The organism is Aurantimonas litoralis (assembly GCF_026153195.1).
GTDB lineage: Bacteria > Pseudomonadota > Alphaproteobacteria > Rhizobiales > Rhizobiaceae > Aurantimonas > Aurantimonas coralicida.
The window spans coordinates 112,277-168,746 of record NZ_JAPFBM010000005.1 but is presented as its reverse complement, the minus strand read 5'-3'; the positions used below and the strand labels follow the sequence as shown (position 1 = coordinate 168,746).

54 protein-coding genes (2 of these 54 cut by a window edge) are annotated in these 56,470 nt (G+C 68.5%); 42 read left to right on the top strand and 12 right to left on the bottom strand.

All coding sequences use genetic code 11. From position 1 onward, the window contains the following. The 9 genes from hemW to N7I30_RS12710 form a co-directional block, all read left to right on the top strand. Positions 1–722, top strand: partial view of a radical SAM family heme chaperone HemW gene (gene hemW / locus N7I30_RS12750; RefSeq protein WP_024349397.1) — the 3' portion only. It extends 475 nt beyond the left edge of the window; 722 of the gene's 1,197 nt are visible here — the last part of the coding sequence; the start codon falls outside the window, past its left edge; it ends in the stop codon at positions 720–722. A gap of 72 nt (positions 723–794) precedes the next feature. After that, entirely contained in the window at positions 795–1,049 is a 255-nt protein-coding gene (locus tag N7I30_RS12745; RefSeq protein WP_277023472.1) for a BrnT family toxin, read from the top strand. After that, positions 1,036–1,308, top strand: a complete 273-nt coding sequence (locus N7I30_RS12740) for a BrnA antitoxin family protein (RefSeq protein ID WP_498639297.1) — start codon at positions 1,036–1,038, stop codon at positions 1,306–1,308. Before N7I30_RS12745 ends, N7I30_RS12740 begins: the two co-directional genes overlap by 14 nt. Continuing rightward, on the top strand, positions 1,308–2,228 hold the full coding sequence (gene rsmI / locus N7I30_RS12735) for a 16S rRNA (cytidine(1402)-2'-O)-methyltransferase (RefSeq protein ID WP_498639295.1): 921 nt from the start codon (positions 1,308–1,310) through the stop codon (positions 2,226–2,228). Before N7I30_RS12740 ends, rsmI begins: the two co-directional genes overlap by 1 nt. Beyond that, positions 2,225–2,608, top strand: a complete 384-nt coding sequence (locus tag N7I30_RS12730) for a YraN family protein (protein ID WP_498639293.1) — start codon at positions 2,225–2,227, stop codon at positions 2,606–2,608. Before rsmI ends, N7I30_RS12730 begins: the two co-directional genes overlap by 4 nt. A 111-nt stretch (positions 2,609–2,719) precedes the next feature. After that, positions 2,720–4,591, top strand: coding sequence for an ABC transporter ATP-binding protein (locus N7I30_RS12725; protein WP_230787681.1), 1,872 nt, complete (start codon positions 2,720–2,722; stop codon positions 4,589–4,591). A gap of 32 nt (positions 4,592–4,623) precedes the next feature. Then, the gene (gene dapB / locus N7I30_RS12720; protein WP_498639291.1) at positions 4,624–5,433 is read left to right on the top strand and encodes a 4-hydroxy-tetrahydrodipicolinate reductase; all 810 of its coding nucleotides are present in this window, start codon (positions 4,624–4,626) and stop codon (positions 5,431–5,433) included. A gap of 59 nt (positions 5,434–5,492) precedes the next feature. Beyond that, positions 5,493–6,113 (top strand): 2,3-bisphosphoglycerate-dependent phosphoglycerate mutase, encoded by a 621-nt coding sequence (locus N7I30_RS12715; protein ID WP_498639289.1) that lies wholly within the window; start codon positions 5,493–5,495, stop codon positions 6,111–6,113. Positions 6,114–6,222: 109 nt separating this feature from the next. Further along, the gene (locus tag N7I30_RS12710; protein WP_498639287.1) at positions 6,223–6,771 is read left to right on the top strand and encodes a formaldehyde-activating enzyme; all 549 of its coding nucleotides are present in this window, start codon (positions 6,223–6,225) and stop codon (positions 6,769–6,771) included. A 21-nt stretch (positions 6,772–6,792) separates the two neighbouring features. Here the strand turns inward: N7I30_RS12710 and N7I30_RS12705 are convergent, their stop codons facing one another. The 3 genes from N7I30_RS12705 to N7I30_RS12695 all read right to left on the bottom strand — a co-directional run bounded on the left by N7I30_RS12705 (position 6,793) and on the right by N7I30_RS12695 (position 9,110). Beyond that, positions 6,793–7,461 carry an endonuclease III domain-containing protein gene (locus N7I30_RS12705; protein ID WP_498639286.1) on the bottom strand — a complete coding sequence of 223 codons (669 nt, stop codon included), beginning with the start codon at positions 7,459–7,461 and terminating at the stop codon, positions 6,793–6,795. A gap of 127 nt (positions 7,462–7,588) precedes the next feature. Then, a complete protein-coding gene (locus N7I30_RS12700; RefSeq protein ID WP_498639284.1) occupies positions 7,589–8,509 on the bottom strand; it encodes a methylated-DNA--[protein]-cysteine S-methyltransferase in 921 nt (306 codons plus the stop codon). Positions 8,510–8,600: 91 nt separating this feature from the next. After that, positions 8,601–9,110: a DUF2244 domain-containing protein gene (locus tag N7I30_RS12695; protein WP_187390006.1), complete on the bottom strand. Its 510-nt coding sequence runs from the start codon at positions 9,108–9,110 to the stop codon at positions 8,601–8,603. A gap of 151 nt (positions 9,111–9,261) precedes the next feature. Here N7I30_RS12695 and nth point away from each other — a divergent pair, with 151 nt between their 5' ends. Further along, positions 9,262–9,936 carry an endonuclease III gene (nth, locus tag N7I30_RS12690; RefSeq protein WP_498639282.1) on the top strand — a complete coding sequence of 225 codons (675 nt, stop codon included), beginning with the start codon at positions 9,262–9,264 and terminating at the stop codon, positions 9,934–9,936. On the opposite strand, the gene N7I30_RS12685 is transcribed toward nth, so the two are convergent. Then, complete coding sequence (locus N7I30_RS12685; RefSeq protein ID WP_498639280.1) at positions 9,893–10,672, bottom strand: sulfate transporter family protein; 780 nt, start codon at positions 10,670–10,672, stop codon at positions 9,893–9,895. The two genes, nth and N7I30_RS12685, sit on opposite strands and share 44 nt — an antisense overlap. 130 nt (positions 10,673–10,802) lie before the next feature. Here N7I30_RS12685 and N7I30_RS12680 point away from each other — a divergent pair, with 130 nt between their 5' ends. From N7I30_RS12680 to N7I30_RS12600, 17 genes are all read left to right on the top strand, one after another. Further along, positions 10,803–11,804, top strand: a complete 1,002-nt coding sequence (locus N7I30_RS12680; protein ID WP_498639278.1) for an adenosine kinase — start codon at positions 10,803–10,805, stop codon at positions 11,802–11,804. An 85-nt stretch (positions 11,805–11,889) separates the two neighbouring features. After that, positions 11,890–12,882 (top strand): Gfo/Idh/MocA family protein, encoded by a 993-nt coding sequence (locus tag N7I30_RS12675; protein ID WP_498639527.1) that lies wholly within the window; start codon positions 11,890–11,892, stop codon positions 12,880–12,882. 146 nt (positions 12,883–13,028) lie between these two features. Further along, complete coding sequence (mepA, locus tag N7I30_RS12670) at positions 13,029–14,027, top strand: penicillin-insensitive murein endopeptidase (RefSeq protein WP_498639276.1); 999 nt, start codon at positions 13,029–13,031, stop codon at positions 14,025–14,027. Between the two features lie 141 nt (positions 14,028–14,168). Next, entirely contained in the window at positions 14,169–15,194 is a 1,026-nt protein-coding gene (locus N7I30_RS12665) for a glucokinase (protein ID WP_024349380.1), read from the top strand. Between the two features lie 115 nt (positions 15,195–15,309). Then, positions 15,310–16,248 carry a glutathione synthase gene (gene gshB / locus N7I30_RS12660; protein ID WP_024349379.1) on the top strand — a complete coding sequence of 313 codons (939 nt, stop codon included), beginning with the start codon at positions 15,310–15,312 and terminating at the stop codon, positions 16,246–16,248. Positions 16,249–16,370: 122 nt separating this feature from the next. Next, on the top strand, positions 16,371–16,958 hold the full coding sequence (locus N7I30_RS12655) for an SH3 domain-containing protein (RefSeq protein ID WP_188075253.1): 588 nt from the start codon (positions 16,371–16,373) through the stop codon (positions 16,956–16,958). Between the two features lie 100 nt (positions 16,959–17,058). Continuing rightward, positions 17,059–17,850: a 4'-phosphopantetheinyl transferase family protein gene (locus N7I30_RS12650; RefSeq protein WP_498639273.1), complete on the top strand. Its 792-nt coding sequence runs from the start codon at positions 17,059–17,061 to the stop codon at positions 17,848–17,850. Continuing rightward, on the top strand, positions 17,847–18,659 hold the full coding sequence (locus N7I30_RS12645) for a metallophosphoesterase family protein (protein WP_498639271.1): 813 nt from the start codon (positions 17,847–17,849) through the stop codon (positions 18,657–18,659). Before N7I30_RS12650 ends, N7I30_RS12645 begins: the two co-directional genes overlap by 4 nt. A 170-nt stretch (positions 18,660–18,829) precedes the next feature. Further along, positions 18,830–20,050, top strand: a complete 1,221-nt coding sequence (locus N7I30_RS12640; protein WP_498639269.1) for a YeeE/YedE family protein — start codon at positions 18,830–18,832, stop codon at positions 20,048–20,050. Between the two features lie 242 nt (positions 20,051–20,292). Further along, positions 20,293–21,267: an ImuA family protein gene (locus tag N7I30_RS12635; protein WP_498639267.1), complete on the top strand. Its 975-nt coding sequence runs from the start codon at positions 20,293–20,295 to the stop codon at positions 21,265–21,267. Continuing rightward, positions 21,233–22,789 (top strand): Y-family DNA polymerase, encoded by a 1,557-nt coding sequence (locus N7I30_RS12630; protein ID WP_498639525.1) that lies wholly within the window; start codon positions 21,233–21,235, stop codon positions 22,787–22,789. The genes N7I30_RS12635 and N7I30_RS12630 overlap by 35 nt, the downstream gene beginning before the upstream one ends. Next, complete coding sequence (locus N7I30_RS12625; RefSeq protein ID WP_498639265.1) at positions 22,786–26,301, top strand: error-prone DNA polymerase; 3,516 nt, start codon at positions 22,786–22,788, stop codon at positions 26,299–26,301. Before N7I30_RS12630 ends, N7I30_RS12625 begins: the two co-directional genes overlap by 4 nt. Positions 26,302–26,486: 185 nt before the next feature. Further along, the gene (gene coxB / locus N7I30_RS12620) at positions 26,487–27,500 is read left to right on the top strand and encodes a cytochrome c oxidase subunit II (protein ID WP_498639263.1); all 1,014 of its coding nucleotides are present in this window, start codon (positions 26,487–26,489) and stop codon (positions 27,498–27,500) included. Continuing rightward, positions 27,497–30,058, top strand: a complete 2,562-nt coding sequence (gene ctaD / locus N7I30_RS12615; protein WP_498639261.1) for a cytochrome c oxidase subunit I — start codon at positions 27,497–27,499, stop codon at positions 30,056–30,058. Before coxB ends, ctaD begins: the two co-directional genes overlap by 4 nt. A 9-nt stretch (positions 30,059–30,067) precedes the next feature. After that, entirely contained in the window at positions 30,068–30,445 is a 378-nt protein-coding gene (locus tag N7I30_RS12610) for a hypothetical protein (RefSeq protein WP_009211180.1), read from the top strand. Continuing rightward, positions 30,445–31,737 carry a c-type cytochrome gene (locus N7I30_RS12605; RefSeq protein WP_498639259.1) on the top strand — a complete coding sequence of 431 codons (1,293 nt, stop codon included), beginning with the start codon at positions 30,445–30,447 and terminating at the stop codon, positions 31,735–31,737. Before N7I30_RS12610 ends, N7I30_RS12605 begins: the two co-directional genes overlap by 1 nt. Beyond that, positions 31,734–32,153 carry a metallopeptidase family protein gene (locus N7I30_RS12600; protein ID WP_498639258.1) on the top strand — a complete coding sequence of 140 codons (420 nt, stop codon included), beginning with the start codon at positions 31,734–31,736 and terminating at the stop codon, positions 32,151–32,153. The genes N7I30_RS12605 and N7I30_RS12600 overlap by 4 nt, the downstream gene beginning before the upstream one ends. On the opposite strand, the gene N7I30_RS12595 is transcribed toward N7I30_RS12600, so the two are convergent. Genes N7I30_RS12595 through N7I30_RS12585 form a run of 3 tightly spaced genes read right to left on the bottom strand, consistent with a single transcriptional unit; the run spans position 32,099 to position 33,488 of the window. Continuing rightward, positions 32,099–32,347, bottom strand: a complete 249-nt coding sequence (locus N7I30_RS12595; RefSeq protein ID WP_187390020.1) for a phage holin family protein — start codon at positions 32,345–32,347, stop codon at positions 32,099–32,101. The two genes, N7I30_RS12600 and N7I30_RS12595, sit on opposite strands and share 55 nt — an antisense overlap. 53 nt (positions 32,348–32,400) lie before the next feature. Next, on the bottom strand, positions 32,401–32,607 hold the full coding sequence (locus N7I30_RS12590) for a DUF1737 domain-containing protein (protein WP_370195503.1): 207 nt from the start codon (positions 32,605–32,607) through the stop codon (positions 32,401–32,403). Next, a complete protein-coding gene (locus tag N7I30_RS12585; protein WP_498639255.1) occupies positions 32,604–33,488 on the bottom strand; it encodes an HpcH/HpaI aldolase/citrate lyase family protein in 885 nt (294 codons plus the stop codon). The genes N7I30_RS12590 and N7I30_RS12585 overlap by 4 nt, the downstream gene beginning before the upstream one ends. A 147-nt stretch (positions 33,489–33,635) precedes the next feature. Between N7I30_RS12585 and leuD the strand changes: the two genes are divergently transcribed. Further along, complete coding sequence (gene leuD / locus N7I30_RS12580) at positions 33,636–34,241, top strand: 3-isopropylmalate dehydratase small subunit (RefSeq protein ID WP_498639253.1); 606 nt, start codon at positions 33,636–33,638, stop codon at positions 34,239–34,241. A 175-nt stretch (positions 34,242–34,416) separates the two neighbouring features. Beyond that, positions 34,417–35,031, top strand: coding sequence for a hypothetical protein (locus N7I30_RS12575; RefSeq protein ID WP_228239220.1), 615 nt, complete (start codon positions 34,417–34,419; stop codon positions 35,029–35,031). 308 nt (positions 35,032–35,339) lie between these two features. Here N7I30_RS12575 and leuB read toward each other — a convergent pair whose 3' ends face one another. After that, complete coding sequence (gene leuB, locus N7I30_RS12570; protein ID WP_230787750.1) at positions 35,340–36,461, bottom strand: 3-isopropylmalate dehydrogenase; 1,122 nt, start codon at positions 36,459–36,461, stop codon at positions 35,340–35,342. A 208-nt stretch (positions 36,462–36,669) separates the two neighbouring features. Between leuB and N7I30_RS12565 the strand changes: the two genes are divergently transcribed. From N7I30_RS12565 to N7I30_RS12550, 4 genes are all read left to right on the top strand, one after another. Next, entirely contained in the window at positions 36,670–37,623 is a 954-nt protein-coding gene (locus N7I30_RS12565; RefSeq protein WP_498639250.1) for a mechanosensitive ion channel domain-containing protein, read from the top strand. Between the two features lie 249 nt (positions 37,624–37,872). Further along, the gene (locus tag N7I30_RS12560) at positions 37,873–38,904 is read left to right on the top strand and encodes an aspartate-semialdehyde dehydrogenase (RefSeq protein ID WP_024349361.1); all 1,032 of its coding nucleotides are present in this window, start codon (positions 37,873–37,875) and stop codon (positions 38,902–38,904) included. Between the two features lie 245 nt (positions 38,905–39,149). Beyond that, on the top strand, positions 39,150–39,815 hold the full coding sequence (locus N7I30_RS12555; RefSeq protein WP_024349360.1) for a YiaD family glycine zipper/OmpA-like lipoprotein: 666 nt from the start codon (positions 39,150–39,152) through the stop codon (positions 39,813–39,815). 303 nt (positions 39,816–40,118) lie between these two features. Continuing rightward, the gene (locus N7I30_RS12550; protein WP_024349359.1) at positions 40,119–42,452 is read left to right on the top strand and encodes a putative bifunctional diguanylate cyclase/phosphodiesterase; all 2,334 of its coding nucleotides are present in this window, start codon (positions 40,119–40,121) and stop codon (positions 42,450–42,452) included. Positions 42,453–42,483: 31 nt separating this feature from the next. Here N7I30_RS12550 and N7I30_RS12545 read toward each other — a convergent pair whose 3' ends face one another. After that, positions 42,484–44,325: an acyl-CoA thioesterase gene (locus tag N7I30_RS12545; RefSeq protein ID WP_230787755.1), complete on the bottom strand. Its 1,842-nt coding sequence runs from the start codon at positions 44,323–44,325 to the stop codon at positions 42,484–42,486. Positions 44,326–44,553: 228 nt separating this feature from the next. Here N7I30_RS12545 and trhA point away from each other — a divergent pair, with 228 nt between their 5' ends. Next, positions 44,554–45,207, top strand: coding sequence for a PAQR family membrane homeostasis protein TrhA (gene trhA, locus N7I30_RS12540; protein WP_230787756.1), 654 nt, complete (start codon positions 44,554–44,556; stop codon positions 45,205–45,207). Between the two features lie 37 nt (positions 45,208–45,244). Here the strand turns inward: trhA and N7I30_RS12535 are convergent, their stop codons facing one another. Beyond that, positions 45,245–47,629 (bottom strand): thiamine pyrophosphate-binding protein, encoded by a 2,385-nt coding sequence (locus tag N7I30_RS12535; protein WP_498639247.1) that lies wholly within the window; start codon positions 47,627–47,629, stop codon positions 45,245–45,247. 166 nt (positions 47,630–47,795) lie between these two features. Between N7I30_RS12535 and N7I30_RS12530 the strand changes: the two genes are divergently transcribed. After that, positions 47,796–48,266 carry an Lrp/AsnC family transcriptional regulator gene (locus N7I30_RS12530; protein ID WP_187390028.1) on the top strand — a complete coding sequence of 157 codons (471 nt, stop codon included), beginning with the start codon at positions 47,796–47,798 and terminating at the stop codon, positions 48,264–48,266. 24 nt (positions 48,267–48,290) lie between these two features. Here the strand turns inward: N7I30_RS12530 and N7I30_RS12525 are convergent, their stop codons facing one another. After that, complete coding sequence (locus tag N7I30_RS12525) at positions 48,291–49,883, bottom strand: gamma-glutamyltransferase family protein (protein ID WP_498639245.1); 1,593 nt, start codon at positions 49,881–49,883, stop codon at positions 48,291–48,293. Between the two features lie 295 nt (positions 49,884–50,178). On the opposite strand from N7I30_RS12525, the gene N7I30_RS12520 reads away from it, so the two are divergent. From N7I30_RS12520 to N7I30_RS12490, 7 genes are all read left to right on the top strand, one after another. After that, on the top strand, positions 50,179–51,114 hold the full coding sequence (locus N7I30_RS12520; protein ID WP_188075501.1) for a dihydrodipicolinate synthase family protein: 936 nt from the start codon (positions 50,179–50,181) through the stop codon (positions 51,112–51,114). Next, on the top strand, positions 51,104–51,892 hold the full coding sequence (locus tag N7I30_RS12515) for an SDR family oxidoreductase (RefSeq protein WP_188075271.1): 789 nt from the start codon (positions 51,104–51,106) through the stop codon (positions 51,890–51,892). Before N7I30_RS12520 ends, N7I30_RS12515 begins: the two co-directional genes overlap by 11 nt. Positions 51,893–52,105: 213 nt before the next feature. Next, on the top strand, positions 52,106–52,969 hold the full coding sequence (locus N7I30_RS12510) for an STAS domain-containing protein (RefSeq protein WP_187390031.1): 864 nt from the start codon (positions 52,106–52,108) through the stop codon (positions 52,967–52,969). Positions 52,970–52,972: 3 nt separating this feature from the next. Continuing rightward, the gene (locus tag N7I30_RS12505; protein ID WP_029702749.1) at positions 52,973–53,341 is read left to right on the top strand and encodes an STAS domain-containing protein; all 369 of its coding nucleotides are present in this window, start codon (positions 52,973–52,975) and stop codon (positions 53,339–53,341) included. 10 nt (positions 53,342–53,351) lie between these two features. Further along, positions 53,352–53,756, top strand: a complete 405-nt coding sequence (locus N7I30_RS12500; RefSeq protein ID WP_498639242.1) for an ATP-binding protein — start codon at positions 53,352–53,354, stop codon at positions 53,754–53,756. Then, the gene (locus tag N7I30_RS12495; RefSeq protein WP_498639523.1) at positions 53,753–54,754 is read left to right on the top strand and encodes an ATP-binding protein; all 1,002 of its coding nucleotides are present in this window, start codon (positions 53,753–53,755) and stop codon (positions 54,752–54,754) included. Before N7I30_RS12500 ends, N7I30_RS12495 begins: the two co-directional genes overlap by 4 nt. Next, entirely contained in the window at positions 54,751–55,869 is a 1,119-nt protein-coding gene (locus tag N7I30_RS12490) for an ATP-binding protein (RefSeq protein ID WP_498639241.1), read from the top strand. The genes N7I30_RS12495 and N7I30_RS12490 overlap by 4 nt, the downstream gene beginning before the upstream one ends. Before the next feature lie 45 nt (positions 55,870–55,914). Here the strand turns inward: N7I30_RS12490 and ltnD are convergent, their stop codons facing one another. After that, positions 55,915–56,470: the 3' portion of an L-threonate dehydrogenase gene (gene ltnD / locus N7I30_RS12485; RefSeq protein ID WP_498639239.1), read on the bottom strand. 383 nt of this gene lie beyond the right edge of the window; the window shows 556 of its 939 coding nt (coding positions 384–939); its start codon lies off the right edge, out of view; it ends in the stop codon at positions 55,915–55,917.

Sequence of the window (56,470 nt, the reverse complement as noted above, 5' to 3'; positions counted from 1 at the left end):
ACCAGGCGCTGCACGCCATCGGTCTTGCCCGCGAGATCTTCCCGCGCCTGTCCTTCGACCTGATCTATGCCCGGCCCGACCAGACCGTCGCGGCCTGGGAAAGCGAGCTGAACCAGGCGATCGATCTCGCCGCCGATCATCTGTCGCTCTACCAGCTCACCATCGAGGAGGGCACGCCCTTCTACGCGCTGCACAAGGCGGGCAAGCTGATCGTGCCGGATGGCGACCTGTCGGCCGATCTCTACGAATCCACCCAGCGGATCACCGCCGAACGCGGCCTGCCGGCCTACGAGATCTCCAACCACGCCGTGCCCGGCGCCGAATCCCGTCACAACCTGACGTACTGGCGCTACGGGCTTTATGCCGGTGTCGGCCCCGGCGCCCATGGCCGGCTGATGGGTCCGGGCGGGCGCCACGCCATCTCCAACGAACCATTGCCGGAAACCTGGCTGAAGATGGTCGAATCCTGGGACAGCGGGGCGGTGGTCGACGAATTGCTGAGCCCGACCGAACAGGCGGACGAGCTGCTGCTGATGGGCCTGCGCCTGACCGAGGGCATCGACCTGAAGCGCTGGCGAAAGCTGACCGGCCGCGACCTCGATCCGGTCAGCGAGGCGGACCTGATGGCTCACGGCATGGTGGAACGCCTCGGGCCCGACCGGCTGCGGGCGACGCCCGCCGGCATGCTCGTCCTCGACGCGGTGGTCGCCGACCTCGCCTGAGGCGGATTTCGTCGACGCCCCCGGCGCCCTATATAGTGGATGGCGACCGTCACGTGCCGGAGCCGTCGCGCATTGGATTTCGACCCCGCCAAGGATGCCGCGAATATCGCCAAGCACGGCGTCTCTTTGGCAAGAGCGGCGGATATGGATCTGCGGCTGGTGATCAGGGATGACCGCCACGACTATGGCGAGGTGCGGTTTCGTGGTTTCGGCTTCATCGACGGCCAGCCTTTCTGCGTTGCCTTCACCGTCCGCGCTGGCTCGGTGCGTCCGATCAGTCTCCGCCGCGCCCATCGAAAGGAGTTCGAACGCTATGTCGGACAATAGCCAGGACCCTGTCATCGACAGCGACAATCCCGAATGGACGCAGGCAGATTTTCGCAAGGCCCGGGCGGCGGACGCGACGCTTCCGCCCGAGATTCTTGCGCAGTTCGGCCAAAGTGGCCGCCAGTCTCAAAAGTCGGCGTCCGGAAAGATTCCGGTCGCGCTCGAGCTCAGCCCCGAGGTCCTTTCCCATTTCAAGGCAACAGGGCCCGGCTGGCAGGAACGGATCGACGAAGCGCTGAAGCGGTCGATCGCCAAGTGATGCCCGAAGAGTTGCAGGCGCAGAAAGACGAGCAGGCCACCGCCCGCCGCTATCGCATCCGGGATGTGGCGCACACGGCGCCGAAGCCGGAGCCGGGCCTCTATCTGGTGGCGACGCCGATCGGCAATCTCGGCGACGTGACCCTGCGCGGGCTGGAACTCATCGCCGGGGCCGACCGCCTTGCCTGCGAGGATACGCGCGTCACCGCCAAGCTGCTGCATCGCTTCGGCATCGAGCGGCGAATGTTCGCCTATCACGAGCACAATGCCGAAGATGCCGGCGCCGCGCTCCTCGCCGATTTGCAGGCTGGCCTGTCGGTGGCTCTCGTCTCGGACGCCGGGACGCCGCTGGTGTCGGACCCCGGCTACCGGATCGTGCAGGAGGCGATCGCGGCCGGGATTCCAGTGGTGCCGATCCCCGGCGCCTCGGCGGCCCTCGCCGCGTTGCTCGCCTCGGGCCTGCCGTCGGACGCCTTCTTCTTTGCCGGCTTCCTGCCGCAGAAGGAGCAGGCGCGCGCGCAGCGGCTGGAGGAACTTGCCCGCATTCCCGGCACGCTCGTCTTCTTCGAGGCGCCGCACCGGATCGCCGACAGCCTCGCGGCCATGGACCTGGCCTTCGGCGCGCGTCAGGCCGCCGTCTGCCGCGAGCTGACCAAGGCCTACGAGACCATCTATCGCGGCACGCTGGGCGATCTTGCCGCCCAGTTCGCGGCCATGGAACGGGTGCGCGGCGAGATCGTCGTCTGCATCGCGCCGCCCGACGCGCCGCCGGTGGCGAGCGAGGCCGATGCCGACGCGATCCTCTCCGGTCTGCTGGCGGAGATGAAGCCTACGAAGGCGGCGCAGGAGGCTGCCAAGCTGACCGGCCTCGGCCGGCGCGACCTCTACCAGCGCGCCCTCGCCCTCAAGGACCGGCAGTGACCTCTGCGGACGCTGTGCGCGCCCGGCGTCGGCAGGGCTTTCGCAAGGGCCATCGCGGCGAGTGGCTGGCGGCCATGGCGCTGCGGCTGAAGGGCTACCGCATCCTCGCCGTCCGGCACCGCACGAAAGCCGGCGAGATCGACCTGATCGCCCGGCGCGGCGATCTCGTCGCCTTCGTCGAGGTGAAGGCCCGCGCGACGCTCGCCGAGGCGATGGACGCGGTCGGCCCGCAGACCCAGCGCCGGATCGAGGCCGCGGCCGATCTGTGGATCGGGCGCCGGGCCGATTTCGCCCGGCTTTCGCGCCGCTTCGACATCGTCGCCGTGCTGCCATGGCGCTGGCCGGTCCATGTCACCGGCGCGTGGCAGGGTCGCGGCTAGGCTCTCAGGCATCCCGACCGTTGCCGATCGGCCAGTGCCGGCGGATTTCCGACGCGGCGCCCGCCCGGCCCCGATAGGCACCGGACGCATGAGCCTCTATAGGACGTCGCGATGAGCAAGAAAACGACAGCCGGGCAGGCCGCCGGCGCGACGACGAAGAAGCGGATCTCCCTGAAGGAGCCGGGCGAGCGCGGTCTCGTGCTGCGGCTCCTGAAGCGGATCATCCAGGAGAACGGCCGGCAGTTCCTGCGCCAGTACGTGATGGCGATCGTCTGTCTCGTGCTGGTCGCGGCCTCCACGGCGTTTCTCGCCTGGATCATGCGCAGCGTGATCGACGACATCTTCGTCAACCAGAACCGCGCCGCCATCGTCACGCTGCCGATCGTCGTCTTCCTGGCCTTCGCCACGCGCGGCCTTGCCACCTATGGCCAGGGCGTGATCCTCGCCCGCATCGGCAACCACATCGTCGCGCGCTACCAGCGGCGGCTGTTCGCCCATCTGATGGCCCTGTCGGTGGACTTCTTCGGCGAGAACCGCTCGGCTCACTTGGCCGCCCGGATAAACCAGAATGTCGCCGGCATCCGCGACACGCTGAACCTGACAGTCACCTCGATCGCCCGCGATCTCCTGACGCTGATCTTCCTCGTCTTCGTGATGATCTACCAGGACCCGCTGCTGTCGATGATCGCGCTGATCGCCGGCCCGCCGATCGCGCTGATGATCGGCATCCTGGCCCGCAAGCTGCGAGTGGTCACCCGCCAATCGATCGACCTCAATGCGCGGGTGCTCGGCTCGATCCAGGAGGCGGCGCAGGGCATCACCGTGGTGAAGGCCTTCACCATGGAAAAGCCGCTGCGCGCACGCATCGAGACGCTGATCCTCGGCGCCGAGGAACGCTCCAACCGCATCGCCGTCATCACCGAGCGCACCACGCCGGTCACCGAAATCGTCGCCGGCCTCGCGATCGCCGGTGTGATCGCCTATTCGGGCTACCGTGCCATCGTCTACGGCTATTCGCCGGGCGCCATGTTCGCCTTCATCACGGCGCTGCTACTCGCCTACGATCCGGCCCGCCGTCTCGCCAAGCTGCAGGTGCAGCTCGAGCGGGCGCTGGTCAACGCCCAGATGATCTACGAGATCCTCGATCTGGAGCCGGGCCAGGCCGACAAGCCGGGCGCGCCGGCGTTGAAGGTCGACCGGGCCGAGATCGTCTTCGAGAATGTCGGCTTCGGCTATCATCCGGGCGAACCCGTCCTGAAGGGCATGAGCTTCACCGCCCGACCCGGCCGCACCACTGCGCTGATCGGCGCGTCCGGCGGCGGCAAGTCCACCGTGATCTCGCTGCTGCAACGCTTCTACGACGTCTCCGAGGGCGCCATCCGCATCGACGGCCAGGACATCCGCGACGTGGCGACCGCCTCGCTGCGCGCCCAGATCGCCTATGTCCCGCAGACGCCGTATCTCTTCGAAGGCACGATCCGCGAGAACATCCGCCTCGGCCGCCCCGACGCGACCGACGACGAGATCGCCGAGGCCGCGCGGCAGGCGCAGGCCGAGGAATTCATCCTCGCCCAGCCCCAGGGCTACGACACGCCGCTCGGCGAAAACGGCATCTCGCTGTCGGGCGGCCAGCGCCAGCGGCTGTCGATCGCCCGGGCGCTGGTGCGCAACGCCCCGATCCTGCTTCTCGACGAGGCCACCTCGGCCCTCGACACGCGCTCCGAGACCCTGGTGCAGGCGGCGCTGGACGAGGCGATGAAGAACCGCACGGTCCTCGTCGTCGCGCATCGCCTGTCGACCATCGTCGGCGCCGACCAGATTCTCGTCGTCGACGGCGGCGAGATCGTCGAGCGCGGCAGCCACGAGGAACTTGTCGGACGCCGCGACGGCCTCTATGCCCGGTTCCACGGCCTGCAGTCGAGCGATCGCCGCAGCGGCACGGCAACGCGGCCCGAGGAAATCGCCGCATCCGTGCGGAGCTGACGCGCCAGGCCGCGCAACGAGGGAGAGACGCGATGGCACCGATGAAGCTGGTCGTCCTGGGCGCCGCCGGTCGCATGGGCCGAACGCTGGTCACCGTGATCGCCGAGACCGAAGGCGCCGTCCTGTCCGGCGCGGTCGAACGCGAGGGCTCTGAGGCGATCGGCCAGGATGCGGGCCTCCTTGCCGGCATCGGAACCTCGGGCGTCCTCATCACCGACGATATCGACGCGGCGCTCGCCGGCGCCGACGGCATCATCGACTTCACCGCGCCGGCGGCCTCCGTCGCCATGGCCGAACGCGCCGCCAGCGGCTCGCTGGTCCATGTCGTCGGCACCACCGGCTGCTCGCCAGATCAGGACGCGGCGATCGCGGCCAGCGCCGAGCGCACGCCGATCGTCAAATCCGGCAATATGAGCCTCGGCGTCAATCTCCTCGCCGGCCTCGTCGAGAAGGCTGCCCGGGCGCTCGGCCCCGACGCCTTCGACATCGAGATCCTGGAAATGCACCACAAGCACAAGGTGGATGCGCCGTCCGGCACCGCCCTGCTCCTCGGCGAGGCCGCCGCGAAGGGTCGCGGCATTTCGCTCGCCGACAACAGCGTGCGGGTGCGCGACGGCCATACCGGGCCGCGACCAGAGGGCACGATCGGCTTCGCCACGCTGCGCGGCGGTTCGGTGACCGGCGAGCATTCGGTGATCCTGGCCGGCGAAGGCGAGCGCATCGAGATCTCGCATCTGGCGACCGACCGGGCGATCTTCGCCCGCGGCGCCGTCCGTGCCGCCCTCTGGGCGAAGGACCGTGCGCCCGGCCTCTACACCATGGCCGACGTCCTCGGCCTCTGACGGCTGGCGTCCCGCCCGCCCCGCATGCTTCATCCGACCCACATGAAAGGTCCGCCGCGATGTCCAGAACCCTCGTCCTCGTCCGCCACGGCCAGAGCGACTGGAACCTCAAGAACCTCTTCACCGGCTGGAAGGACCCCGACCTGACCGAGAAGGGCGTCGAGGAAGCCAAGGATGCCGGGCGCCGCCTGAAGGCCGCCGGCCTGACCTTCGACATCGCCTTCACCAGCGAACTCTCCCGCGCCCAGCGCACGCTGACGCTGGCGCTGAACGAACTCGGCCAGCCGGACCTCGAAACGATCCGCAACGTCGCCCTCAACGAGCGCGACTATGGCGACCTGTCCGGCCTCAACAAGGACGATGCCCGCGCCAAATGGGGCGAGGAGCAGGTGCATATCTGGCGCCGCTCCTACGACGTGCCGCCGCCGGGCGGCGAGAGCCTGAAGGACACCGGCGCCCGCGTCTGGCCCTATTACATCCACGACATCCTGCCGAAGGTGATGAACGACGGCACGGTGCTGGTCGCCGCCCACGGCAATTCGCTGCGCGCCATGGTGATGGCGCTGGACGGGCTGACCGGCGAGGAGATCGTCGGCCAGGAGATCGCCACCGGCGTGCCGATCGTCTACCGGCTCAACGCCGATACCAGCGTCGCCGAAAAGACCATCCTCGAAGGCTGACGGCGCTCCGGTTTCGCTTATGCCCGCGCCGGCTTGGCGCGGGTTTGAGTGCGCCGGCGGAAGCTGCTAGGCCGCAGCGGGCGCCGGAAACCAGCGAGAGAATGCCATCATGACCGACCGTATCGTCCTGCGCAGCGGCGAAGCCCTTGTCGCCGGCGGCCCTCCGGGCACCGCCGCCGAACCGGAAGTCGTCATCGGCGAGCTCGACGGGCCGGTCGGCACCGCGCTCGCTACCCTCACCGGCGACCAGGTGAAGGGCCACAGCCGCGTCTTTGCCCTGCTCAACACCGACATCATGGTCCGTCCGGTCACGCTCTGCGTGTCGAAGGTCACTGTCGACAATCCGAAATACACCAATATCCTGATGGGCACGGTGCAGTTCGCCATCGCCAATGGCGTGCTCGACGCCGTGCGCGAGGGCATCCTGCCGAAGGACCGGGTCAACGACCTCGGCATCATCTGCTCGGTCTGGCTCGCCCCGACCATCGTCGACGTGCCGGATCTCGACCACAAGGTGCTGTTCGACATCCATCGCAAGGGCATGACCCAGGCGATCCGCAAGGCGATGGCGAACGAGCCTTCGATCGACTGGCTCCTGGAGAACCAGGACAAGATCGTCCACAAATACTACCAGATGGGCCTCGACGGTAAGATCTGAGGCCATCCCGGCGACCGCCGCTCAGGAGGCGGCGGCGTCCCGGTTGGCGGCGAACCAGAGGCAGAGATCGGTGAGCATGCAGGCCTCGCAGCGGGGTCTGCGCGCCACGCAGACCGCCTTGCCGAACTGGATCAGCCAGAAATGCCCGTCGCCCTGCGCCCAGTCCGGGGCGCGGGCGGCGAGCTGGTCGGCGGTGGCGTCGGCCCCACGCGCCGCCGTCAGGCCGATGCGGTTGGCGACCCGGTGGACATGGGTGTCGACGGCGATGACGTCCTGTCCGAAGGTGAAGCTGAGGACGATATCGGCGCATTTGCGCCCGACGCCCGGCAGCGCCATCAGCCCGGCCCGATCCTGCGGGACGAGCCCCCCATGGCTCTCCAGCAGCGCGTGGCAGAGCCGCGTCAGATTGCGCGCCTTCATGTTGTAGAGGCCGCAAGGTTTGATCGCCCGGGCAAGCGCCTCCTCACCGAGCATCAGCATCGCCTGCGGGGTCGTGGCCAGCGCAAACAGCGCCTCGGCCGCCGCGGCCGTGTTGCGGTCGAGGCTCTGGGCCGAGAGGACGCAGGAGACCAGCGAGCGGAACGGGTCGGGCTGATCCTTCGGCCCCTTGGCCATCGCCGTGCGCCCCGGCATCTCGGCGGCAAGGCGGCGAAACACCGTCTCCACCGCTGCCTCCGGCAGAACCGCCATGTCGCTCATCCGTCCGGCCACCGGCCTCGTCCTCCCCCCTGATCGGGGAGTTCAGATAGGGCCGCGTGCGAGCCTGCGGATGCGACCGCTTGCCCCGGCACGTGTCTTAGTTAGGACAAGCCGCATGTCATCCGCCGTCGCGGGCCAGAAGTCCGCTTTCCCAGCCCAGCATCGCCCGCTTGCGGGTGATGCCCCAGTGATAGCCAGTGAGCGCGCCGGACTTCCCGACCACCCGGTGGCACGGCACCACGAAGGAGACCGGGTTGCGCCCGACCGCCGCCCCCACGGCGCGGGCCGCCTTCGGCGCGCCGATGCGCCCGGCGACGCTGGCATAGGTGGTCGCCTGCCCTACCGGGATCGTCAGCAGCGTTTCCCAGACCCGGATCTCGAAATCCGTCCCGATCAGCACCACCCGCAACGGCCGCTCGCTCTGCCAGTGGCCGGGCTCGAAGATGCGCCGGGCGAGCGGGGCGGTCCGGTCGGGCGCCGGCCGGAAGCTCGCCTTCGGCCAGCGCCGGCGCATGTCGTCCAGCGCCGCCGCCTCGCCGCCATCGCCGGGTTCGGCAAAGCCGATGCCGGCCAGGCCCCGTTCGGTGGCCACGACCAGCGCCAGGCCGAAGGGCGTCGCGTGAAAGCCGTAGTCGAAGGCGATGCCCGCGCCCTTGGCCTTGTAGGCGCCCGGCGACTGGGCCTCGTGCTTGACGAAGAGGTCGTGCAGCCGCGACGGGCCGGAGAGGCCAACCTCGAAGGCGGCATCCAGCAGCGACGCCCCGCCGTCGAGCAGGCGGCGGGCGTGGTCCATGGTGACGGCCTGCAGGAACGCCTTCGGCGTCAGCCCGGCCCAGCGGCGGAACACGGCGGTCAACGCTTCTTCCGAACGACCGAGCGCGGCTGCGATCTCGCCGAGGCTCGGCTGCTCGCTGTAATGGGTCGAGATGAACTCGATGGCGCGGCGGACCGTCTCGTAATCGCCAAGGCTCTCCTGGCCGGCGGATGGCGTGATCACGGCGGGGTCGGTTCGGACCGTGTCGGGTGCGATCGACAACATGGCAATTCTCCCTTGCTGGCCGATCATCGCCTCCGCGGGCGGCGTCCGCCACCCGTTTTCCGACAATCGGCCCGACGGAGGCGCCAGCCGGTCAGCGGCCCTTGGCGGTCAGCAGTGCGCGGTTGAATTCGCGGGCAAAGCTCTCGCGGTCGTCGGGATTGAGAAACCCGCCGATCTCGGTCGAGGCGGCCTTGGAATCGACGCTCATCCGTGTGATGCCGATCTCGTCGTGCCGGTCCACCTTGAACCGCGCCCAGAACGGATTGTGATGGGTCTCGCGGACCTCGCCGCGCGGCGAGATCTTGCGGATCGCCAGGTCGGTCCGAGAAACGGTGACGAGTTCGCGCGCCCTGGCCGAGCGGTAGCTGGCGCGAAACGCCCACCAGATCAGCAGCACGTCGACGCCGAAAAAGCCGAAGACCGGCCAGGCGCCCTTGGCGACGAAGGCGATGCCGGTGACGAGGCTGACCCCGCCGACAAAGACCATGAGGATGTTGAAGCCGCGCCGGCCGAGCGAGCGGTAGGGCGTCAGCAAGGCCTCGAAGATCGGCCGTTCCGACGCGGCGTCGGCCTGACCTGTGCCATCGCGATTGTCAGTCACGGCGTCGTCTCGCTATAGGGCAACGATGAGCGACAAGATTGGACCATCCGGCCAAGGGGTCAAGCGCGGCAAAAGCGACGCATCGCCTCGCGCGGCCAGTGCCAAGCGTCCGGCCAGGGCGGCGTCACGGCGCCCGGCCCGGCCGCGCCGCGTGAAGATCCCCTATTCGGACGAGGAGATCACCGAGATCTTCCGGCGCTTCTCGGTGCAGCGGCCGGAGCCCGTGTCAGAGCTCGCCTACACCAATCCGTTCACGCTACTGGTCGCCGTCGTCCTGTCGGCGCAGGCGACCGATGCCGGCGTCAACAAGGCGACGCGCGAACTGTTTCGCGTCGCCGACAATGCTGCCGCCATGGCGGCGCTGGGCGAGGATGCGATCCGCGAGCATATCCGCACCATCGGGCTCTATCGCAACAAGGCCAAGAACGTCGCCGCCCTCGCCGGGACGCTGGTGGCGCAGCATGGCGGCCAAGTGCCCGGCGAGCGCGCCGCGCTGGAGGCCCTCCCCGGCGTCGGTCGCAAGACCGCCAGCGTCGTTCTCAACGTCGCCTTCGGCGAGGAGACGCTGGCCGTCGACACCCACATCTTCCGGATCGGCAACCGGCTGAAGCTGGCGCCCGGCGCAACGCCCGAGGCGGTGGAGCAGGGACTGTTGCGGATCATTCCGCAGCCCTATCGCCGCCATGCCCATCACTGGCTGATCCTGCACGGCCGCTATGTCTGCAAGGCGCGCAAGCCGGACTGCGAGGCCTGCGTCGTCGCCGATCTCTGCAAGGCCGAGATCAAGACGAACGACGTTCCGGCGCCGCTGCATCCGATCCCCTGACGCGGCGCGCGGTCCGGTCCGCCTGGACCGGCAGGCCGCCGGTCTTCGCCGCGATGCGCTGGTGCAGATGCACCATCAGCGCCGCGGCAAAGAGCGGCGTCAGCAGATTGACGATCGGGATCGCCAGGAAGCCGGCGATCAAGAGGCCCGCCACGAACACCGTGCCGCCATGGCGCGAACGGATCGCCTTGGCCTCGTCCTCCGACCGGTAGCGCATGGCCGCGAACTCGAAATATTCGCGGCCGAGCAGATAGCCGTTGACCAGGAAGAAGGCGGCGATGTTGACGCCCGGCACCAGCAGCAGCACCAGCGCCAGCAGATTGCCGAGGATGACGACGCCAAAGAACTTTACCGACAGGACGAGCCCCGGCAGGAAAGCCATCGCCGTGCCGGTCGGGGCATCCGGGTAGCTCTCGCGCTCGACCACCACCGCCACGTCGTCGAGGAAGAGGCTGGCGATGACCGCGCTGATCGGACCGATCAGGAAGGCCAGGAGCACCGCCAGAAGCAGGCCGGCGGCCCAGCCGGCCAGCGTGCCGGCCTGATCGAGCCAGCTCAGATCGTCCGGGAAGAGGTTGGACAGGAACGGCACGGCGAATATCTCGGCGATGGCGCCGATGCCGAACCAGAGCGCCACGAGCACGACGGCCGTCAGCCCGAGGGTCTTCCAGAGGGCGGCCCGGAAGGGCGGCGAGAAGATGTCGGCGAGCGCAAGCCGGGCGGCGGTGAAGATCATCGGGCGTCCTTTCCGTCCAGCCGAGATAGGCACGCCGACGCGCCCCCGCAACGCGGGCCGCGCTTGCCCCGCTGGCCATTTCGGCCGCCGCGGGTTAACCAGACGGCACGCTTCAACGACAGGATGGACCATGGCAGAATACGACGTTCTGACGATCGGCAATGCGATCGTCGACATCATCGCGCGGGCCGACGACGCCTTTCTGGAACGCGAAGGCGTGCAGAAGGCCGGCATGACGCTGATCGACGCCGAACGCGCCGAGCATCTCTACGACGCCATGGGTCCGGGCACCGAGACCTCGGGCGGCAGCGCCGGCAACACCATCGCGGGGCTGGTCAGCCTCGGCGGCACCGGCGCCTATATCGGCAAGGTCGCCAACGACCAGCTCGGCCGGATCTTCACCCACGACATCCGCGCGCTCGGCGTCAAGTTCGACACCACGCCGCTGGACACCACGCCGCCGACGGCGCGCTGCATGGTGCTGGTCACGCCGGATGGCGAGCGCTCGATGAGCACCTTCCTCGGCGCCTGCACAGAGCTCGGCCCGCAGGACATCGACGCCGGGCTCGTGGCTTCTGCCAAGGTCACCTATTTCGAAGGCTATCTGTGGGATCCGCCCCGCGCCAAGGAGGCCATCGTCGCCGCCGCGAAGATCGCCCATGAGAACGGCCGCGAGGTCGCCATGACCCTGTCGGATTCCTTCTGCGTGCATCGCTACCGCGCCGAATTCCTCGACCTGATCCGCTCGGGCACGGTCGACATCGTCTTCGCCAACGAGGCCGAGGCCAAGGCGCTCTACGAGACCGAGGACATGGACGCGGCGATCGACGCGCTGGCCAAGGACGTCAAGCGCTTCGCCGCGGTCACCCGCAGCGAGAAGGGCTGCGTCGTGGCCGAGGGCGAGCAGCGGATCACGGTGCCGGCGACGGCGGTCGACAAGGTGGTCGACGCGACCGGTGCGGGCGACCTCTTCGCCGCGGGTTTCCTGCGCGGCTATACGATGGGCCTCGACCACGAGAAATCGGCCCGGCTCGGCGTCGCGTCGGCCGGCCACATCATCGGCCAGATCGGCCCGCGGCCGCAGCTGCCGCTGACCGAGCTGGACGCCGTGAAGGCCGTCCTGAACGGCTGACGAGACCTGCGACCGGCCGCCCGGCGAGGGGCGGCCGGTCGCGGCAAGGACGATGACGACCAACGACCACAAGGGGGGAACCGGCATGCTCAGATGGGGAATTCTGTCCACCGCCAAGATCGGGCGGGAACATGTGATGCCCGCGATCGCCAAGGCGACCAATGGCAGGCTGGCGGCGATTGCCAGCCGTGACGTGGAGCGGGCGCGCGAAGTCGCCGAGATGTTCAGCATCCCGCGCGCCTATGGCAGCTACAACGAGCTCCTGACCTCCGACGAGGTCGACGTGATCTACGTCCCGCTGCCGACGTCCCAGCACGCCGAATGGACGCTGAAGGCGATCGAGGCCGGCAAGCACGTCCTGTGCGAAAAGCCGATGGGCATGACCGCCGCGGAGATCGCGACGATCGCGGATGCTGCGAAGACCGCGGGCGTCACGGTGTCCGAGGCCTTCATGGTCACCTACCACCCGCAATGGGCCAAGGTGCAGCAGCTGATCGCCGACGGTGCCATCGGCCGGCTGATGCATATCGAGGCGGCCTTCAGCTACTACAATGTCGACGCCGCCAACATGCGCAACCGGCCCGAGCTGGGCGGCGGCGCGCTGCGCGACATCGGCGTCTATCCCATGGTCACCAGCCGCTTCGCGACCGGCATGGAGCCGGTACGGGTGCGCTCGAAGGTGGTCACGGATGCCGAGTTCGGCACCGATTCCTTCGTCACCGGCACGGTGGATTTCGGCGACTTCGAGATGAGCCTGTATCTGGGCACCCGCATGGCCAACCGGCAGGGCATCGTCTTCCACGGCCAGGACGGCTTCATCGAGATCGCCGCGCCGTTCAACGCCAGCCTCTATGACGGCGACAAGGTGCTCCTGCACGATCGCACGCACCGCCACACCGAGACCTTCCGCTTCCCCGGCATCGACCAGTACCGGCTGCAGGTGGAAAGCTTCGCCGACGCGATCGCCGGCAAGGGCACCGAACTGTTCTCGCTGGAATCCAGCCGCCGCAACCAGGCGGCGATCGACGCCCTGTTCGAGGCCGGCCGGACCGGCGACTGGGTCGAGGTTTCCGGCTGACGGCCACGAAAACGGCATAAGCCTGCGGCAGTCTTCGCATGATGATCCGGGCCGGCGTCTCGCCGCGCCCGGACGCCTTCCCGCAAGCCTCGGCCCAACTGCGCCCGATAGGCTCGCGGACGCGACGACGGGGGACGACGAGGCTGATGACGGCAACGGGCAAGACGCGAACACGCACGGCGGCGGGCGCGCTTCTGGTCGCGGCGATGATGGCCTGCACGGCCGTCGCGGCCGAGCCGACCGCCAAGCAGATCTTCGGCAGCCAGCATGCGGCGGCGGCCCTGCCCTCGGCCAGCCACGGCTTCTACTCCAAGGGTTGCCTTGCCGGCGCGGCGCAGCTGCCCGCCGACGGTCCGACATGGCAGGCGATGCGCCTGTCGCGCGATCGCCGCTATGGCCATCCCAACACCATCGACTTCCTCGAGCGCCTCTCCCGTGAGGCGGCGGCGCGCGGCGTCTGGCCCGGCCTTCTCGTCGGTGACATTTCGCAGGCCCGTGGCGGCCCGATGCCGTCCGGCCATGCCTCGCACCAGATCGGGCTGGACGCCGACATCTGGCTGCAGCCGATGCCGGCCGGCCGGCTGACGCCGCAAGCCCGCGAGGATTTTCCGTTCCGCTCGGTGCTGAAGCCCGGCACCTTCCAGGTCGACGACCGGGTCTGGACCTCGAACTATCGCGACCTCATCCGGATGGCGGCCGAGGACCCCAAGGTGCAGCGCATTTTCGTCCATCCGGGCATCAAGAAGAAGCTGTGCGAGACCACGGGGCGCGAACGCGCCTGGCTGAACAAGGTCCGCCCCTATTACGGCCATCACGAACATTTTCACGTGCGGCTGTTCTGCCAGCCCGGCTCGCCCGGCTGCACGGCGCAGCGCTCGACCGGCAGCGGCGACGGCTGCGGCGATCTCGACTGGTGGTTCGACGTGGCGTTGCAGCCGCCCAAGCCCGGCGGCAAGCCGGCCAAGCCCAAGCCGCCGATGATGCTGGCCGACATGCCCGACGCCTGCCGCCAGGTCGCCAACGCGCCGGCCCGCTTCGACGGCGGCGGCGGCGTGGTAGCCGCCAGCATGGCCGCCCCGGCCGGGGCGCTGGGCTATGCGCCCGAAGTGCGGGTTCCGATCCCGACCAACCGCCCGATCCGCTGACCCGCATCGGTCCGTCCTGCGGGCCGCTGCCGGCCCCGCGGGAGGGGCCGGAGCCGGCGCGCGCGGCGGATTGGCGTTTTGCCTTCGTCACGGCAATGGCCTATGTGGCAGTCATACGAATCGATTGAAGCGGGCATTCCCATGGCAGGCAAGCGCGACGAAAACGACGCGTTGAAGTTTCCGGTCCTCATCGGCGATATCGGCGGCACCAATGCGCGCTTTTCCCTGCTGGTCGACGCCTTCGCCGATCCCAAGCCGTTCCCGGTGATCCAGACCGCGGATTTCGAGACGATCGACGATGCGATCCAGGCGACGGTTCTGGACAAGACCTCCATCCAGCCGAAATCGGCGGTCCTGGCGGTCGCCGGCCCGGTGGACGGCGACGAGATCGACCTGACCAACTGCCCCTGGGTGGTACGGCCGCGCAAGATGCTGGCCGAGTTGGGGATCGAGGAGGTCATCGTCCTCAACGATTTCGAGGCGCAGGCGCTGGCGATCTCCGCGCTGGGCGACGCCTCGCGCTCGCAGATCGGCGGCGGCACCGTCCATGAAGGCGCCAGCCGCGCCGTGCTTGGCCCCGGCACCGGTCTCGGCGTCGCCGGGCTGGTGCGGGCTCGCAGCATGTGGATCCCGGTCGCCGGCGAAGGCGGCCATATCGATCTTGGCCCGCGCACGCCCCGCGACTACGCGATCTGGCCGCATCTGAAGACCATCGAGGGACGGGTGTCGGGCGAACAGGTCCTGTGCGGCCGCGGCCTCGTCAATCTCTACGAGGCGATCTGCGCCGCCGACGGCGTCGACCCGGTCCACAGCTCGCCCGCCGAGATCACCGAGGCGGCGGTCAACCGCAAGGACGCGCCGTCGAGCGAAGCCGTCGACCTCTTCGCCACCTATCTTGGCCGCGTGGCCGGCGACATCGCGCTTCTCTTCATGGCCCGCGGCGGCGTCTACATCGCCGGTGGTATCTTCCAGCGCATCATCCCGATCCTGAAGGCCGACCAGGTCCGCGCCGCCTTCGAGGACAAGGCGCCGCACAGCGCCCTGATGCGCGAGATCCCGCTCTTCGTGGTGACCGAGCCGCTGGCCGCGCTGGCCGGCCTCGCCGCCTTTGCCCGCACGCCGCGCTTCTTCGGGCTGGAGACCACCGGACGCCGCTGGGTCGCATGACCGAGGCCCCGCTTGGGGCCTTGCCGGCGACGATCCGTCCATTGCCATTGCGCATGCCGCCGCTCGGCGCTACGTCGCAGCGCGGTCGTACCCGTTCCCAGGCGAAGGAAACCCCATGGCGCTCAAAGTCGCGGTCCAGATGGACCATGTCTCCTCGATCTCGATCAAGGGCGATTCCACCTTCGCCCTCTGCCTGGAAGCGCAGAACCGCGGCCACAGCCTGTTCCACTACACGCCCGACCGGCTGTCGCTGCGCGACGGTCGCGCCACGGCCCGCGGCGAGGTGCTGGAACTGCGCGAGGAAGAGGGCAACCATTTCAGCCTCGGGCCCCAGGAAAAGGTCGATCTGGCCGAGATGGACGTCGTCCTCCTGCGCCAGGACCCGCCCTTCGACATGGCCTACATCACCTCGACCCACATTCTCGACCGCATCCACCCCAAGACGCTGGTCGTCAACGACCCGACCTCGGTGCGCAACGCGCCGGAGAAGATCTTCGTCACCGAATTCGCCGACCTGATGCCGGAGACGCTGATCACCAAGGACCCGGAAGAGGTCATGGCCTTCCGCGCCGAATTCGGCGACATCGTCATGAAGCCTCTCTACGGCAATGGCGGCGCGGGCGTCTTCCACATCACCCCGGACGACCGCAACCTGACCTCCTTCCTGGAGACCTTCGGCCTTCTGTTCCGCGAGCCGTTCATCGTGCAGCGCTATCTGAAGGACGTGCGCAAGGGCGACAAGCGGATCATACTGGTCGACGGCGAGTTCGCCGGTGCGATCAACCGCGTGCCGGCCGAGACCGACACCCGCTCCAACATGCATGTCGGCGGCCAGGCGACCCCGACCGAGCTGACGCCGCGCGAACGCGAGATCTGCGAGCGCATCGGACCGGCGCTGCGCGAGCGCGGCCTGATCTTCGTCGGCATCGACGTGATCGGCGATCTCCTCACCGAGATCAACGTCACCTCCCCGACCGGCATCCGCGAGGTGAAGCGCTTCGGCGGCGCCGATATCGCCGCGGTCCTGTGGGACGCGATCGAGGCGAAGCGCTGACCTCCCTGCCGTTGCGGAAGATGAACGCCGGATAACAGGTGCGTTCGGGAACCGTTCGGACTGACTGTGGCTTACTGCAGCAAGAGAACCGGAGAGGTTCCGGCTCAGTCCGAGGGAACGCCATGAACAAGATGCTCTTTGCAGCGCTCGCGGTCGCGAGCGCCATCACGCTGCCGGCGAGCGCACAGGCGCAGTCGCGTGCGATCGCCACCACCGACGTCAACCTGCGCGCCGGACCGTCGACCTCCTATCCCGCCGTCAACGTCGTCGGCGCCGGCGACCGGGTCCGCGTCTTCGGCTGCCTCGACACCCGCGCCTGGTGCGATGTCGGCTATGACGGCCAGCGCGGCTGGATGTCGTCCAACTATCTCGCCGACGCCCGCGAGCGCCGCTACACCGGTCCGCGCTATGTCGACCGGATGGACGCGCCGGTCATCTCCTTCTCCATCGGCCGCTACTGGGACGACCATTATCGCGGCCGCAATTTCTATCGCGACCGGGACCGTTACGACGACCGCCGGGGTCGCGACCGCCGCGACTTCGATCGCCGCGACGACCGGCGTGATGCCCGTCGCGATGCCCGCCGGGACTTCCGCGAAGACCGGCGTGACGACCGGCGCGAATTCCGCGAGGATCGGCGGGACGATCGTCGCAACTATCGCGAGGAGCGCCGCGACGAACGGCCGGTGCCCCTCTACCGGGTGGACTGAGGCCTCCCCACATTGAACGATGATCGAGGCGCGGGCGCCCCCCGCGCCTCGATGCTTTTGCGGCCATCGAACCCCGGCCGCCGTGCCGCCGAGGACCGCCTTGCCACCGATCGATCCCGCCACCAGCGCCCCTGCCCTGCCGGAGAACGGCGTCGCCATCTGGCTGACCTTCCTGGCCGATATCGGCGACAGCGAGCGCGCGACCTATCGCAAGCTCCTCGACCCGCATGAGGTCGAGCGCCACGACCGCTACAAGGTGGCGGGCGCCCGCGACGAGTTCCTGGTCGGACGGGCGCTGGTCCGCACCACCCTGTCGCGCTATCGCGACGTCGCGCCCGCCGACTGGCGCTTCGAGACCAACCGCCATGGCCGGCCCTCGATCATCGGCGAGGCGGCGGGCGGCCTCGTGTTCAACCTCTCCCATACCCGCGGCCTTGTCGCGCTGGCCGTCTCCAGGGGCTGCGAGATCGGCGTCGACGTGGAAGCGGCCGGCCGGGAAAGCGCGACCTTCGATCTGGCCGGGCGTTATTTCTCGCCGTCCGAAGCCGCATGGGTGCGCGCGGCGACCGGCCCGGCGCTGGCCGAGCGGTTCTTCGCGGTCTGGACCCTGAAGGAAGCCTATATCAAGGCCCGCGGCATGGGGCTGGCCCTGCCGCTGGACGGCTTCTCCTTCGCCCTCGACGACGCCACCGACCGGCCGACCATCGCCTTCCATGCAGGCTGCCCCGACGATCCGGCCCGCTGGGCCTTCCTGCGCCGGCGCGTCTCGCAGGATCACCGCCTGGCCTTCGCGGCCTCGCCGCCGGAGCGGATCGACACCGTGCGGGTCCTGCGCACCGTTCCGCTGTCGGGCTCCGTCAGCGACATCGGCGCCACGGACGGCGCATCGTGAAGCTCTTCGCCGTCGCCGACCTGCATCTGGGCCACCCGGCCAATCGCGAGGCGATCCACGAGATCGCCGCGCATCCGGACGACTGGCTGATCCTCGCCGGCGATGTGGGTGAGACCGAGCGCCATCTGGATCTGGCCCTCGACGTCCTGCAGCCGAAATACCGGCAGGTCGTCTGGGTGCCGGGCAATCACGAACTCTGGGCCGTGGCCTCCGAGGGCGTGCCGCTGCGCGGCGAAGCGCGCTATCACCATTTCGTCGAGCGCTGCCGGGCCCGCGGCGTGCTGACGCCCGAGGACGCCTATCCGGTCGTCGCCATCGACGGACAGGACGTGCGCATCGTGCCGATGTTCCTGCTCTACGACTATTCCTTCCGGCCCTCCGATGTCGCCCATGAGGACGCCGTCGCCTGGGCCCGCGAAGGCGGGCCGGTCTGCTCCGACGAGCAGTTCCTGCCGGCCGATCCCCATGCCAGCCGCAGCGCCTGGTGCGCGGCGCGCGTGTCGGCGACCGCGGCCCGCCTCGACGGGCTCGACGACGGCGTGCCCAACATCCTCGTCAACCACTGGCCGCTGCTCCGCGATCTGGCCCGCCTGCCGCGTATTCCGCGCTTCTCGATCTGGTGCGGCACCACCCGCACCGAGGACTGGCATACCCGCTACAATGCCCGCGCCGTGATCTCCGGCCATCTGCACATGCCCTCGTCCAGGACCATCGACGGCGTCGCCTTCGAGGAGGTCTCCTTCGGCTATCCCAAGCAATGGCGCGGTCGCCGCGAACCGGCCGACGCGCTGCGCCGCATCCGCATGTAGCCGGCTCACGAAAGCCTCACTGCATCCGAGGTGACGCGATTGGCGCGGATCGGCCCTTGCGGGGAACAATCTTCGCCTCCCGCTGCCGGGCGGAGCATGCTGTGCGTCGTCGGCCCCGCAGTCCGCGCCTATCTGTCGTCGCAACAGCTTGCATTTCCACGGAGACATCCATGTCGCAGATCACCATGGCGGGCCGCGCCCCCGGCAGCGGCGCCGTGAGCCCGGCCGCCTGGGTCGCGCTCGGCCTCGCCCTCATCGGCGCGCTGGGTCTGGCCTTCGGCCAGAGCCCGCGCATTGCCGCGCTCTTCGTCGTCGGCGGCGCCTTCGGCCTCGTCCTCTACCATGCCGCCTTCGGCTTCACCTCGGCCTGGCGCAACTTCATCCGCGACGGTCGCGGCCGGGGCCTGCGCGCCCAGATGGTGATGCTCGCCATCGCCGTCGCGCTGTTCTTCCCGGCGCTGGCTGCCGGCAGCCTGTTCGGCCAGGAGGTCTCGGGCTTCGTCTCGCCGGTCGGCACCTCGGTGCTGGTCGGGGCGTTCATCTTCGGCATTGGCATGCAGCTGGGCGGCGGCTGCGCCTCCGGCACGCTCTACACCGCCGGCGGCGGCAATGCCCGCATGCTGATCACCCTGGCCTTCTTCATCATCGGCTCGCTGCTGGCGACGATCCATTTCGACTGGTGGATGGCGCTGCCGGCCTTCGAACCGGTCTCGGTCGTTGACAGTGTCGGCGCACCGCTGGGCATCCTCCTGTCCTTCGCCGTCTTCGCGGCCATCGCGGCGGTGACGATCCTCGTTGAAAAGCGCCGCCATGGCGGGCTGGAGCAGGCCGACGCACCGAAGCGCCACGGTCTAGCGCGCTTTGCCCGCGGACCGTGGCCGCTGGTCGCCGGCGCCATCGCGCTGGCGCTGCTCAACTTCGTCACGCTGACGCTGGCCGGGCGCCCCTGGGGCATCACCTCGGCCTTCGCCCTGTGGGGCGCCAAGCTGTCGGAACTCGGCGGCGTCGATCCCTCCGCCTGGTCCTACTGGCAGCAGCCGGGCAATGCGACGGCGCTATCCTCCAGCATCTTCGCCGATATCACCTCGGTGATGAATTTCGGCATCATCCTCGGTGCGCTTCTCGCCGCGGCCCTCGCCGGCCGGCTGGCGCCGAACTTCGCCATTCCGCTGCGCTCCATCCTAGCCGCGGCGATCGGCGGACTGATGCTCGGCTACGGCGCGCGAATCGCCTTCGGCTGCAATATCGGCGCCTATTTCGGCGGCATCGCCTCGGGCAGCCTGCATGGCTGGCTGTGGCTGGTCGCGGCCTATGCCGGCTCGGTTCTCGGCGTGCGCCTGCGGCCGTTCTTCTTCGTCGGCGAACGGCCGCACGTCACCAAGGACGCCTGACCGCACCCATCATCCACAGACCTTTCGAAAGGCCGTCGCGACACCCTCGCGGCGGCCTTTTTGCGTGGTTGTCGCAAGACAGGCGATTAGGAATCCTGCCCTTTCCGGAAACGGCGCTCGGGCCCTGAGCAGACTCGGCTTGACTCTCCAGGGCCGCTCTGGAATCCATAGGAACATATCAGGAACAAACCTCTTGGTGAGGCGGAGCGATCGCGAATCCCTTGTGATCGAAGGAGAATCCTATGGCCTCGACCGATCCCGTCGCGCTGACCGCTTCCCGGCGCGCGGCCCCGCCCGCGCCCGTTCGACTGTATGGCACGGACCGGGACTTTGCTAGGAATCGTGCCCTGTCGGAGTTGCGCGAGCGCATCGCGCAGATCGAGGGCGAGCCGGTCTGCCGGCTGGAAAACACCGCCGCGGACACCCGCCTCCAGGGCGACGCCGCAGCCGTGCGACGCGCGATGCCGAAGCTCCTGTCGCTCGGCGACGCGGCGGCCGATGCGGCGCTCGGCGGCGGCTTTCCGGCGGCGGGACTGGCCGAGATCCATCTCGACGAGACCCGCGACGGCGGCTCGCTCGCCGGCTTCGCGCTGGCGCTGGCGATCCGCTTCGGCGCCCACCCCGGCCGGCCGCTCCTGTGGATCGGCGACATGATGGCGTTTTCCGAGGCCGGGCTTCCCTATCTGCCGGGGCTGGCGAGCTTCGGCCTCGACCCCGCCGCGCTCTGTCTCGTCAAGACCCGCAAGCTCGACGAGGCGGCCTGGGCCGGCGAGGAGGCCGCCACCTCGCGGGCGCTGGCCATGGCGATCCTGGAAGTGCGCGGCAATCCCGCCCGGCTCGGCCTCGACGGCACCCGGCGGCTGCATCTGCGCGCCCGCGAGGCCGGCCTGCCGCTGCTGCTGCTGCGCCAGAGCGCCCGTCCCGAGGCCACCGCCGCGCCGCTGCGGCTGCGGATCCGGCCGGGGCCGGCGAGCCGCGTCGCCGACCTGGCCGACCGCGACAAGCTCATCGGCCACCCGGTCTTCGACGTCACGGTGGAGAAATCCCGCGACGGTCGCCCGCAGCATGTAGTCCTGGAGTGGAATTCCCATGAGCGACGTTTCGGCCCCCCGGCCCGTTCCGAACCGCTATCTCGCCCTGTCGTTTCCACGGCTGTCGACGGACCGGATCCGGCGCGAGCGGATGGGACGGTCGTGGCGCTCCGACGCGCCTCGTAAGGGAGCGGCCGGCGGCGGCGGCGACGAAAACGGCCGCCCGGCGCCGCTGGCGCTCTATGAGACCGTCGGCAACGCCAACCGCATCGTGGCGACCTGCGAGGCGGCCGAGGCCATGGGTCTGGCGGCGGGCAGCGGCCTGGCCGAGGCAAAGGCGCGGTTTCCCGACATGGAGGTCATGCTTGCCGACCCGGCCGCCGACCGGCGGCTGCTGGAGGCGGTCGCCGACTGGTGCGACCGCTACACGCCGCTCGTCGCCCTCGACGCGCCGCATGGTCTCGTCCTCGACATTTCCGGCTGCGCCCATCTCTTCGGCGGCGAGAAGGCGTTGATGGACGACCTGCTGGTGCGGCTGTTCCATCAGGGCCTCGCCGCCCTCGCGGCGATCGCCAGCCATGCCGGCACGGCCCTGGCGCTGGTCGGCGGCGGCAAGGGGCGCGGCGGCGCCATCGTCGCCGAGAACGACGAGCTGGCCGCGGTGTCGCCGCTGCCCGTCGCCGCGCTGCGGCTGGAGCCGCCGGTCGCGGCGATGTTTCGCCGTCTCGGCCTGAAGACCATCGACGCGCTGCTGGCGCTGCCCCGCGCCGGGCTGGCGCGGCGCTTCGGCGAGGATCTCCTCGCCCGCCTCGACACCGCGCTCGGCCGCGCCTCCCGGCCGATCAGCCCGCGCCGGCCGGTGCCGGACCTGACTGCCGAGCGTCGATTGTTCGAGCCGATCAGCCTGACCGACGACGTCGAGCGCATCCTCCTGCTGCTCGCCGCGCGGCTGAAGGGCGACCTGGAGCGGCGCGGCGTCGGGGCGCGGCAGCTCGAACTGTCGCTGTTTCGCGTCGACGGCGCGGTCAACCGGCTGGTGGTCGGCGCCTCGCGGCCGGTGCGCGAGCCCGCCGCCATCCAGCGCCTGTTCCGCGAGCGCATGAAGGGGCTCGGCGAGGAGTTCGACGCCGGCTTCGGCTACGATCTCGTCAAGCTCGCCATCTACGCCACCGAGCCGATGCCGGACCTGCAGACCGACCTGTCCGGCGAGACCGTCGGCAGCGACGCCTTCGGCAGCCTCGTCGACAGGCTCGGGGCGCGGCTCGGTGAGGCCAGCGTCCTGCGGCTCGACGCCGTCGCCAGCCACTGGCCCGAGCGGGCCGAGCGCTGGCGGCCGATGGCGGCGGGCGCGGCCGCGCTGGCAAGGCCGGCACCGGTCGCCGCGCCGCAGACGGCGCCGCGGCCGCTGCGGCTGCTCGCCATGCCGGAAGCGATCGAGGCGAGCTTCGAGGTGCCGGACGGCGCGCCGCTGAAATTTCGCTGGCGCCGGGCGCTGCACGTGGTGCGCCGGGCCGAGGGGCCGGAGCGCATCGCCAGCGAATGGTGGCGCCAGCCCGACGCGGCGGCCCGCGACTATTACCGCGTCGAGGACGAGGCCGGCCGCCGCTTCTGGCTGTTCCGCCAGGGCTGCGCCGATCCGGCCGTCGATCCCGAGCTGCAGGTGCCGGACGGGCGCCCGGCCTGGTTCCTGCACGGCATCTTCGCATGAGGATCGAGCCCTATCGCGAGCCCCGGGCCTTTCCCGAGATCGGCGTCGCCAGCTGCTTTTCCTTCCTTGCCGGCGCGTCGCAGCCGGAGGAGCTGGTGGTCACCGCCCATCGGCTGGGGCTCGCCGGCCTCGGCATTGCCGACCGCAACACCGTGGCCGGCGTCGTGCGCGCCCATCAGGCCGCCCGCGAGGCAGAACTGCCCTATGCACCCGGCGCCCGGCTGGTGTTTTCCGACGCGACGCCCGACATCTTCGCCTATCCGCGCGACCGTGCCGGCTGGGGCCGGCTCTGCCGGCTTCTGAGCCGCGGCAATCTGCGGGCGACCAAGGGAAGCTGCATCCTCACCCTTGCCGACCTCCTGGAATGGGGCGAGGGGCTGAACCTCGCGATGATCGCTCCGCAGGCGCTCGGCTGCGGCCAGGACGGCGACGCCGCGGCAATGGAGGCCGGCCTCGCCGACCCGTTGCACCGGCTGCGCGAGGCCTTCGGCGGCGCCGTCCGCCTGGCCGTCGCGCCGGCCCATGACGGGCTCGACCAGCGCCGCATGGCCCGGGCGGCGCATCTGGCCGCGCGTTGCCGCACGCCGATGCTGGCCACCAACGACGCCTTCCACCACGCGCCCGGCCGGCGGCGGCTGCAGGACGTGATGACCGCGATCCGCGAGCATGTGCCGCTGGCCGAGGCCGGCTTCCTTCTGGCGCGCAACGCCGAGCGGCATCTGAAGGCGCCGCACGAGATGGAGCGGCTGTTCCGCCATTATCCCGAGGCGGTCGCCGAGACCGGCCGGTTCTTCGCCGAGCTGCAGTTCGACCTGAAGAGCCTTGCCTACGAATATCCCGACGAGGCGCTGAAGCTGTCGCGCTCGCCGGCCGAGGAGTTGCGCCATCTCGCCCATGAGGGCGCCCGCTGGCGCTATCCGGAGGGCGTGCCGGCCAGCGTGACGACGCGGATCGACTACGAGCTGAAGATCATCGGCGAATTACAGTACGAGCCGTATTTCCTCACCGTCCACCACATCGTGAAAGGCGCCCGCGAGAAGGGCATCCTGTGCCAGGGCCGCGGCTCGGCGGCCAATTCCGTCGTCTGCTTCTGCATCGGCGTCACCGAGGTCTCGCCGGAGCGGGCCGGCCTCCTGTTCGAGCGCTTCATCTCCTCGGACCGGCGCGAGCCGCCGGACATCGACATCGACTTCGAGCACGAGCGCCGCGAGGAGGTGATCCAGTACATTTACGAGCATTACGGCCGCGACAACGCCGCCATCGCCGCCACGGTCATCACCTACCGGGCGCGTTCGGCCGCCCGCGAGGTCGGCAAGGCGTTCGGCCTGTCGGAAGATGCCGTCTCGGCCCTGTCCGGCTCGGTCTGGGGCTATTCCTCCGCCGATCTCGGCGAACGCGAGGCCGCGGCCGCGGGCCTGTCGGCCAAGGACGCCACCACCGCCAACGTCCTGTCCTTTTCCGCCGAGCTCGCCGGCTTTCCCCGGCATCTGTCCCAGCATGTCGGCGGCTTCGTCATCACCAAGGGCCGCATCGACGAGGTGGTGCCGATCCTCAACACCGGCATGGAGGGGCGCACCATCGTCGAGTGGGACAAGGACGATCTCGACGAGCTCGGCATCCTGAAGATCGACATCCTGGCGCTGGGCATGCTGTCCTGCCTGCGCCGGGCCTTCGATCTCCTGCAGCAGCATTACGACCTGCCGCTGACGCTGGCCGACCTGTCGAAGGCCCAGGACGACCAGCCCACCTATGCGATGATCCAGCGCGCCGACACGCTGGGCGTCTTCCAGATCGAGAGCCGGGCGCAGATGACCATGCTGCCCAAGCTGCGGCCCGACTGTTTCTACGATCTGGTCATCGAGGTGGCGATCGTGCGGCCCGGCCCGATCCAAGGCGACATGGTCCACCCCTATCTGCGCCGCAAGATGGGGCTGGAGCCGGTCACCTTCCCCAAGGAGGAACTGCGCGAGGTGCTCGGCCGCACCCTCGGCGTGCCGCTGTTCCAGGAACAGGCGATGAAGATCGCCATCGTCGCGGCCGGCTTCACGCCCAACGAGGCCGACCGGCTGCGCCGCGCCATGGCGACCTTCCGGCGGGTCGGCACCATCCACACCTTCCAGAAGAAGATGGTCGAGGGCATGGTGGCGCGCGGCTACGAACGCGACTTCGCCGAGCGCTGCTTCAAGCAGATCGAGGGCTTCGGCGAATACGGCTTTCCCGAAAGCCACGCCGCCTCCTTCGCGCTGCTGGTCTATGCCTCCTGCTGGCTGAAATGCCATTATCCGGACGTCTTCGCCGCCGCCCTCCTGAACGCCCAGCCGATGGGCTTCTACGCCCCGGCGCAGATCGTGCGCGACGCCCGCGAGCACGGCGTCGAGATGCGGCCGGTCGACATCAATCGCTCCGACTGGGACCAGACACTGGAGGCGGCCGCCTTCGACCCCGGGCGGATGAAGGCGCGCAATGCCGGCATGCGCGACCATATCCGCACGCGCCATGCGGTCCGTCTCGGCTTCCGGCAGGTGAAGGGCCTCGGCGAGGCCGACATGCGCACGCTGGTGGCGGCGCGGGGCGCGGGCTACGATTCCGTGCGCGACCTGTGGCTGCGCTCGGGGCTGAAGCGCGCGACCATCGAGCGGCTGGCCGATGCCGACGCCTTCGCCTCGCTGGGTTACAGCCGCCGCGACGCGCTGTGGGCCTGCCGGGCGCTCGACGCCAAGGGCTCGTCGGAGCGGCTGCCGCTGTTCGAGCAGGCGGCGACCCGCGACCTGCAGGCCGAGCCCGACGCGACGCTGCCGCCGATGCCGGTCGGCGAAGAGGTGATCAACGATTATCGCTTCCTGTCGCTGTCCTTGAAGGCGCATCCGGTGAGCTTCGTGCGCCGCGACCTCGAGGCCCTGCGGGTCATCCCCGACGAACGGCTGGAGCGCCTGCGCTCGGGCAGCTGGGTGACGGTCGCCGGCCTCGTCCTGATCCGCCAGCGGCCCGGCTCGGCCAAGGGCGTCATCTTCATGACCATCGAGGACGAGACCGGCACCGCCAACATCATCGTCTGGCCGAAGGTCTTCGAAAGCCACCGTGCCCTCGTCCTGGGCGCCCGTTTCGTCAAGGTGACCGGCCGGATGCAGTCCGCGTACGGGGTCATCCATGTCGTCGCCCAGACCATCGAGGACCTGACGCCGCTTCTGATGTGCGTTGCCGATGGCGGCGCGACGACGGACTACGCCCTGGCCCCGGCCGATCACGTGAAGAGCCCGCTGCGACGACCGTCCAGTCGTCCGGCGGGCCTTGCTCCCGATGCGGCGAAGGCCGGCGACGTGGACGCGGCGGAACTCGCCGTTTCGCTCGGTGCCGCCCTTGCCCGCGCCGACGAGGTGCGCCGGCCGATCGACGAGAAGCGGCTGGCCCACCGGCACCTGCGCATGGTGGCGGCGAGCGACGGCCCGATCCAGCGCAGCATGGCCGAACGCCAGAGCCGGGAGGTGCTGCCCAAGGGGCGCAATTTCCAATGATCCGCCGCAGCCAGAGCGATGTGGGCGCGGTCGTCATTTTCGTTCTGGCCGAAGCCCGGACGGCGCCTATCTGCCGATAAGGGCGCCACGAGGGGCGTCCGGAAATCCGGCGACCGCGCCATATCGAAAGGATGACGATGCCGGCATCGCGGCCGCTCACGACCGGGACCTCCAGCCGTCGCAGATTGCCCGCCGCCTTGCGGCCGGGCCGGGTCGCGCGTCTCGCCGCCCCGGTCGGACTGGCGCTCCTGACCGGCTGCGCCGGACCGCAATCGGTCTTCGAGGGCGCCGGCGCCGAGGCCACCGACGTCGCCTTCCTGTTCTGGGTCATGCTGGTCGGATCGGTCGCCATCTGGCTGTTCGTCATCGGGCTCGGCATCTACGCCACCAAGACCCGGCCCCGTGCCCACAGCGAGCGCACCGGCCTCCGCCTGATCATCTGGGGTGGCGGTGTCTTTCCGGTCGTCGTCCTCGCCGGCCTGCTGATCTGGGGCCTCGCCATGATGCCGGAGCTGCGCCGCCCCGCAAACGGCCCGACCATTGCGGTCTCGGGCGAACGCTTCTGGTGGCGCATCTCCTACGATGTCGAGGGCGAGCCGGGCGCGGTGCGCAGCCTGCCCGACGGCGGCATCGAAAGCGCCAACGAGCTCTGGCTGCCGCTCGGTCGGCGCACGGAGATCCTGCTCGGCAGCCCCGACGTGATCCATTCCTTCTGGGTTCCCGCCATCGCCGGCAAGACCGACGCCATTCCGGGCCGGGTCAACCGGCTGGTGCTCGAGCCGACCCGCGAAGGCGTCTATAACGGCGTCTGCGCCGAATTCTGCGGCGACGCCCATACCCAGATGGGGCTGCGCGTCGTGGTGGTGCCGCAGGCCGAATACGACGCGCGCGTCGCGGCCCTGGCCCAGCCGGCCGCCGTCACCGACGATCCCGGCGCGGCGCTGTTCCTGAAGAATGGCTGCGGCGCCTGCCATACGGTCCGCGGCACCGAGGCCGACGGCCGCGTCGGCCCGGACCTCACCCACATCGCCTCGCGCCAGACCATCGCCGCCGGCCTGCTGCCGACGAATGTCGCCAATATCGCCCGCTTCATCCACTCCACCGATCACGTCAAGCCGGGCGTCGAGATGCCGTCCTTCGGCGTCCTGCCGGACACCGAGATCGACGCGATCGCCCAATGGCTCGGACGCCTCGAATGAGCGAGACACCCTTCGACAACCCGGCGATCACCGGCGCGAGCGATCGCGACCAGGAAGACCCGGCCGTCCGCCGCGAGCAGGAGGACCGGCTGCGCACGGTCTGGGCCGCCCCCAAGGGCTGGCGCTACTGGTCGGCGGTCAACAACACCGAAGTCGGCATCTGGTACACCGCCACGTCCTTCGGCTTCATGCTGTTTGCCGGCGTTCTCGGCCTGATGATCCGCAGCCAGCTCGCGGTGCCCGACAACGACTTTTTGACCGCGTCCTTCTACAACCAGGTCTACACGCTGCACGGCACCGTGATGATGTTCCTGTTCGCGGTGCCGATCTTCGAGGCCGTGGCGATCATCCTGCTGCCGCAGATGCTGGGGGCGCGCGACCTGCCATTCCCGCGCCTGTCGGCCTTCGGCTACTGGTGCTTCCTGATCGGCGGCGTCTTTGTCTGCGGCTCGATCTTCTTCGATTCGGCCCCCGAGGGCGGCTGGTTCATGTATCCGCCGCTGACGACGCAGGAGCGGTTCTCGCCCGGCTACGGCCCGGACATCTGGCTTCTGGGCCTGTCCTTCATCGAGGTCGCCTCGATCGCCGCGGCGGTGGAGCTGATCGTCGGCACGCTCAAGTGCCGGCCGCCCGGCATGCGGCTCAACCTGATGCCGCTCTATGGCTGGTATGTGCTGGTCGTCGCCGGGATGATCCTCTTCGCCTTCCCGCCGCTGATTGCTGGCGACATCCTGTTCGAGCTGGAACGGCTGTTCAACTGGCCGTTCTTCGACCCGACGCGCGGCGGCGACCCGATGCTGTGGCAGCATCTGTTCTGGATCTTCGGCCATCCGGAAGTCTACATCGTCTTCCTGCCGGCGATCGCGCTTCTGGCGATGATCGTGCCGACCTTCGCCCAGCGCCCGATCCTCGGCTATTCCTGGATCGTGCTGGCGGCCGTCGGCACCGGCTTCCTGTCCTTCGGCCTGTGGGTCCACCACATGTACGCGACGGGCTTGCCGTCGATCTCGCTCGGCTTCTTCTCGGCAGCCTCCGAGGCGGTGGCGATCCCCACCGGCGTGCAGATCTTCGTCTTTCTGGCGACGCTCCTGACCGGCCGGGTGATCTATTCGGTGCCGATGCTGTTCGTCTCAGGCTTCCTGGCGATCTTCGTCATCGGCGGGCTGACCGGGGTGATGATCGCGCTGGCGCCCTTCGACTGGCAGGCCCACGACACCTATTTCATCGTCGCTCATCTCCATTACGTGCTGATCGGCGGCATGCTGTTCCCGCTGATGGCCGGCGTCTATTATTACTGGCCGCTGATCGGTGGCCGAAAGCTGTCCGACCGCTTCGGCAAGATCGCCTTCTGGCTGATGTTCGTCGGCTTCAACGTCGCCTTCATGCCGATGCACTGGTCCGGCCTGATGGGCATGCCGCGACGGGTCTGGACCTATCCGGAGGCGCTGGGCCTCGGAATCCCGAACCTGATCTCGACCATCGGCGCCTTCGTCTTCGCTGCCGGCTTCCTGGTGGTCGTGGCCGACGTGCTGCGGCCGCGCGGCAAGGAGCCCTACGCCAAGCGCAATCCCTGGAACGCCGGCACGCTGGAATGGCTCGGCGAGATGCCCGGCGAAGCCTGGGGCGTGCGCTCGATCCCGCTGGTGCGCACCCGCTATCCGATCTGGGACCAGCCGAACTTCATTGACGACGTCGACAAGGGCCGGTTCTATCTGCCCGACGCCGTCGAGATGAAGCGCGAGACTATTGTCACCAGCGTCCTCGACGGCCGACCGATCCAGTGCCTGCGGGTGCCGGGGCCGACCTTCATGACCTTCTGGGCGGCGATCTTCCTCGGCGCGGTCTTCATCCTCGCCACCTTCCATTACTGGTACGCCACCATCGCCGCGATGGTGCTGGCGACGGCGGCGATCATCCTCTGGCTGTGGCGCGGCACCGCCGTCGTCCCGGAGAAGATGGAAAAGGACGTCGGGCGCGGCCTGTCGCTGCCGCTCTATACGTCGGGCCCGCATTCGGTCGGCTGGTGGGCGATGTTCATCACCATGATCGGCGACGGCACCGCCTTTGCCGGGCTCGCCTTCGGCTATTATTTCTTCTTCACCATCCATGCCGACTTCCCACCGCCGGTCTCGGAAGGCCCGGGATTGCTCTGGCCGCTGGTATCGCTGGGGCTGTTCGCGGCAGCCTGGATCGGCGCGCAGGCGGCGCTCGTCGCCAACAGCCGCGCCCATGTCGGCCTGTCGCGGCTCCTGATGGGCGGTGCGGCGGCGATCAGCCTGGCGGCCGCGGCGGCCCTGGTCTGGGCGCCCTACGCCACCAACATGGACCCGACGGTCCATGTCCATCCGGCGATCGTCTGGACCCTGGTCATCTGGACCGCCGCCCATGGCGCAGTCGGCGCGCTGATGCTGGCCTACTGCCTTGCCCGTTCGCTGGCCGGCAGGCTGACGCCGGTCTTCGACATCGATATCCACAATGTCGCGCTCTACTGGCACTTCATGGCCGCAACCGCGTTGGCAACGGTGGTGACGATCTCGCTCTTCCCGCTCTTGGTCTAGGAGGCGAACATGTCGGTCGACAAACGCACCTATGACGATCTGTGGACGCTGATCGCGGCACCGCTGGTCTGGGCGCTGCACTTCCTGTTCAGCTACACGGTGGCAGCCTATGCCTGCGCGCCGCAGAGCTGGCTGTTCAAGGATCTTGCGACGGCGCGGATCGCCATTGGCGTCGTCACGCTCCTGTCGCTGCTGGCCATCGCTTATGGTTTTCGCCGCGCCTGGCGGGACTGGTCGGCCGGGGGCGGCGGCCATCGCCACGATCGCGACACGCCGGAGGATCGCGAGCGGTTTCTGGAATTCTCGACGCTGCTGCTCGCCGCCCTGTCCTTCGTCGGCGTCATCTTCGACGTCCTGCCCGTCATCATGATCGCGGACTGCCGGTAATGCGCAAGCGGATCGATTTCATCCTGACCTGGAAGCGGATCGGCGCCGCCGCGGCCGCCGGCGTCGTCGCCGCCTTCGCCCTTGGCTGGTCCGGCATGGTGCCGATCTCCGCCTCCTCCGGGCATTTTCCGCCCTTCGGCTGGTTCCTGCACTGGGTCATGGGCAACGCCGCCGAGAAGCAGTCGCTGGCGGTCAGCGTTCCCGACGATCTCGACCTGTCCGACCCGGCGCTGGTCAAGCGCGGCGCCGGGCATTTCGCAACCGGCTGCGCCGTCTGCCATGGCAGCCCGACCGAGGCCCAGTCGCCGGTCGTCCTGTCGATGACGCCGCACCCGCCGCGCCTCGAGGGACGTGTGCCGGAATGGTCGGACCACGAGCTGTTCTGGATCGTCCAGCACGGCATCAAATATACCGGCATGCCGGCCTGGCCGACGCAGGCGCGCGCCGACGAGGTCTGGGCGCAGGTGGCCTTCCTGCGCGCCCTGCCCGGCATGTCGCCGGCCGCCTATGACGATCTGGCGCTGGCGAGCGGCGCCGATGGTGGACTCGACGGCGGCAATGGCGCGCAGAACGCCGTCCTGTCCAACGGCGCCGAACTCGCCTTCGAGGACGCGCTGGCCGATTGCGCCCGCTGCCACGGCCGCGACGGCTATGGCCGCGGACCTGCTGGCGCCTTTCCGGTCCTGGCCGGACAGCCGGCCGATTATCTTCTGGCCAGCCTGCAAGCCTATTCCAACGGCGAGCGCGCCAGCGGGTTCATGCAGCCGCCGGCCCGGCGCTACGATGCCGAGATGCTGACGCGTCTCGCCGAGCATTTTGCCGGCGTCGAAGGGCCCGGCAGCCCGGCGGCGACCGGTGGGGTCGGAACCGACGCGGCCGCAATGACGCCACCTGCCGAAACGCCGAAGACCGAGACCGAACGCGCGGTGCCGGAGGAAGCGGCATCGGGCCCGCCGAACACGCGAGAGGGGCTTCTGGCGCTCGGCCGACGGCTTGCCGAAGACGGCCTTCCGGAGCGCAAGCTGCCGGCCTGCGAAAGCTGCCACGGCGCCGATGGCGCCAATCGCGAGCCGGCCCGCAATGCCGTCTATCCGCGGCTGGCCGGCCAGCCCGAATGGTACCTCAAGACCCAGTTGCATCTGTGGAAGGAGGGGGAGCGCGGTGGCACCGCCTATGCTCATGTCATGACGAACATCGCCAAGCACCTCACCGAGGAGCAGATCGAGGCCGCCGCGGCCTGGTACGGCCAGACAGCGCCCGGCGACGGCCGGCATCAGGAGATCCGCCCATGAACGGCGCGATGCCCGCGGATTGGGAAGGGCGGATGGCGCCGGGGCTCGACGTGATCGAGGCCATCGCCATCAAGGCCTATGACGAGTTGCCGGCCGAGTTCCGGGCGCTGTCGGGCGAGATCCGCTTCCTCATCGCCGAGTTTCCCGACGACGATGTCGTCAAGGAGATGGCGCTCGACAGCCCCTTCGACATTCTCGGCCTGTTCGAGGGCCGGGGCATCGGCGATCTTGGCAGCCCGGTTACCGGCGAATTGCCGAACCGCATCCTGCTCTATCGCCGGCCAATCCTCGATTACTGGGCCGAGCACGAGGAGACGCTCGGCAGCCTCGTCTCACATGTCCTGATCCACGAGATCGGCCATCATTTCGGCCTGTCGGACGAGGACATGGAGGCACTGGAGGACTCGGTCGCCTGACGCCGACGCCGCTTGCGCCAGCCCAGAAACGCCAGCACCGCCAGCGTGCCGGTGACGATCGAGACGGTCATCGGCATGGCCAGCGCCAGCAGCGCGAAGACCGTCAGGCAGGCGGCGCCGAACAGGCCGAGGACGGCGCAGCCGATGCCGTAGCCGACGGCCGATTCCAGATGGCGTTTCGTCTTGTCGGGCATGGCCACGCCGCGGCCCGGGCACCGGCCCGAACCGCTTCCTTGCAGAATGTCGGCTATTGCTCGCCGAGTTTCATCGCCGGGTCGTAGTCGCGACCCTCGACGATCTTGGTCACCGCCTGGCCGCAGCGCATCGTGCCCGACGCCGCGTCGAAGGCATAGGTCGGCGCGCCGTGCAGTTCCCAGCCCTTGGAAAGGGCCAGCGAGACCTTGTGACAGAAGCTGGAATCGTCCGGCCCGGAGAGGAAGCGGTAGAGTTTCATGCCGTCGTCCCGCGTTCGGCGATCTTGTCGCGCATCTGTAGAAGTGCCTGCGCCTGGGTCAGATGCAGCCGTTCGACCATGCGGCCGTCGATCTGCAGGACGCCCCTGTCCCGGTTCTCAGGCTCTGCAAAGGCGGCGACGATCCGCTCGGCCCAGACGATCGCCTCCGGATCGGGCGAGAAGGCTGCGTTGGCCGCCGCGATCTGGCTCGGATGGATCAGCGTCTTGCCGTCGAAGCCCATGCGCCGGCCGGCTGCACATTCGGCGGCGAAACCCTCCGCATTGCGGAAATCGGCATAGACGCCGTCGAGAACGGCAAGGTCGTAGGCTTTCGCCGCGACGACGATCTGCATCATCCACGGCATCAGTTCGGCCCGCTCCGGTCCCGGTTCGATGCCCGTCGACAGGGCAATGTCGTTGGGTCCGACGATGAGCGCGCCGAGGCGGTTCCGGCTACCCTCGCGGGCGATCGTGCCGACGTCGAGAATGCCGAGCGGCGTCTCGATCATCGCCCAGAGCTTCAGCCTGTCCGGCGCGTCGGTTTCCGCCAGAGCGACAGCGGCCTCCTGCAGCATCGCAACACTCTCGACCTTGGGCAGCAGGATCGCATCGACCCCGGCGCCGCGCGCCATCAGGAGGTCCTCGGTGCCCCATTGCGTATCGAGCGTGTTGATCCGCACGATCCGCTCGCCCGTGAAGGAGCTGTCCTGCAGATGCGTGCGCAGGCGCTCGCGCGCCGCGTCCTTCTCGTGCGGGGCGGCGGAATCCTCGAGATCGTAGATCAGGCCGTCGGCGTCGAGACCGTCGGATTTCTCCAGCGCGCGGGCATTGGCGCCGGGGACGAAGAGCAGCGAGCGGCGGGGGCGAAAGGACGTGGTCATGGCCGATGTCATGGCCGATTCAGCCGCGCGAGGCAATCGCCGGGACGGCTGCGCGCGACGCCTCGGTTTGCGCCTTGGCGGCGCCATGCTATCTCCCCGGGCGAGGAACATCCGCCGACACCATCGGCGAGCCAAGGGGATGGAGCCATGCAGAAATTCGACCGCCTGACCGGGATCGCGGCGCCACTGCCGATCATCAACATCGACACCGACATGATCATCCCCAAGGACTATTTGAAGACGATCAAGCGCACCGGCCTCGGCGCCGGCCTGTTCGCCGAGTCGCGCTTCAACCGGGACGGCTCGGAGAACCCGGAGTTCGTCCTCAACAAGCCGGCTTACCGCAACGCCGAGATTCTCGTGGCGGGCGACAATTTCGGCTGCGGCTCGTCGCGCGAGCACGCGCCCTGGGCGCTGCTGGACTTCGGCATCCGCTGCGTGATCTCCACGTCCTTCGCCGACATCTTCTACAACAACTGCTTCAAGAACGGCATCCTGCCGATCACCGTGACGCCCGAGCAGCTCGAACTCCTGATGGACGACGCCGAGCGCGGCGCCAATGCCCGCCTGACCATCGATCTGGAAGCCCAGACGATCTCCGGCCCCGACGGCGGCGAGATCACCTTCGAGATCGACCCGTTCCGCAAGCACTGCCTGCTCAACGGTCTCGACGACATCGGCCTGACCATGGAGAAGGCCGAGTCCATCGGCTCCTACGAACAGGATCTGGCCGAGCGCCGTCCCTGGGCCTGAGCCTGTTCCCCTTTCATCGTGGGGGCCTCTCCAGCCAGCGGTCGATAGACGGCGGATCATTCGGCTTGTTGCCGCGCGCCAAGGCCGCGGCAGTTAGGCGGAGCATCGCCGCTGCGACCGCCCTTGGGGCTCGCCCCGTGGGGGTCGCAGCGCAGAACCGGAAGGATCGGTCGGCATGCTCACCTGGATGTCCGAGAACAGCGGCGCGCTCAACGTCGTCCTGAACGCCGCCATGCTCGGCGTCTGGGGTGTCTATCTGCAGATCATGGTGACCAGCTACCGGCGCCAGCGCCGGTCTTCCATCCTGATCACCCGCGGCGCCGGCCACGGCATCCGCTCGCGCTGCCTGATTACAAACATGGGCGCCGAACAGGTCTATGTGACGAGCCTGCTGGCCACGGTCACCGCGGGCGACGAGACGCGCGAATACACGCTCACCGACCTGCGCGACCTGCCGGAAGACCTTGGCGAGGATCCGCACTCCGCCATGCGCCAGGGCAGCCTCGGCACCGGGCGCTACATGGATCTGGGGCATTTCGACGAGCTGCTGAAGGAGATCACCAGCACCGATCCGGAATTCACTCGCAACGCCACCATCGACACCTTCGTGCTGACCGTGGTGGCACTCTACGGCACCGAGCGGATGCCGGTCGGCGCGACGCGCAGTTTCGCCATCAAGAAGGACGAGGACGGCAACCGGCAGATCGTGCCGCATTCGGTGGAAACGCGCCAGATGCGCGGCCGCCGCGACCGCAAGACGCTGCGCAACAAGCTGATGAAGCACATGTAGGCTTCGCCGCCACGGCGCTTTTCAAGGCTCTGAACGAAAAACGGCCGGCCTCTCGCGAGGCCGGCCGTCTTCATGTCGTCGCCGTCTGTTCGACGGGCGGTAAGGTCAGGCCCGGCGCGGTGCCCGGCGGGGCTCTTCGCCGCGGCCGAGGAACTTCTTGGCCACCCAGCCGACGATGACTGCCTTGAGAATGCTCTTGATCATCCTGCGCTCCTGTCGAAGTTATCTTGCGCAAACAACGCAGATGTCCCCGAGCGGTTGCGTCCCGGTCACGCGAGGATGATCGTTCTTGCCGTTGCTGGGCCCGTTCAGGCGGCCTTGGCGAGCGTCTCGCGGAAGCGCGCGGCCACCGCGTCGCCCATCTCTTCGGTGCCGACCTGGCGGCAGCCCTCGCCCATGATGTCGCCGGTGCGCACGCCCGATTCCAGCACGTCCGCGACCGCGCCCTCCAGCGCATCGGCCTCGGCGACCATCTGGAAGGAATAGCGCAGGCACATGGCGAAGGAGGCGATCATCGCCAGCGGGTTGGCGACGCCCTTGCCGGCGATGTCCGGCGCCGAGCCGTGCACCGGCTCGTAGAGCGCCCGGCGCGTGCCGGTCTTCTCGTCGGCCGCACCCAGCGAGGCCGAGGGCAGCATGCCGAGCGAGCCGGTCAGCATCGCCGCGATGTCGGAGAGCATGTCGCCGAACAGATTGTCGGTGACGATGACGTCGAACTGCTTGGGCGCGCGCACCAGCTGCATGCCGCCGGCGTCGGCCAGCATGTGCTCCAGCTCCAGATCGGCATATTCGTCGCGATGGATACGGGTGACGACCTCGTTCCAGTAGAGGCCCGACTTCATGACGTTGCGCTTTTCCATCGACGTCACCTTGCCGCGACGGGTGCGGGCGAGGTCGAAGGCGGCCCGGGCGATGCGCTCGATCTCGTAGGTATCGTAGACCTGCGTGTCGATGGCGCGCTTCTGGCCGTTGCCCAGGTCGATGATCTCCTTGGGCTCGCCGAAATAGACGCCGCCGGTGAGCTCGCGCAGGATCAGGATGTCGAGGCCCTCGATCACCTCGCGCTTCAGCGAGGACGAGCCGGCCAGCGCCGGATAGCAGATCGCCGGGCGCAGATTGGCGAAGAGCTCCATGTCCTTGCGCAGCCGCAGTAGCCCGGCCTCGGGGCGCTTGTCGTAGTCGACGCCATCCCATTTCGGCCCGCCGACGGCCCCGAACAGCACCGCGTCGCTGGCCATGGCAAGCTCCATGGTCGCGTCGGAAATCGGCGCGCCTTCCGCGTCATAGGCGCAGCCGCCGACGAGCGCGGTCTCGGTCTCGAAGCCGGCGCCGACCATCTCGTTCATCAGGGCGGTGAGCTTCTCCACCTGTGCCGTCGTCTCGGGGCCGATCCCGTCGCCGGGCAAAAGCAGGAGCTTGCGGGTCGTCATCTTGGCGTATCCTCCATGGTGCCAGTCATCGTGCCGGCTTTACACCAAAGGACGCCGCTGGACACCCTGCCGATCCGGCGCCCGGTCTTCAGATTGTGGCCGAGCCGGCAGGGGCGCTCCGACAAATGCCGCCAAATGGCCTTGTTCCGTCAAGGCGCCGTTAACCGCGCGGGACCATAAGCGGGCAATACGAAGGAAGCGTCGGCGCATGTCTGGCAGCCGGCCCGCAAGGGCCCGGCCCGGCAACGCCATGGAGAGTTGCGTGCCGTTCTTCATCCCGACCCCGATCGCCGACAATCTGATGTGGAGCCTCGCGATCCTCGTGGCGACATTCGGCCTGCGCTGGGCCGGGGAATGGTTCGCCACCCGCAACACCGATCCGATCGAGGCCCGCCAGCGCCGCTTCACCATCCGCGCCATCACCAACGCCGTCGTTGCCGTGGCGCTGCTCGGCATCTGGCTGAGCGAGATCCAGAACCTCCTGTTCTCGCTGGCCGCCGTCATGGTGGCGCTGGTCGTGGCGACCAAGGAGCTGATCATGTGCATCGCCGGTTCGGTGCTGCGCTTCGGCGGCCATCTCTTCAAGGTCGGCGACCGCATCGACATCAACGGCATCCATGGCGAGGTGATCGACCACGGCCTGTTCTCCACGACGATCATGGAGCTGCCGCCCCATCATCTCGGCCATTCGGGCACCGGCCGCGTGGTGATGCTGCCGAACGCGATCCTCCTGACCGGGCCGGTGCGCGTCGGCGCCCAGCCCCGGCACTTCTTCCCGCACCGCTTCACCCTGACGCTCGAAGGCCCGGTGCCGGTGCGCGAGACCAAGGCGCGGATCGAGGCGGCTGCCGAAGCCGCGCTCGCCGACGATCTCGACCGGGCAACCCGCTTCCACCGGCTGGCGGCCGGCAAGGCCGGCGCCGAGATCGCCGGGCCGGGCTACGAGGTGACGGTCGGCACCTCCGACATCGGCAAGTTGCAGTTCCACGTCATGCTCTATTGCCTCGTCCAGGATGCGGGCGCCCTGCAGCAGGCGATCACGCTGGAGGCGCTCGAGGGCCTCGGCGCCGCCCGCACGGTCAAGCCCGGCGAGCAGCGGACCTGGGACGAGATCGCCCGGCAGCTCAAGGAAGCGGCGCGACCGCGCGAGGCCGCCGCCTGAGCGGCGACAAGGCCCTGCCAGGCAGGGGCCGAAGCGTGGTCGGCGGGCCCGGGACCAGGGCGTGTGGGGTGGGCCGAACCCGGGCCGCACAATTGACAAGCCCCGTGCATCCGCGCATATCGCGCCTCATGTCCGTACGCTGCACCGTCAAACCGTCGACTCTGTGACGCCGCCTGCCCCGCTGGTCTCCCCCGGGGCAGAGACGCGAGCGTGCGAAGAGTGAGCGGGGAGAGCGAAGGATTGCATCCCATGGGTTACAAGGTCGCCGTCGTCGGCGCTACCGGCAATGTCGGGCGCGAAATGCTGGAAATCCTGGCCGAGCGCGGATTTCCCGCCGACGAGGTCGTGGCGCTGGCCTCGCGCCGCAGCCAGGGAACCGAGGTCTCGTTCGGCGACAAGACGCTGAAGATCGTCGCGCTGGACCAGTATGATTTCAACGGCACCGACATCTGCCTGATGTCGGCGGGCGGCGACATCTCCAAGGAATGGTCGCCGAAGATCGCCGCCACCGGCTGCGTCGTCATCGATAATTCCTCGGCCTATCGCTACGATCCGGACGTGCCGCTGGTCGTGCCGGAAGTGAACGCCGATGCGGTCGAAGGCTTCCGCAAGAAGAACATCATCGCCAATCCGAACTGCTCGACCGCGCAGCTGGTCGTAGCGCTGAAGCCGCTGCACGACGTCGCGACGATCAAGCGGATCGTGGTGTCGACCTACCAGTCGGTCTCCGGCGCCGGCAAGGAAGGCATGGACGAGCTGTTCAAGCAGAGCCGCGCGGTCTTCGTCGCCGACGAGATCGAGCGCAAGAAGTTCACCAAGCGCATCGCCTTCAACGTCATCCCCCATATCGACGTCTTCATGGAAGACGGTTCCACCAAGGAAGAGTGGAAGGTGATGGCCGAGACCAAGAAGATGCTCGACCCGAAGATCAAGGTCACCTGCACCGCCGTGCGCGTGCCGGTCTTCATCGGCCATGCCGAAGCGGTGAACATCGAGTTCGAGAAGCCAATCACCGCCGACGAGGCGCGCGATATCCTGCGCGAGGCACCGGGTTGCCTCGTCATCGACAAGCATGAGGACGGTGGCTACATCACCCCCTACGAGTCGGCCGGCGAGGACGCGACCTACATCTCGCGCATCCGCGAGGACCAGACCCTCGACAACGGCCTGAACATCTGGGTCGTCGCCGACAATCTGCGCAAGGGCGCGGCCCTGAACACGGTTCAGATCGCCGAATTGCTGGTCAATCGCGGTCTCCTGAAGCAGCGCGACGCCGCCTGAGGCACTGTTCCGCGATCGCCCGGTCCGCCGGGCGATCGCTGACGCGCGGCCTTCGTGCCGCGCCCGTTTCGCTCCCCCTTCTTTCCGGTCTGCGTCCGGCTCCGGCGTCTGTGCCGGCAACGCCGCCGCATCTGTGGCCGTGCCGCAACGTTCCAGCCACATTCCAGACATCTGTGCTGTCTAACGGCCATCGGACCGGGACATTTCGTGCGGGCTTCGCCCCGCCTCACACATCTGGACTTTCGCTGATGAAGAAGCTCGCTTTCGTTCTCGCCCTTACCGTGGCCTTCGCCGGCTGCACGACCGACCCCTATACCGGCGAGCAGAAGCTCTCCAACACCGTGGGCGGTGCCGGCATCGGCGCCGGCGTCGGCGCCCTCGGCGGCTATCTGGTCGGCCGCGCCGCCGGCGTGGATTCCGGCCGCGCCGCACTGATCGGCGCCGGCATCGGCACGCTCGGCGGCGGCGCCGTCGGCGCCTATATGGACAACCAGGAAGCCAAGCTGCGCGACCAGCTGCGCGGCACCGGCGTGTCGGTCACCCGCGTCGGCGACCGCATCATCCTGAACATGCCGTCCAACATCACCTTCCCGACCGACCAGTCGTCGATCCTGCCGGCCTTCTACCCGACCCTGAACTCGGTCGCGCTGGTCCTGAAGGAATACGACAAGTCGATCGTCAACGTGTACGGCCACACCGACAGCCAGGGCTCCGACGGCTACAATTTCACCCTGTCGCAGCAGCGCGCCTCCTCGGTCAGCCAGCTTCTGGCGTCCCAGGGCGTCGATCCGCGCCGCCTGAACACCCAGGGCTTCGGCGAGAGCCAGCCGGTCGCCTCCAACGACACCGAGTCCGGCCGCGCCCAGAACCGCCGCGTCGAGATCGCGATCTCGCCGCTCACCGCGGGCTGAACGCGGCGCGCCCATCCGGCGCGACCATCGTCGACGAACCTACAGGGCCGTCCGGGATATCCCGGGCGGCCTTTTCCGTCTCTTTAGCGCCTGCGATGGACCGATTGCAGGCCGCCCGGAATTGTCGCGAACATGGCGTACAAAGCGTTGCGGGAGATCAATCTCCGGTCGCCTTAACCCCATGCAGCATCAGGCTTTCTCGCTCCGGTTGCGGGCGCTGTTCAGCATAAATTAAGAGCCGCCCCCTAACACTTCGCCGGTGTGCCTGAAACCAGCCCGCTGCGGGCGGTAGGATGGATCGATTTGTTCAGGGCCCTGGCCTCCTATCTGATCGACATGGATCGCAAGCCCCGCCGGCTGGAGCTGCAACTTCAGGAGCGGGTCCGCGTCGAGCAGCTGGACTTTGCCCTCCGCCTCGCACCCTTTACCGTCATCACCAGCATCAGCGTCGTCCAGGTCGTCTCCTACCTGTTCTGGCGGTCCGAACTGGCCGGCTATCTCGTGCTCCTGCAATGCCTTGCGATCCCCGCAACGGTGATCGCGCTGGAGCGCTGCTGGCGCTGGCGCAGTTCGGCCAAGCCGCAGCGGGTCGACAGCAGCTATGTCGAATGGTTCGCTCGGCTGGCGCTGTTCGCCGGCACGCTTCTGGGATCCATTCCGCTGGTGCTGTTCGCGCAGGCCGGCGCCGACGGGCGGCTGCTGATCGCATCGACCTGCGCCGGGCTGATCGCCACCGGTATCGGCCTCGCCGTTGTGCCGCGTGCGGCGATCAGCTTCACCGGTCCGATCGTGGCGGGGAGCTTCGTGGCGCTGGCGACCACCGGCGAAGCCTTCTACATTTTCGTGGCCGTGCTCCTGGCCATCTATTCGGGCTTCATCTTCGCCACGATCGTGCATCTCAGCCGGCTCGTGACCATGCGGGCCGCCTCGCAGGTCGAGCTGGAACGCCAGCAGGAACTGACCAATCTCCTCCTCAACGACTTCGAGGAGAATGCCAGCGACTGGCTGTGGGAGACCGACGGCGATCTGCGGCTGCGCCATGTCTCGGCCCGCTTCGGCGAGGTCGCCAATACCCGCATCGAGGATCTGCAGGACCGCCCGCTCGGCGAATTGCTGCCGCCGCCGGTCCGCACCGGCGAGGCCCATGCGGCGGCCATGCTGTGGTCGTCGATCGGCGCGCGCCTGCCCTTCCACAAGATCGTCCTGCCGGTGGATGTCTCGGGCAGCGACCGCTGGTGGGCGCTGAGCGGCAAGCCGATCATCGACACCGCCGGCCGGTTCTCGGGCTATCGCGGCGTCGGCTCCGACGTGACGCAGAAGAAGACCACCGACGACCGCCTCGCCTATCTGGCCAGCCACGATGCCCTGACGGAGCTGCCCAACCGCTCGCTCTTCCAGGAAAAGCTCGCCGAGGCGCGCAACGGCGATCCGGACCAGGTCCGCTTCGCCGTGCTGCGGCTCGATCTCGATGCGTTCAAGAGCGTCAACGACACCTTCGGCCACGGCATCGGCGACGCACTGCTGCGCAATGTCGCCGGGCGTCTCCTCAGCTTCGCCGACCCGGCCCGAACCATCGCGCGGCTGGCCGGCGACGAATTCGCCATCGTCGCCAACGGCCACGACCGCGAGGCGGCGGCCGAGCTTGCCGGCCACCTGGTGGACCGGATCAGCGCGCCCTACCGGATCGGCGACCTGAGGATTTCCGTCGGCGTGAGCATTGGCATCGCCACGGCTCCGGAGAACGGCTCGGAAGAGGTGATGCGCCGCGCCGACGTCGCGCTCTACCGGATGAAGCAGGAGGGCGGGCGCAGCTTCCGCTTCTACGAAGCGCAGATGGACGAGCAGATCGAGGAGTGCCGCGCCCTGACCGGCGAGCTGCGCGGCGCCCTGGAGCGGCGCGAATTCATCCTCCACTTCCAGCCGCTGGTCTCGGCGCGGGCCGCGACCATCGAGGGCTTCGAGGTGCTCCTGCGCTGGCAGCACCCGACCCGCGGACTGGTGCCGCCGGACGAGTTCATCCCGCTGGCCGAGCAAAGCGGTGCGATCATCCCGCTGGGCCAATGGGTGATCCGCGAAGCCTGCCGCATCGCAGCCGCCTGGCCGTCGAAGCTGACGGTCGCCGTCAACCTGTCGCCCATCCAGTTCCGCCACAGCGATGTCGTCGCCATCGTCCGCGACGCGCTGCAGGAGAGCGGGCTCGCCGCCGAGCGGCTGGAGCTGGAGATCACCGAATCGGTGTTCCTGGAGGCCACGCAGGAAATCCTCGACATCCTGCGGACCCTGCGCGGCATGGGCGTCAGCCTGTCGCTCGACGATTTCGGCACCGGCTATTCGAGCCTCAGCTATCTGCGCCGCGCGCCCTTCACCAAGATCAAGATCGACCGCAATTTCGTCCGTGACCTGCCCGACGCCAAGACCGACGTCGCCATCGTCCGGGCGGTCGTGCAACTGGGCACCAGCCTCGGCATGACGGTGACGGCCGAAGGGGTCGAGACCCTCGCCCAGCAGACCTGCCTCGCCGAACAGGGCTGCCACCAGTTCCAGGGCTATCTCTACAGCCGCCCGGTCCCGGCCGAAGAGGCCGAGGCCCTGATCCGCAAGCCGCGGCTGAACCTGGTAAACCCGCACGCGGCCTGAGCGCTGCGCGCCTGCGCCTCTCGGTCGCCGTTCAGATGCTGTTCTGGGCCGCCCGCGTCGGCAGGCCGGCGACATCCGGCGTCTCGCCCAGATGCGGCGATTCCTTCGGCCAATAGGGCAGGAAGCCGCTGATGATGTCGCGCGGAATGTCCAGCGGCCGGTATTGCTCGGTATCGACGAACATCAGGGACTGCTCGCCGCGTCCGAGCAGACCCTGGCTTTCGCTGTGGATCTCGTGGGCGAGAGTGACGAACTTGCGGTTGTGGCGCGCGATCTTGATGCGCACCGTCACCGGATCGAACTCGCTCGCCTCGCGGCGGAAGTCGTGGTTGAACGACTTGGTCAGCACGTAATAGCTCGTCGTCTTCAGGTCGAAATCCGGCATGCAGATGTTGAAGAACAGCTCGCGCGCCTTGCCGACCCAGCGCACGTAATTGGCGAAATAGACGTTGCCGACCGAATTGGTGTCGTCATAGGTCGGCATCAGCTTCATCACGAAGGTCTGGCCGTCGAAGCCGTGGGACAGGCTCGTATTCGTCGACGGGCTCGGCACGTTCTCGTTGCGCGGGACCAGCTCGACCCGCGTCGGGATCGGTCCGGAGGGCATCGGCGCAAGCCCGGTGGCCACTTCCGGCGGCGCGCCGAAGAGCAATTGCCCGAGCATCGGGAAGGCGCCGATCAGCGCCAGCAGCGGCGCCCCGGCAACGAAGGCCGGGATCGGCGCCACATGGCCGATCAGGAAGATCAGCATGGCGGCCAGCCCGATCAGATAGCACAGCACCGGATCGTAACGCCGTGTCGCGCCCAGCACCTCGCCGACGAGGCAGGCCGCGCCACCCACCAGCAGCGTCGCGAAGGGCAGCATCAGGGCGATCTGGGAGAGCTGCGCCGACAAGGCGAGACCGGCGACGCCGGCGGCCGCCGCCAGAAGCCACAGGGGCGACGACACCAGCCCGGCTGGAACGAAGGCGAGCAGCGGGCTGAGGCTGCGCTCCGTCAGCGCTCCCAGATGCCAGCGCGTTGCCACGTAGAAGCTGTCGATGGTGGTCAGCGCGGCGACCACCGACCAGACCAGATAGGCGAGGATCGCGAGTCCCGAGCCGCTGCCGGCCAGCGCCAGTGCCACGGCGGGCTGCGCCTGGGCGACGCCATCGGCCGAGGTGAAGGTGATCAGCCCCGCGGCCCCGGCGAGAACCGCGTTGAGGCACAACAGGCCGAGGAACAGGAGCGAACCCGCACCATAGGCGACGCGCACCGAGCCGCCCTCGCGGTGGATTTCCAGAACCCGCTGCCATTGCTGCACATCCATCCACGGCCCCAGCAGGAAGCCGACGAGGGTCGGGATGACGAGGCCGTAGAAGGTGGCATCGAGCGAGGCCAGCGGCACATTGGGCAGGTTGGCGTTCACCGGCAGGCCGGTCAGGGCAACGCCGGCCGCGGTCATGCCGACCAGGAGCATCGCCACATGCAGGAGCTTCAGCCGAATGAGCGGCAGGGCGTGGCCGATGGCGCAGCCCATCAGGACAAGCAGCCCCACCATGATCGCCGCATCGCCGCCAAAGAGCGGCTGCCACACATAGGCGACGAAGCCGAAGATGGTCAGCGCAACCGCACCAAGCTGGCACAGGAGGAAGATGCCGCCATAGGCGCTCTGAACCTGCCGGAAGATGGCGGCGGGGTCCCGGTTCGGCGCGCCGAGCACCCAGCCGAACAGGAACAGTCCGGTGATGTTGGCGGTGGCGAAGGCGGCGAAGGCCAGCCAGCCATGGGTCAGGGTGACGTGGATCGCATAGAAGAAGCCGAGGCCCCACAGCCAGGACATCGCGATGGTCGGTGCCCAGAGAACGGATCTGAGAATCGAAAACTGGGTCATTGCGCACCATGTTCCTGAGAATCGCGGCTGGCGCGACGGCGCCCGAATGTTAACCTTCGATTAACAAAACCCACACTGCAATCAAAGACTACGGACACAAGCCCACGAGGGGCGACGGCGCTACGGCATGTCGCATCCCCAAGCGAAGACGACGCCGTCACAGTCGGCGAAACGACAGATCCATGGCATTTTGTCGCGGGATCGCAGGAAGAAGGATCGTGGAGCCGAATGCCAGACGCACATCCCGGCGCCGTCCGCTGGAGCTATTCCGTCAGCGAGCTGCGCGCCGACGCGGCCGTTCACGCCGTCGGCGTCCTCGCGGCGCTGAGCGGCAGCCTCGCCTTCCTGATCGCCATGATCGGCGAGGTGTCGGCGGGAGTCTTTGCGGCGGTGACGATCTATCTCGCCACGCTGCTGTTCTCGATCGGCATTTCGGCCGCCTACAATGTCTGGCCGGTGTCGCGGATCAAGTGGATGCTGCGCCGGCTCGACCATTCGGCGATCTACCTGCTGATCGCCGGCACCTACACGCCTTTCCTCGTGCGCAGCCAGACCTGGTGGCTGCTGACCGGCGTGTGGAGCATCGCGGCGGTGGGCATCACGCTGAAGATCGCCCGGCCGGGACAGTTCGACCGGCTGTCGATCCTTCTCTACCTCGCCATGGGCTGGAGCGGGATTGTTGCCTACGACCATCTGTCGACGCAGCTGCCGCCGCAGGTGCTCTGGCTGATCGTCGCCGGCGGGCTGGTCTATTCGATCGGCGTCATCTTCCATCTGATGGAACGGCTGCGGTTCCAGAACGCCATCTGGCACGCCTTCGTCGTGGCCGCTGCGGCGATCCATTTCGTCGCCGTCTGGGATTCCACCCTGATCACCGTCTAGCCGGTCCCGGTCCGCACAGCCGTCCCGTTCGCGCCTGCTAGTGCCCCGCCACGGCCGCGATCTCGGCGGGCAGTTGCAGGGCGCCGTTGGCCGCCGCGACGATCGCCTCGGCATCGAGCCCGAAATGGCGATAGAGATCGCCGATCGTCCCGGTCTGGCCGAAGCGTTCGACGCCGAGGGGGATCGTGCGGTGGCCACCGACGCCCCCGAGCCAGGACAGGGTGGTCGGATGGCCGTCGATGACGGTCACGATCCGGCAATGCGGCGGCAGGCGTGCGAACAGCCGCTCGGCATGGCTCGTCGCCCGACGATCTCCCTGCCGGCGGGCCCGCTGCGCGGCGCTCCAGCCGGCATGTAGCCGGTCGGCCGAGGTGACCGCCAGGACGCCGATGTCGCGATGGCGCTGGCCGAGCCTGCCGGCGGCGGCGATGGCCTCGTTCGCGACGGCGCCCTGATAGGCGATGACCAGTTCGCAGTTCGGCCCCGGCTCGCGCATCCAGTAGGCGCCGTCGACGACGCCCTGTTCGAAATCGGCGCTGGAGCGGCGGCCCGGCTGTTCCAGCGGGTTGGTCGTCAGCCGCAGATAGACCGAACCGCCGGCCGCATCGCCGAGGCTCGTGCGGGGGTCGGGCGTCGGCTCCCCGTCCCGCTGCATATGCGCGAAGCCCCAGCCCATGATGATCGCCAGTTCGTCGACGAAACCAGGCTCGAAGGCGGCGAGACCATCCTGGGTCATGCCGATCAGCGGCGAACCGATCGACTGGTGGGCGCCGCCCTCGGGCGCCAGGGTCACGCCGGAGGGCGTGCCGACCACCATGAAGCGGGCATCCTGGTAGCAGGCGTAGTTCAGGGCATCGAGGCCGCGCGCCACGAAGGGATCGTAGACGGTGCCGATCGGCAGCAGGCGCCGGCCGTTCAGCGAATGGGACAGCCCCGCCGCACCGAGCAGCAGGAAGAGGTTCATCTCGGCAATGCCGAGCTCGATATGCTGGCCTTCCGGCGTGAACTCCCATTTCGCCGTGGACGGAATTTTCTCGGAGATGAAGGTGTCGGTCTGGGCCTTGCGGGCGAACAGCTTGCGCCGGTTCACCCAGGGGCCGAGGCTGGTCGTGCCGGTCACGTCCGGCGACATGGTGACGATGCGCGCGGCAAGCTCGGTGTCGGTCCTGGAGATGTCGTCGAGGATGCGGCCGAAGCCGGCCTGGGTGGACATCTCGCGCTCAGCCCGCGTGGCGATCGCCGGAACGGGAATCGGCCGGTCAGAATGCCGGCGCGTGCCCTCGGCGAAGAACGGCACTTTGGTGAGAAAGGCACGCAGGGCGTCAGGGTCCTCGACGGTGGCGTAGGGGTCCCATTCGGCGCCCTCCGCGACACCCATATGGGCCTGCCACTCGGCCATCTGCGCCTTGTTCATCAGGCCGCCGTGATTGTCCTTGTGGCCGGCGATCGGCGTGCCCCAGCCCTTGATCGTATAGGCGAGGAAGCAGACCGGCCGGTCGTGGTCGACGGCGCGAAAGGTCTCGGCCATGGTGTGCACGCAATTGCCGCCGAGATTTTCCATCAGCTCGGCCAGTTCGTCGTCGCTGCGCCGGTCGATCAGCGCGGTGACGTCGCCCTGGTCGCCGAGCGCGTCCATCAGCCGGGCCCGCCAGACGGCGCCGCCCATGAAGGTCAGCGCCGCATAGAGCTGGTTCGGGCAGGCGTCGATCCACGCCTTCAGCGTCTGGCCGCCGGGTTCCTCGAAGGCGGCGCGCTGCAGGCGGCCATACTTGATCCGCACCACGTCCCAGCCGAAGGCGTCGAAGATCTTCTCGACCCGCTGGAACAGCCCCTCGCGCACGATGCCGTCGAGGGACTGGCGGTTGTAGTCGATGACCCACCAGGTGTTGCGCAGGTCGTTCTTCCAGCCCTCCTGCAGGCATTCATAGACATTGCCCTCGTCGAGCTCGGCGTCGCCGACCAGGGCGATCATCCGACCGAGGGGGATGTCGGCGCCCCAGGATTTGGCCTGGACATAGTCCTGGACGAGCGAGGCGAAGGAGGTGATGGCGACGCCAAGGCCGACCGAACCGGTGGAGAAGTCGACGTCGTCGACATCCTTGGTCCGCGACGGATAGGACTGGACGCCGCGATAGCCGCGGAAATTCTCCATCCGCTCGCGGGTCTGGTGGCCCATCAGATACTGCATCGCGTGGAAGACCGGCGAGGCATGGGGCTTGACCGCCACCCGGTCCTGCGGCCGCAGGGCCGAGAAATAAAGCGCCGTGATGATCGAGACGAGCGAGGCCGAGGAGGCCTGGTGGCCGCCGACCTTGATGCCGTCGACCTTCGGCCGGACATGGTTGGCGTGGTGGATCATCCAGTGCGACAGCCACAAGAGGCGCTGCTCGATGGTTTTCAGATGGTCCATTTCGCTCGACATCGGCAGCTCTCCCGGCAGTCTTCTCCCTCCCGGCGGGGCGCAGCGGCGCGGGCCGCGACTGCCGGAGACCCTTTGGACGCTATCACCGGGCGCGAAGCGCTTTCTTGCGAAGAGCAGCGCATGAGGGTAGCGATCCAGCAGCTTTCCACTTCTCGAGAGGCTGATCGTGGTGAATACCCCCAAGATCGACGAAATCGACCTGCGCATCCTGCGCGCCTTGCGAGCAGACGGGCGGATGTCGGCCGCCGATCTCAGCCAGCGGGTCGGCCTCAGCGCGACACCGGTCATCCGCCGGCTGCGCCAGCTCGAGGAGAGCGGGGTGATCACCGGCTATGCGGCGCTGATCGACGAGGTGGCGCTGGGCTTCGCCCTGTCGATCTTCGTCTCGGTCAAGCTCGACCGCCAGGTGGACGTGGCCCTGCGCAGTTTCGAGGCCGCAATCCTGCGCTTTCCCGAGGTCGTCGATTGCTGGTTGATGACCGGCAATCGCGATTATCTGCTGCGCATCGCCGTGACCGGGCTGAAGGAGTTCGAGACGCTGATGATCGAGCGTCTCGTCAAGATCGACGGCGTTGCGTCGATCGAATCCTCGATCCCGCTGCGGCGCATCAAGTCGGGCATCTCGCGCACGCCCTGACACGCCGGCTTTCGGGCAATGCCGTCAGAATCCGACGGCCTGCCCGTCCTTGCGCGGATCGGAGCCGGCGACATAGCCGCCCTCGACCCGGTGGACGAGCTGCGCCCCGCCGAAGCCATAGGAGGTGTCGGGCATCTCGCGGCTGATGCGGTGGCCCATCGCCTCGAGCTGCGCGATCACGCCGTCGCCGGCCGCCGCCTCCACCGCGACGTCCAGTCCCTCGACGATGCGCCAGCGCGGCGCGTCGACGGCGGTCTGCGGATCCTGGCCCCAGAGCTGGGTCCGCAGCACCATCTGCACATGGCCCTGCGCCTGGATCGGACCGCCCATGACGCCGAAGCTCATCAACGGCTGGCCGTCCTTCATCAGGAAGCCGGGAATAATAGTGTGGAAGGGCCGCTTGCCGCCGGCAACCTCGTTGGGATGGCCCTTTTCCAGCGAGAAGCCGGCGCCGCGATTCTGCAGGCTGATGCCGGTGCCCGGCACGACGACGCCCGAGCCGAAGCCGGCGTAGTTCGACTGGATGAAGGAGATCATCATGCCGTCGGCATCGGCGGCCGACAGATACACCGTGCCCCCCTGCTTCGGCGCGCCGGCCTTGAAGTCCTGCGCCTTCTGCGGATCGACCAGCCGGGCGCGGCTTTCCAGATAGGCCGGATCGAGCAGATGCGTCTCCTCGACCTCGCGCATGTGCTCGCGGTCGGCGACGAAGGCCCACATGTCGCGGAAGGCGAGCTTCATCGCCTCGATCTGCAGATGCAGCGCCTCGGCACTGTCCGGCGCGTAGCGTTCGAGGCCGAGATGCTTGAGGATGCCGAGCGCCATCAGCGCCGCGATGCCCTGCCCGTTCGGCGGGATCTCGTGCAGATCGACCCCGCCGTAATCCTGGCTGATGGTGCCGCACCATTCGTTCTCATGGGTGGCAAGGTCCGCCTCGGTCATGGCGCCGCCGGTCTCGCTGGCGAAGGCGGCGATGCGTTCGGCCAGTTCGCCGCGATAGAAGGCCTCGCCCCGGGTCTCGGCGATCAGGCGCAGCGAGCGGGCGAGATCGGCACTGCGATAGAGCGTGCCGGCGGCGGGCGTCGTGCCACCCGGCATGAAATGCTCGGCAAAACCGGGCTGCGCCGAGAGGATGTCGGCGCCCCGCGCCCACAATTCGGCGATGATCGGCGACACTAGGAAGCCGTCCTCGGCATAGGCGATGGCGGGCGCCAAGAGTTCGGCGAAGGGCAGCTTGCCGAAGCGCTCCGACAGGTCGCGCCAGGCGGAGACGGCGCCGGGCACGGTCGCACTGTCCCAGCCGCGCTGGGGCATGGCGGCCTTGCCGGCAAAGCGCTCCGGGCTCCAGGCCATCGGCGCACGGCCCGAGGCGTTGAGGCCATGCAGCTCGCTGCCGTCCCAGACGATGGCGAAGGCGTCGCTGCCAAGGCCGTTGCCGGTGGGCTCGACCAGCACCAGCACGGCCGCCGCCGCGATCGCCGCGTCGACGGCATTGCCGCCCTTGGCGATCATCGACAGGCCGGCCTGCGAGGCCAGCGGCTGCGAGGTGGAGACGATGTTGCGGGCAAAGACGGGCGAGCGACGGGACGCGTAAAGCGTGTCGTGACGAAAGCGCATGCGGGACTGTTCCTCCTGAGAACCGGCGAGCCGGACCCCCTCCCGAGTCCTGCGCGGCGAGAATGCGCCGCGTCCGGCACCGATGGCAACCGGCATGCCAGCGCCATGCAATGGACAGCCGCCCAAAGATCTTTCCGGCCTGCCTCCCGGGCACCGGAGAGACATGGTCGCAGGTTGCATACAATCATGCAGGGGGCTACGCCCTGTCGGGGGAAATCGCGCGCCGGCCGGTTTCGAGGTCTCGACTGCCGGCCGCAGACAGTATTCAGGGAGAATCATCGCCGTGCCAGCCACAATGATCGACCGCGACAGTCGCGGCGTCTTCATCATCGCCGCAACGCCCTTCACCGACGACGGCGCACTCGATCTCGCCAGCACCGACACGCTGGTCGACTTCTATCTCGACAGCGGCGTCAACGGCATGACGATCCTCGGGATCATGGGCGAGTCGAACAAGCTCACCCCCGAGGAATCCCGCACCTTCGCCAAGCGCGTGCTCGACAGGATCGACGGCCGCATCCCGGTGATCGTCGGAGCGTCGGGTGCCGGCATCGACAACATGAAGCGCTCGGTCGATTCCGTCATGGAAATGGGCGCGGCCGGCGTGATGATCGCCCCGACGCCGGGACCAGCGGTCGAGGACCGGATCATCAATTATTTCGGACAGGTCTGCGAGGCGCTCGGCCCAGACGTGCCGATCTGCTTCCAGGACTTCCCGCAAACCACCGGCGTGCCGGTCTCCTCGGCGACGATCCTCACCTTGACCCGCAACCACAAGCAGATCGTCATGCTCAAGCATGAGGATTCGCCGGGTCTGGCCAAGATCACCGCGGTGCGCACCAAGTCCGGCACCGCCGACACGCCGCGCATGTCGATCCTGTGCGGCAATGGCGGGCTCTATTTGCCGCAGGAGCTGCAGCGCGGCGCCGACGGCGCGATGACCGGCTTTGCCTATCCGGAAATGCTGGTCGAGGTGGTGCGTCGCCACCATGCCGGCGACGTGGACGGCGCCGAGGATCTGTTCGACGCCTATCTGCCGATCCTGCGCTACGAGCAGCAGCTGGTCTTCGGCCTCGCCGCCCGCAAGGAAGTGCTGCGTCGCCGCGGCGCCATCGCCTCGGCCCGCGTGCGCGCGCCGGGACCCAAACTCTCACCTGCCGATCACACCGATATCGACCGGCTGATGAAACGCACCGAAATCAAACTGGAAAGGCTCGGCCATGGATCTTGATCTCAACGGCAAGCGCGCCCTCGTCCTCGCCTCCTCGCGCGGCCTCGGCCTCGGCATCGCCGAGGCGCTGGCCGCCGAAGGCGCCAACGTCCTCCTGTGCGGGCGCAGCGCCGACAAGCTGGCGGCCAATTGCGAGGCGATCAACGCCCGCGGCGCCGGCAAGGCCGACTACATCGCCGCCGATCTCGCCGATGCGAGCTTCGTCGAGACGCTGCATCAGGCGGCCCTCGACAAGCTCGGCGGCATCGACATCCTGGTCAACAACACCGGTGGTCCGCCTCCGGGCGGCGCCGTCGGCATGGATGTCGCCGTTCTCGAGAAGCAGTTCCAGATGATGGTGCAGCGGGTCATCGACCTGACCAACCGCGTGCTGCCGGGCATGCGCGAGGCGGGCTGGGGCCGGATCCTGACCATCGCCTCCTCGGGCGTCATCCAGCCGATCCCGAACCTCGCCCTGTCCAACACCCTGCGTTCGGCGCTGGTGGGCTGGTCGAAGTCGCTGTCGAACGAGGTCGCCGGCGACGGCGTCTGCGTGAACATGCTGCTGCCCGGCCGCATTCACACCGAGCGCGTCGATGAACTCGACAACGCCAACGCCTCCAAGTCCGGCAAGGCGGTCGAGGACGTGCGCGAGGCCTCGCGGCTCGCCATTCCGGCCAAGCGCTATGGCGACGTGGCGGAATTCGCCGCGGTGGCGGCGTTCCTCGTCTCCGGCAAGGCCAGCTACGTCACCGGCTCGGTGATCCGCTGCGACGGCGGCGCCACCAAGTCCGTCTGACGCCGATCGGTGTATCGCGGGCGGGGCCGACAGGTCCCGCCCGCCGCGCATCGCCGTCGCACCTAGTGCCAACCACTCGAAAACTTGTGCCTGCCACCTTCCCGCCGACGGCCCAAGGGGTTGTTGCGGCTGCATTTCCGGCTGCCGCGTTGCATGCGGCGTCGCGACGGGCCATAGACGGTCAGGGACATATCAGGACAGGCAAGGCACGAAATGGCGAGCGAAACGACGACGACGGCCTCTCTTCTGCAGGACGAATTCGAGAAGATCCTCTCCGCCTGGATGAAGGCCCAGGCCAAGGAAGGCGTCAAGCGGACGGACCTGGTCTCGGCCAAGGAGACCGAGCGCCAGAGCCGGGACCTCCTGACCGCGCTGGCGCGGTCCAGCCAGACGGCGGCCACCGACGCCAGCTTCGACTTCGCCAATCCGGGCTGGGACCCGGTCCGCGACGCGATCGAGGAGATCACCGAGAGCCGCACCCAGCGCGGCGTGACGCCCTCGGAGATGGGCTGGTTCATCGCCTCCCTGAAGCAGCCGCTGTTCGACCATCTGGCCGCCGATCTGGCCGAAAAGCCGAAGCAGATGAGCGCCGAGCTGTGGAACACCACCCGCATGGTCGACCAGATCGTGCTGCAGGCGATCGAGTCGCTGGTGTCGAAGCGCGAAGCCGTCATCGAGCGCCAGCGCGAGGAGATGACCGAGGTTTCCGCGCCGGTCGTCAAGATCTGGGACCGCATCGTCACGGTGCCGCTGATCGGCACGCTGGATTCCTTCCGCGCCCAGACGGTGATGGAAAACCTCCTCGACGCCATCGTCCAGTGGGAAGCCGAGGTCGCGATCATCGACATCACGGGCGTGTCCACCGTCGACACGCTGGTCGCCCAGCATCTGCTGAAAACCGCAGCGGCCGTCCGCCTGATGGGCGCCCATTGCGTGATCTGCGGCATCCGCCCGAAGATCGCCCAGACGGTGGTCAATCTCGGCGTCGAGCTGCCCAACATCACCACCCGGGTCGATCTGCAGAGCGGACTCGCCTACGCCTTCGAGCGGATTGGCGTCTCCCCCAAGGAGCGATGAGGGGTGGAAGCCTCGGTTGGAACCACCCCGATCGTCACGATCACCGGCTGCGTCATCGTGGCGATCCGCGATGACCTGGACGATCACGACATCCTGGCCCTGCAGGACCAGCTCGTCGAGGAGGTGTCCCGCAAGAACGCCGTCGGCGTGATCATCGACATCGGCAGCCTGGAGATCGTCGACACCTTTGCCGGCCGGATGCTGGGCGCCATGGCGCAGATGGCACGGATGATGAACGCCCGCACCGTCGTCGTCGGCATGCGTCCGGCGGTCGCCATGACGCTGGTCGAGCTGGGCATGACGCTCGAGGGCGTCGAGACGGCGCTGAACGCCGATCGGGCGATCAACCTGATCCTGGGCGAGCGGAACTAGGCGCCGTTTCTTGGCTGAAAGCGAACTGACCGTCACGCTGTCGCGCCCGAGCGACGTCGCCTTCGCGCGCCAGGCCGCGATGCAGGCGATGGCGTCGATCGGTGCGAGCGCGATCAAGAAGACGAAATTCGTCACCGCGGTGTCCGAGATCGCGCGCAACGCGATCGTCTATGGTCATGGCGGCCGAATCTCTTTCGAGATCGTGGGGAACGGCTCGCAGCGCCGCGTCGTTGCGGAGTGCACGGACAGGGGGCCCGGCATCGCGGACGTCAATCAAGCCTTGAAAGACGGCTTCAGCACCGGCAAGGGCCTCGGCCTGGGCCTCAGCGGAGCGCGGCGCCTGGTCGACCGGTTCAAGATCACGTCGTCGTCCGATACGGGCACGACCGTCATATTGGAGTGCGCGTGTCGATGATCTCACTGCCGATCCTGGAAACCAGTCAGATCGGCGCCGCGCGCAGACGAGCCCTGCAGGAAGCCGAGACGATTGGACTGTCGGAGGATGATCGCGACCGGCTGGCGCTGGTCGTGACCGAAGCGGGCACCAATCTGCTGCGCCATGCCACCGGCGGCGAGATCCTCCTGTGCCCGCACCAGGGCAAGACCACGGCCGGCATGGATGTCATCGCCCTCGACGACGGGCCGGGCCTGCCGAATGTCGAAGCGGCCATGGCCGACGGCTTCACCACGGCCGAGGAAGGCGAGCGCAGCCTCGGCAGCGGGCTGGGCGCCATCGCCCGCATGTCGGACGGCCTCGACATCTACAGCGACAGCCGTGGCACCACCCTGACGGTCAGCATCGGCAAGACCGGCCGCCCGGCCAGGGGACCGATGGAAACCGCCGGGCTGATCGTGCCCAAGCCCGGCTTCGACGCCGGCGGCGACATCTACGGCATCCGCAAGGATGGCGGCGCCACGATGATCATGCTGATGGACGTGCTCGGTCATGGGCCGACCGCCGCGAAGGACGCCGAGACCGGCCTGGCCGCGTTTCTCGCCGCCAAGGGCAAGTCGCTGGAGGACACCGAGATCTTCGTCGCCGACGCCATGGCCGGCAGCCGCGGGGCGGCGTCGCTGATCGTCGAGCTGCCCCATGGCGGCGACAGGCTGCGGGCCCTCGGCCTCGGCAACATCAAGGGCGAGATCATCTCGGCCGACGGCAGCCGTCACGGCATCCCCTCCTCGCCCGGTATCGTCGGCGCCTCGACCCGCCGCCCCCGGGTCACCGAACATGCATGGGGAAAGGGCGCCATGCTGCTCCTCACCACCGACGGACTGAAGGGCGGCGAGCGCTTCCCCGAACCGTCCGCCCTGTTCTTCCGCGACGTCCTGACCATCGCGGCAACGCTCTACAAGCGGCGCCGGCGCGGGAGCGACGACAGCGGCGTCGTCATCGCGCGGGCCCGCCAATGAAAGCCGTCGTCACCTCGATCAATCTCGAGCAGGATGCGGATGTCTCGCATACCCGCCGCACCGCCCGGCTGATCGCCAAGGTCGCCGGGGCGCCGGCCCGCGACCAGATCCGCTTCGCCACGGCCGTCTCCGAGATTTCCCGCAACGCCCTGCAATACGCCAAGGGCGGCGTCACCGAATTCGCCTTCGACCGCAGCGCCAAGATCACGCGGCTGATGGCGCGGGTGCAGGACAAGGGCGGCGGCATCGCCGCGGTCGAGACCATGCTGCGCGGCCGCCACCAGTCCCATACGGGCCTCGGCCTCGGCCTCAGCGGCTCGCAGAAGCTCGTCGACGATTTCGATTTGAAGACCGGCTCGGGCGGCACCGTCATCACGCTGGGCCTGCAGCTCGCAACGACGAAGCGACCCGAGGAACTGGCGGTGGCCACCGCCTCGGCGCTGGTGGAGGCGAGCCACGGATCGCCGATGGAGGAACTGGCCGAGCAGAACCGTGCGCTGCGCGATTCGCTCGCCGAGCAGCAGTTCCTGCTGCGCGAACTGCATCACCGCACCAAGAACAACCTCGCCATCATTCAGTCGCTGGCGATCATGCAGGCGCGCCAGGCCACCACCGAGGAGACGCAGGACGCGCTGTCGGTGCTGACCAACCGTATCCAGGCCTTCGCCAACGCCCACAACTTCCTGCACCGCGCCGAAGACGTCACCCAGGTCGACCTGCAGCAGCATCTGGAAAGCCTGACCGACCGGCTGGCATCGGCGATGGGCGATCACCAGCTCACCATCACCTGCAAGGTCGATGCCGTGCCGGTCGCCTTCGACACGGCCACCGAGCTCGCCCTGATCGTCAACGAGCTGGTCACCAACGTCACCAAGCACGCCATGCAGGCGGGCCAGACGAAGGGGTGCGTCACGATCGAGGCGCATCAGTCGGACGGCACGCTGCATCTGCGGATCGCCGACGACGGCGAGGGCCTGGCCGACGCCGAGACGGTGCTGCGCAATTCCAAGTCGCTGGGCTGGCGGATCGTCGAGGGCTGCGTGCGCAAGCTCAACGGCACGATCGATGTCGATGGCAGCGACGGGCTCGCCATCTCCCTGACCTTCCCGATGTGAACACGCACGGCGCGGGCGGCACGCTGCGTGCCGCCCGCCTTGAGATCAGTGCTTGCCGGAATCCGGAAGGTCGATGCCCGGAAACACCTTGATGACCGCGCTGTCGTCCCATTGGCCGTAGCCGGCGTTGCTGGCCGTGGCGAACATCGAATAGGCCGTGGTGGCCAAGGGCAGCGGGAACTTCATCGCCAGGCCGGTCTCGGTGACGAGGCCGAGATCCTTGACGAAGATGTCGACCATCGAGGTCGGCGTGTAGTCGCCGTCGACCACGTGGCGCATCCGGTTCTCGAACATCCAGGAATTGCCGGCGGCGTTGGTGACGACGTCGTACATGGTCTCGAGCGGGATGTTCGCCTTGGCGGCCAACGCCATCGCCTCGGCACCGGCGGCGATGTGCACGCCGGCCAGAAGCTGGTGGATGATCTTCACCGTGGCGCCGTCGCCGATCTTCTCGGAGATGCGGTAAACCTTGCCGGCCACCGCATCGAGCACCGGCTGGAGCTGGTCGAAGACCGCGGCCGGACCGGCGGCCATCACCGTCATCTCGCCCGACGCCGCCTTGGCGGCGCCGCCCGAGACCGGCGCGTCGAGCATGGTCAGG

Bases quoted from the DNA above. Each gene is read 5' to 3' on its own strand.
- N7I30_RS12590 (WP_370195503.1), bottom strand. From the start codon at position 32,607: ATGAAACTCTACCGCTTCCTCTCCGGGCCGGACGATTCCAGCTTCTGT.
- N7I30_RS12610 (WP_009211180.1), top strand. From the start codon at position 30,068: ATGTCGGTCGACAAACGCACCTATGACGATCTGTGGACGCTGATCGCG.
- leuB (WP_230787750.1), bottom strand. From the start codon at position 36,461: ATGACGACCCGCAAGCTCCTGCTTTTGCCCGGCGACGGGATCGGCCCC.
- N7I30_RS12545 (WP_230787755.1), bottom strand. From the start codon at position 44,325: ATGACCCAGTTTTCGATTCTCAGATCCGTTCTCTGGGCACCGACCATC.
- N7I30_RS12595 (WP_187390020.1), bottom strand. From the start codon at position 32,347: ATGCCCGACAAGACGAAACGCCATCTGGAATCGGCCGTCGGCTACGGC.
- rsmI (WP_498639295.1), top strand. From the start codon at position 1,308: ATGCCCGAAGAGTTGCAGGCGCAGAAAGACGAGCAGGCCACCGCCCGC.
- N7I30_RS12510 (WP_187390031.1), top strand. From the start codon at position 52,106: ATGGCGAGCGAAACGACGACGACGGCCTCTCTTCTGCAGGACGAATTC.
- N7I30_RS12685 (WP_498639280.1), bottom strand. From the start codon at position 10,672: ATGATCTTCACCGCCGCCCGGCTTGCGCTCGCCGACATCTTCTCGCCG.
- N7I30_RS12675 (WP_498639527.1), top strand. From the start codon at position 11,890: ATGCTCAGATGGGGAATTCTGTCCACCGCCAAGATCGGGCGGGAACAT.
- N7I30_RS12625 (WP_498639265.1), top strand. From the start codon at position 22,786: ATGAGGATCGAGCCCTATCGCGAGCCCCGGGCCTTTCCCGAGATCGGC.
- N7I30_RS12495 (WP_498639523.1), top strand. From the start codon at position 53,753: ATGATCTCACTGCCGATCCTGGAAACCAGTCAGATCGGCGCCGCGCGC.
- mepA (WP_498639276.1), top strand. From the start codon at position 13,029: ATGACGGCAACGGGCAAGACGCGAACACGCACGGCGGCGGGCGCGCTT.
- N7I30_RS12535 (WP_498639247.1), bottom strand. From the start codon at position 47,629: ATGTCGAGCGAAATGGACCATCTGAAAACCATCGAGCAGCGCCTCTTG.
- N7I30_RS12665 (WP_024349380.1), top strand. From the start codon at position 14,169: ATGGCAGGCAAGCGCGACGAAAACGACGCGTTGAAGTTTCCGGTCCTC.
- N7I30_RS12490 (WP_498639241.1), top strand. From the start codon at position 54,751: ATGAAAGCCGTCGTCACCTCGATCAATCTCGAGCAGGATGCGGATGTC.
- N7I30_RS12575 (WP_228239220.1), top strand. From the start codon at position 34,417: ATGCTCACCTGGATGTCCGAGAACAGCGGCGCGCTCAACGTCGTCCTG.
- N7I30_RS12600 (WP_498639258.1), top strand. From the start codon at position 31,734: ATGAACGGCGCGATGCCCGCGGATTGGGAAGGGCGGATGGCGCCGGGG.
- N7I30_RS12725 (WP_230787681.1), top strand. From the start codon at position 2,720: ATGAGCAAGAAAACGACAGCCGGGCAGGCCGCCGGCGCGACGACGAAG.
- N7I30_RS12520 (WP_188075501.1), top strand. From the start codon at position 50,179: ATGATCGACCGCGACAGTCGCGGCGTCTTCATCATCGCCGCAACGCCC.
- N7I30_RS12710 (WP_498639287.1), top strand. From the start codon at position 6,223: ATGACCGACCGTATCGTCCTGCGCAGCGGCGAAGCCCTTGTCGCCGGC.
- leuD (WP_498639253.1), top strand. From the start codon at position 33,636: ATGCAGAAATTCGACCGCCTGACCGGGATCGCGGCGCCACTGCCGATC.
- N7I30_RS12560 (WP_024349361.1), top strand. From the start codon at position 37,873: ATGGGTTACAAGGTCGCCGTCGTCGGCGCTACCGGCAATGTCGGGCGC.
- dapB (WP_498639291.1), top strand. From the start codon at position 4,624: ATGGCACCGATGAAGCTGGTCGTCCTGGGCGCCGCCGGTCGCATGGGC.
- N7I30_RS12525 (WP_498639245.1), bottom strand. From the start codon at position 49,883: ATGCGCTTTCGTCACGACACGCTTTACGCGTCCCGTCGCTCGCCCGTC.
- N7I30_RS12705 (WP_498639286.1), bottom strand. From the start codon at position 7,461: ATGGCGGTTCTGCCGGAGGCAGCGGTGGAGACGGTGTTTCGCCGCCTT.
- ctaD (WP_498639261.1), top strand. From the start codon at position 27,497: ATGAGCGAGACACCCTTCGACAACCCGGCGATCACCGGCGCGAGCGAT.
- trhA (WP_230787756.1), top strand. From the start codon at position 44,554: ATGCCAGACGCACATCCCGGCGCCGTCCGCTGGAGCTATTCCGTCAGC.
- N7I30_RS12585 (WP_498639255.1), bottom strand. From the start codon at position 33,488: ATGACCACGTCCTTTCGCCCCCGCCGCTCGCTGCTCTTCGTCCCCGGC.
- N7I30_RS12640 (WP_498639269.1), top strand. From the start codon at position 18,830: ATGTCGCAGATCACCATGGCGGGCCGCGCCCCCGGCAGCGGCGCCGTG.
- N7I30_RS12655 (WP_188075253.1), top strand. From the start codon at position 16,371: ATGAACAAGATGCTCTTTGCAGCGCTCGCGGTCGCGAGCGCCATCACG.
- N7I30_RS12565 (WP_498639250.1), top strand. From the start codon at position 36,670: ATGTCTGGCAGCCGGCCCGCAAGGGCCCGGCCCGGCAACGCCATGGAG.
- N7I30_RS12605 (WP_498639259.1), top strand. From the start codon at position 30,445: ATGCGCAAGCGGATCGATTTCATCCTGACCTGGAAGCGGATCGGCGCC.
- N7I30_RS12715 (WP_498639289.1), top strand. From the start codon at position 5,493: ATGTCCAGAACCCTCGTCCTCGTCCGCCACGGCCAGAGCGACTGGAAC.
- N7I30_RS12630 (WP_498639525.1), top strand. From the start codon at position 21,233: ATGGGACGGTCGTGGCGCTCCGACGCGCCTCGTAAGGGAGCGGCCGGC.
- N7I30_RS12515 (WP_188075271.1), top strand. From the start codon at position 51,104: ATGGATCTTGATCTCAACGGCAAGCGCGCCCTCGTCCTCGCCTCCTCG.
- gshB (WP_024349379.1), top strand. From the start codon at position 15,310: ATGGCGCTCAAAGTCGCGGTCCAGATGGACCATGTCTCCTCGATCTCG.
- N7I30_RS12635 (WP_498639267.1), top strand. From the start codon at position 20,293: ATGGCCTCGACCGATCCCGTCGCGCTGACCGCTTCCCGGCGCGCGGCC.
- N7I30_RS12700 (WP_498639284.1), bottom strand. From the start codon at position 8,509: ATGTTGTCGATCGCACCCGACACGGTCCGAACCGACCCCGCCGTGATC.
- N7I30_RS12740 (WP_498639297.1), top strand. From the start codon at position 1,036: ATGTCGGACAATAGCCAGGACCCTGTCATCGACAGCGACAATCCCGAA.
- N7I30_RS12680 (WP_498639278.1), top strand. From the start codon at position 10,803: ATGGCAGAATACGACGTTCTGACGATCGGCAATGCGATCGTCGACATC.